This is a genomic window from Flavobacterium sp. MEB061, from assembly GCF_000834715.1.
In the GTDB taxonomy this organism is placed as follows: Bacteria; Bacteroidota; Bacteroidia; order Flavobacteriales; family Flavobacteriaceae; genus Flavobacterium; species Flavobacterium pectinovorum.
The window spans coordinates 1-57,671 of sequence record NZ_JXQR01000045.1 but is presented as its reverse complement, the minus strand read 5'-3'; the positions used below and the strand labels follow the sequence as shown (position 1 = coordinate 57,671).

At 32.2% G+C, this 57,671-nt stretch carries 52 protein-coding genes and 1 tRNA gene (1 of these 53 running past the window's edge); 30 read left to right on the top strand and 23 right to left on the bottom strand.

Annotated features, from left to right (window positions below):
- The 4 genes from RT99_RS17930 to RT99_RS17915 all read left to right on the top strand — a co-directional run.
- Window positions 1–185 carry the 3' portion of a BamA/TamA family outer membrane protein gene (locus RT99_RS17930; protein ID WP_042566117.1) on the top strand. 2,371 nt of this gene lie to the left of the window's left edge, so only the last 185 of its 2,556 coding nucleotides appear in the window; its start codon lies beyond the left edge, outside the window; it ends in the stop codon at window positions 183–185.
- A gap of 60 nt (window positions 186–245) precedes the next feature.
- On the top strand, window positions 246–1,313 hold the full coding sequence (gene fbaA / locus RT99_RS17925) for a class II fructose-bisphosphate aldolase (RefSeq protein WP_042566116.1): 1,068 nt from the start codon (window positions 246–248) through the stop codon (window positions 1,311–1,313).
- A gap of 74 nt (window positions 1,314–1,387) precedes the next feature.
- A complete protein-coding gene (accD, locus tag RT99_RS17920; RefSeq protein ID WP_042566115.1) occupies window positions 1,388–2,242 on the top strand; it encodes an acetyl-CoA carboxylase, carboxyltransferase subunit beta in 855 nt (284 codons plus the stop codon).
- 84 nt (window positions 2,243–2,326) lie between these two features.
- Complete coding sequence (locus tag RT99_RS17915; RefSeq protein WP_042566114.1) at window positions 2,327–2,941, top strand: hypothetical protein; 615 nt, start codon at window positions 2,327–2,329, stop codon at window positions 2,939–2,941.
- A 112-nt stretch (window positions 2,942–3,053) separates the two neighbouring features.
- Here RT99_RS17915 and RT99_RS17910 read toward each other — a convergent pair whose 3' ends face one another.
- Window positions 3,054–4,301: an ABC transporter permease gene (locus RT99_RS17910; RefSeq protein ID WP_042566113.1), complete on the bottom strand. Its 1,248-nt coding sequence runs from the start codon at window positions 4,299–4,301 to the stop codon at window positions 3,054–3,056.
- 164 nt (window positions 4,302–4,465) lie between these two features.
- On the opposite strand from RT99_RS17910, the gene purH reads away from it, so the two are divergent.
- From purH to rodA, 6 genes are all read left to right on the top strand, one after another.
- On the top strand, window positions 4,466–5,992 hold the full coding sequence (gene purH, locus RT99_RS17905; protein ID WP_042566112.1) for a bifunctional phosphoribosylaminoimidazolecarboxamide formyltransferase/IMP cyclohydrolase: 1,527 nt from the start codon (window positions 4,466–4,468) through the stop codon (window positions 5,990–5,992).
- A gap of 56 nt (window positions 5,993–6,048) precedes the next feature.
- Window positions 6,049–7,077, top strand: coding sequence for a rod shape-determining protein (locus RT99_RS17900; RefSeq protein WP_007804822.1), 1,029 nt, complete (start codon window positions 6,049–6,051; stop codon window positions 7,075–7,077).
- Between the two features lie 110 nt (window positions 7,078–7,187).
- On the top strand, window positions 7,188–8,012 hold the full coding sequence (gene mreC / locus RT99_RS17895) for a rod shape-determining protein MreC (RefSeq protein ID WP_042566111.1): 825 nt from the start codon (window positions 7,188–7,190) through the stop codon (window positions 8,010–8,012).
- Complete coding sequence (locus RT99_RS17890) at window positions 8,005–8,511, top strand: hypothetical protein (protein ID WP_042566110.1); 507 nt, start codon at window positions 8,005–8,007, stop codon at window positions 8,509–8,511. The genes mreC and RT99_RS17890 overlap by 8 nt, the downstream gene beginning before the upstream one ends.
- The gene (gene mrdA, locus RT99_RS17885; RefSeq protein WP_042566109.1) at window positions 8,508–10,490 is read left to right on the top strand and encodes a penicillin-binding protein 2; all 1,983 of its coding nucleotides are present in this window, start codon (window positions 8,508–8,510) and stop codon (window positions 10,488–10,490) included. Before RT99_RS17890 ends, mrdA begins: the two co-directional genes overlap by 4 nt.
- 15 nt (window positions 10,491–10,505) lie before the next feature.
- On the top strand, window positions 10,506–11,741 hold the full coding sequence (rodA, locus tag RT99_RS17880; RefSeq protein ID WP_042566108.1) for a rod shape-determining protein RodA: 1,236 nt from the start codon (window positions 10,506–10,508) through the stop codon (window positions 11,739–11,741).
- Window positions 11,742–12,021: 280 nt separating this feature from the next.
- Here rodA and RT99_RS17875 read toward each other — a convergent pair whose 3' ends face one another.
- The 6 genes from RT99_RS17875 to xrtF all read right to left on the bottom strand — a co-directional run bounded on the left by RT99_RS17875 (window position 12,022) and on the right by xrtF (window position 16,803).
- The gene (locus tag RT99_RS17875; protein ID WP_042566107.1) at window positions 12,022–12,702 is read right to left on the bottom strand and encodes a DedA family protein; all 681 of its coding nucleotides are present in this window, start codon (window positions 12,700–12,702) and stop codon (window positions 12,022–12,024) included.
- Window positions 12,703–12,833: 131 nt separating this feature from the next.
- A complete protein-coding gene (locus RT99_RS17870) occupies window positions 12,834–13,175 on the bottom strand; it encodes a heavy-metal-associated domain-containing protein (RefSeq protein WP_042566106.1) in 342 nt (113 codons plus the stop codon).
- A gap of 99 nt (window positions 13,176–13,274) precedes the next feature.
- Complete coding sequence (locus tag RT99_RS17865; RefSeq protein WP_042566105.1) at window positions 13,275–15,281, bottom strand: TonB-dependent siderophore receptor; 2,007 nt, start codon at window positions 15,279–15,281, stop codon at window positions 13,275–13,277.
- 105 nt (window positions 15,282–15,386) lie between these two features.
- Window positions 15,387–15,785: a hypothetical protein gene (locus RT99_RS17860; protein ID WP_042566104.1), complete on the bottom strand. Its 399-nt coding sequence runs from the start codon at window positions 15,783–15,785 to the stop codon at window positions 15,387–15,389.
- Between the two features lie 45 nt (window positions 15,786–15,830).
- Window positions 15,831–16,277, bottom strand: a complete 447-nt coding sequence (locus RT99_RS17855) for an exosortase F system-associated protein (RefSeq protein ID WP_042566103.1) — start codon at window positions 16,275–16,277, stop codon at window positions 15,831–15,833.
- Entirely contained in the window at window positions 16,267–16,803 is a 537-nt protein-coding gene (xrtF, locus tag RT99_RS17850) for an exosortase family protein XrtF (RefSeq protein WP_042566102.1), read from the bottom strand. The genes RT99_RS17855 and xrtF overlap by 11 nt, the downstream gene beginning before the upstream one ends.
- A 71-nt stretch (window positions 16,804–16,874) precedes the next feature.
- Here xrtF and RT99_RS17845 point away from each other — a divergent pair, with 71 nt between their 5' ends.
- From RT99_RS17845 to RT99_RS17830, 4 genes are all read left to right on the top strand, one after another.
- Window positions 16,875–17,330 (top strand): GAF domain-containing protein, encoded by a 456-nt coding sequence (locus tag RT99_RS17845; RefSeq protein WP_042566101.1) that lies wholly within the window; start codon window positions 16,875–16,877, stop codon window positions 17,328–17,330.
- Window positions 17,331–17,430: 100 nt separating this feature from the next.
- Entirely contained in the window at window positions 17,431–18,042 is a 612-nt protein-coding gene (locus tag RT99_RS17840; RefSeq protein WP_242607224.1) for a hypothetical protein, read from the top strand.
- A gap of 216 nt (window positions 18,043–18,258) precedes the next feature.
- A complete protein-coding gene (rpsO, locus tag RT99_RS17835; RefSeq protein WP_042566099.1) occupies window positions 18,259–18,525 on the top strand; it encodes a 30S ribosomal protein S15 in 267 nt (88 codons plus the stop codon).
- A gap of 161 nt (window positions 18,526–18,686) precedes the next feature.
- Window positions 18,687–20,822, top strand: a complete 2,136-nt coding sequence (locus tag RT99_RS17830) for a polyribonucleotide nucleotidyltransferase (protein ID WP_042566098.1) — start codon at window positions 18,687–18,689, stop codon at window positions 20,820–20,822.
- A gap of 113 nt (window positions 20,823–20,935) precedes the next feature.
- Here the strand turns inward: RT99_RS17830 and RT99_RS17825 are convergent, their stop codons facing one another.
- Window positions 20,936–21,538 carry a CDP-alcohol phosphatidyltransferase family protein gene (locus RT99_RS17825; RefSeq protein WP_207384901.1) on the bottom strand — a complete coding sequence of 201 codons (603 nt, stop codon included), beginning with the start codon at window positions 21,536–21,538 and terminating at the stop codon, window positions 20,936–20,938.
- A gap of 102 nt (window positions 21,539–21,640) precedes the next feature.
- Between RT99_RS17825 and RT99_RS17820 the strand changes: the two genes are divergently transcribed.
- From RT99_RS17820 to rpe, 8 genes are all read left to right on the top strand, one after another.
- Entirely contained in the window at window positions 21,641–22,603 is a 963-nt protein-coding gene (locus RT99_RS17820) for a helix-turn-helix domain-containing protein (RefSeq protein ID WP_042566097.1), read from the top strand.
- Between the two features lie 179 nt (window positions 22,604–22,782).
- A complete protein-coding gene (locus RT99_RS17810) occupies window positions 22,783–23,526 on the top strand; it encodes a hypothetical protein (RefSeq protein WP_042566095.1) in 744 nt (247 codons plus the stop codon).
- Window positions 23,527–23,531: 5 nt separating this feature from the next.
- Entirely contained in the window at window positions 23,532–26,312 is a 2,781-nt protein-coding gene (locus tag RT99_RS17805; RefSeq protein ID WP_042566094.1) for a TonB-dependent receptor domain-containing protein, read from the top strand.
- A 5-nt stretch (window positions 26,313–26,317) separates the two neighbouring features.
- Window positions 26,318–27,514: a DUF4249 domain-containing protein gene (locus RT99_RS17800; RefSeq protein ID WP_042566093.1), complete on the top strand. Its 1,197-nt coding sequence runs from the start codon at window positions 26,318–26,320 to the stop codon at window positions 27,512–27,514.
- Between the two features lie 60 nt (window positions 27,515–27,574).
- Entirely contained in the window at window positions 27,575–28,750 is a 1,176-nt protein-coding gene (locus tag RT99_RS17795; RefSeq protein WP_042566092.1) for a DUF4249 domain-containing protein, read from the top strand.
- A complete protein-coding gene (locus RT99_RS17790; protein WP_042566091.1) occupies window positions 28,738–30,492 on the top strand; it encodes a hypothetical protein in 1,755 nt (584 codons plus the stop codon). Before RT99_RS17795 ends, RT99_RS17790 begins: the two co-directional genes overlap by 13 nt.
- Window positions 30,493–30,632: 140 nt before the next feature.
- Window positions 30,633–31,496: an RNA polymerase sigma factor RpoD/SigA gene (locus RT99_RS17785; protein ID WP_007804760.1), complete on the top strand. Its 864-nt coding sequence runs from the start codon at window positions 30,633–30,635 to the stop codon at window positions 31,494–31,496.
- Window positions 31,497–31,831: 335 nt separating this feature from the next.
- Window positions 31,832–32,494 (top strand): ribulose-phosphate 3-epimerase, encoded by a 663-nt coding sequence (rpe, locus tag RT99_RS17780; protein ID WP_042566090.1) that lies wholly within the window; start codon window positions 31,832–31,834, stop codon window positions 32,492–32,494.
- Here rpe and RT99_RS17775 read toward each other — a convergent pair.
- Together RT99_RS17775 and RT99_RS17770 are read right to left on the bottom strand one after the other, a co-directional pair.
- Window positions 32,471–33,268 (bottom strand): DNA/RNA non-specific endonuclease, encoded by a 798-nt coding sequence (locus tag RT99_RS17775; RefSeq protein ID WP_042566089.1) that lies wholly within the window; start codon window positions 33,266–33,268, stop codon window positions 32,471–32,473. The genes rpe and RT99_RS17775 overlap by 24 nt on opposite strands.
- 86 nt (window positions 33,269–33,354) lie before the next feature.
- Window positions 33,355–35,538, bottom strand: a complete 2,184-nt coding sequence (locus tag RT99_RS17770) for a carboxy terminal-processing peptidase (RefSeq protein WP_042566088.1) — start codon at window positions 35,536–35,538, stop codon at window positions 33,355–33,357.
- Between the two features lie 203 nt (window positions 35,539–35,741).
- On the opposite strand from RT99_RS17770, the gene surE reads away from it, so the two are divergent.
- The 5 genes from surE (at window position 35,742) to RT99_RS17745 (ending at window position 40,554) form a co-directional block, all read left to right on the top strand.
- The gene (gene surE, locus RT99_RS17765) at window positions 35,742–36,521 is read left to right on the top strand and encodes a 5'/3'-nucleotidase SurE (RefSeq protein ID WP_042566087.1); all 780 of its coding nucleotides are present in this window, start codon (window positions 35,742–35,744) and stop codon (window positions 36,519–36,521) included.
- On the top strand, window positions 36,514–36,786 hold the full coding sequence (locus tag RT99_RS17760) for a hypothetical protein (RefSeq protein WP_042566086.1): 273 nt from the start codon (window positions 36,514–36,516) through the stop codon (window positions 36,784–36,786). The genes surE and RT99_RS17760 overlap by 8 nt, the downstream gene beginning before the upstream one ends.
- A gap of 66 nt (window positions 36,787–36,852) precedes the next feature.
- Complete coding sequence (gene lpxB, locus RT99_RS17755; RefSeq protein WP_042566085.1) at window positions 36,853–37,968, top strand: lipid-A-disaccharide synthase; 1,116 nt, start codon at window positions 36,853–36,855, stop codon at window positions 37,966–37,968.
- A gap of 10 nt (window positions 37,969–37,978) precedes the next feature.
- Entirely contained in the window at window positions 37,979–38,464 is a 486-nt protein-coding gene (locus RT99_RS17750) for a C40 family peptidase (protein WP_042566084.1), read from the top strand.
- Between the two features lie 53 nt (window positions 38,465–38,517).
- Complete coding sequence (locus RT99_RS17745) at window positions 38,518–40,554, top strand: ComEC/Rec2 family competence protein (protein ID WP_042566083.1); 2,037 nt, start codon at window positions 38,518–38,520, stop codon at window positions 40,552–40,554.
- A gap of 8 nt (window positions 40,555–40,562) precedes the next feature.
- Here the strand turns inward: RT99_RS17745 and RT99_RS17740 are convergent, their stop codons facing one another.
- From RT99_RS17740 to RT99_RS17715, 6 genes are all read right to left on the bottom strand, one after another.
- Window positions 40,563–41,015, bottom strand: coding sequence for a hypothetical protein (locus RT99_RS17740; RefSeq protein WP_042566290.1), 453 nt, complete (start codon window positions 41,013–41,015; stop codon window positions 40,563–40,565).
- A gap of 270 nt (window positions 41,016–41,285) precedes the next feature.
- Window positions 41,286–41,744 carry a hypothetical protein gene (locus RT99_RS17735; protein ID WP_042566082.1) on the bottom strand — a complete coding sequence of 153 codons (459 nt, stop codon included), beginning with the start codon at window positions 41,742–41,744 and terminating at the stop codon, window positions 41,286–41,288.
- Window positions 41,745–41,965: 221 nt separating this feature from the next.
- Window positions 41,966–42,433, bottom strand: a complete 468-nt coding sequence (locus RT99_RS17730) for a thioredoxin family protein (protein WP_042566081.1) — start codon at window positions 42,431–42,433, stop codon at window positions 41,966–41,968.
- A gap of 56 nt (window positions 42,434–42,489) precedes the next feature.
- Window positions 42,490–43,977 carry a peptide MFS transporter gene (locus RT99_RS17725; protein WP_042566289.1) on the bottom strand — a complete coding sequence of 496 codons (1,488 nt, stop codon included), beginning with the start codon at window positions 43,975–43,977 and terminating at the stop codon, window positions 42,490–42,492.
- A 1-nt stretch (window position 43,978) separates the two neighbouring features.
- Window positions 43,979–45,655, bottom strand: a complete 1,677-nt coding sequence (locus RT99_RS17720) for a peptide MFS transporter (RefSeq protein WP_042566080.1) — start codon at window positions 45,653–45,655, stop codon at window positions 43,979–43,981.
- Window positions 45,656–45,691: 36 nt separating this feature from the next.
- Window positions 45,692–47,863, bottom strand: coding sequence for a S9 family peptidase (locus RT99_RS17715; protein WP_042566288.1), 2,172 nt, complete (start codon window positions 47,861–47,863; stop codon window positions 45,692–45,694).
- A 181-nt stretch (window positions 47,864–48,044) separates the two neighbouring features.
- Between RT99_RS17715 and RT99_RS17710 the strand changes: the two genes are divergently transcribed.
- A complete protein-coding gene (locus RT99_RS17710; RefSeq protein WP_042566079.1) occupies window positions 48,045–49,358 on the top strand; it encodes a hydroxymethylglutaryl-CoA reductase, degradative in 1,314 nt (437 codons plus the stop codon).
- A 128-nt stretch (window positions 49,359–49,486) separates the two neighbouring features.
- Window positions 49,487–50,401 (top strand): GYDIA family GHMP kinase, encoded by a 915-nt coding sequence (locus tag RT99_RS17705; protein ID WP_042566078.1) that lies wholly within the window; start codon window positions 49,487–49,489, stop codon window positions 50,399–50,401.
- 19 nt (window positions 50,402–50,420) lie between these two features.
- Here RT99_RS17705 and RT99_RS17700 read toward each other — a convergent pair whose 3' ends face one another.
- The 7 genes from RT99_RS17700 to RT99_RS17670 all read right to left on the bottom strand — a co-directional run bounded on the left by RT99_RS17700 (window position 50,421) and on the right by RT99_RS17670 (window position 57,501).
- Window positions 50,421–50,858, bottom strand: a complete 438-nt coding sequence (locus RT99_RS17700; protein ID WP_042566077.1) for a hypothetical protein — start codon at window positions 50,856–50,858, stop codon at window positions 50,421–50,423.
- A 409-nt stretch (window positions 50,859–51,267) separates the two neighbouring features.
- Window positions 51,268–53,367 (bottom strand): peptidylprolyl isomerase, encoded by a 2,100-nt coding sequence (locus RT99_RS17695; RefSeq protein ID WP_042566076.1) that lies wholly within the window; start codon window positions 53,365–53,367, stop codon window positions 51,268–51,270.
- Between the two features lie 108 nt (window positions 53,368–53,475).
- Window positions 53,476–54,735, bottom strand: coding sequence for a hemolysin family protein (locus RT99_RS17690; RefSeq protein WP_042566075.1), 1,260 nt, complete (start codon window positions 54,733–54,735; stop codon window positions 53,476–53,478).
- 3 nt (window positions 54,736–54,738) lie between these two features.
- Window positions 54,739–54,933, bottom strand: a complete 195-nt coding sequence (locus RT99_RS17685; RefSeq protein WP_042566074.1) for a hypothetical protein — start codon at window positions 54,931–54,933, stop codon at window positions 54,739–54,741.
- 10 nt (window positions 54,934–54,943) lie between these two features.
- Window positions 54,944–55,495 carry an LPS export ABC transporter periplasmic protein LptC gene (gene lptC / locus RT99_RS17680; RefSeq protein WP_042566073.1) on the bottom strand — a complete coding sequence of 184 codons (552 nt, stop codon included), beginning with the start codon at window positions 55,493–55,495 and terminating at the stop codon, window positions 54,944–54,946.
- Between the two features lie 52 nt (window positions 55,496–55,547).
- Window positions 55,548–56,774 carry a membrane protein gene (locus RT99_RS17675; RefSeq protein ID WP_042566072.1) on the bottom strand — a complete coding sequence of 409 codons (1,227 nt, stop codon included), beginning with the start codon at window positions 56,772–56,774 and terminating at the stop codon, window positions 55,548–55,550.
- Window positions 56,767–57,501, bottom strand: a complete 735-nt coding sequence (locus RT99_RS17670; RefSeq protein WP_042566071.1) for a type III pantothenate kinase — start codon at window positions 57,499–57,501, stop codon at window positions 56,767–56,769. Before RT99_RS17670 ends, RT99_RS17675 begins: the two co-directional genes overlap by 8 nt.
- Window positions 57,502–57,613: 112 nt before the next feature.
- On the opposite strand from RT99_RS17670, the gene RT99_RS17665 reads away from it, so the two are divergent.
- A tRNA-Phe gene (locus RT99_RS17665) sits at window positions 57,614–57,671 on the top strand.

Genomic DNA, 57,671 nt, shown 5'->3' with positions numbered 1-57,671 from the left:
ACGATTTAGAAGAAATTGCTTTGGGGTCAGGATTTGGTTTACGTTACGATTTAAGCTTTTTTGTTATTCGTTTAGATTTAGGCTTTAAGACCTATAATCCGGCGCATCCAGAGGGAGACCGTTGGTTTAAAGAATACAATTTTGGGCACTCGGTTTTAAATTTTGGAATAAATTATCCTTTCTAATGCTAATTAATTCTTATTTTTGCAACCTAAAAACTAAAAACAACTATAAAAAAAATTACAATGGCACACAATATTAAACCAGGAGTAGCTACAGGAGATCAGGTTCAGGAGATTTTTAATTATGCGAAAGAAAAAGGTTTTGCTTTACCAGCAGTAAATGTTACAGGGTCTAGCACAATCAATGGAGTTCTTGAAACTGCAGCAAAACTAAACGCGCCAGTTATCATTCAATTTTCAAACGGAGGAGCACAATTTAATGCTGGAAAAGGATTATCTAATGCAGGTGAAAAATCAGCAATCGCTGGTGGAATTGCAGGAGCAAAACATATCCACGCATTAGCAGAAGCTTACGGTGCAACAGTAATTTTACATACTGACCACTGTGCAAAAAAATTATTACCTTGGATTGATGGTTTGTTAGATGCATCTGAAAAACATTTTGCAGAAACAGGAAAACCATTATTCAGTTCTCATATGATCGATTTGTCTGAGGAGCCAATCGAAGAAAATATCGAGATCTGTAAAGAGTATTTAGCAAGAATGAGTAAAATGGGTATGACATTAGAAATCGAGCTAGGTATTACAGGTGGTGAAGAAGATGGTGTTGACAACTCTGATGTCGACAGTTCTAAATTATACACTCAGCCAGAAGAAGTAGCTTATGCTTACGAAGAATTATCTAAAGTAAGTCCTAAATTTACTATAGCTGCAGCTTTTGGAAACGTTCACGGTGTTTACAAACCAGGAAACGTAAAATTAACTCCAAAAATCTTAAAAAATTCTCAGGATTTCGTTCAAAACAAATTCAAAACTGGTCCTAACCCGGTAGATTTCGTTTTCCACGGAGGTTCAGGTTCTACACTTGAAGAAATCAGAGAAGGAATTAGCTACGGAGTTATCAAAATGAACATTGATACAGATTTACAATTTGCATATACTGAAGGAATTCGTGATTATATGGTTAAAAACATTGACTATTTAAAAACACAAATCGGTAACCCTGAAGGTGCTGATGTTCCTAACAAAAAATATTATGACCCAAGAAAATGGGTACGTGAAAGCGAAGTGACATTCAACACAAGACTTGAGCAAGCTTTTGCAGACTTAAACAATGTGAATACACTATAATTAAAAGTTTAAAGTTTCAGGTTTCAAGTTTCGCAACTTTAAACTTTAAACCTGAAACAAAAAAAACAAAAAATATGGCTTGGTTTAAAAGACAGGAAAAAGGGATTACAACCGCGACAGAAGATAAGATGGACGTTCCGAAAGGATTGTGGTACAAATCTCCTACTGGAAAAATTATTGACGCTGACGAATTAGCCCGAAACTTATTTGTTAGTCCGGAAGATGATTTTCACGTTAGAATTGGAAGCGCAACCTATTTTGAAATTTTATTCGACAACAACGAATTTGTTGAGTTAGATAAAAACATGACATCAAAAGATCCTTTGCATTTTGTGGATACAAAAAAATATGCAGAGCGATTGAAAGATGTAATGGAAAAAACGCATCTTAAAGACGCTGTACGTACCGGAGTAGGAAAATCTAAAGGAAAAGAACTTGTAATTTGCTGTATGGATTTTGCCTTTATTGGTGGATCTATGGGTGCTGTTGTAGGTGAAAAAATTGCCAGAGGTATTGATCACGCGATCAAAAACAATATGCCTTTTGTAATGATTTCTAAATCTGGTGGAGCTCGTATGATGGAAGCAGCTTATTCATTAATGCAATTAGCAAAAACATCTGTTAAACTTGCGCAGCTTGCTGAAGCTGGTTTACCATACATTTCTTTATGTACAGATCCAACTACAGGAGGAACAACTGCATCTTACGCCATGTTAGGAGACATCAATATCTCTGAACCAGGTGCTTTGATTGGTTTCGCTGGTCCGCGTGTCGTTCGTGATACTACAGGGAAAGATTTACCGGAAGGTTTTCAAACTGCTGAGTTTCTTTTAGAGCACGGTTTCCTTGATTTTATTACACCAAGAAAAGATTTAAAAGATAAGATCAATTTATATATTGATTTAATTCAGAATAACAATATTAGATAGTTTAAATCTTCTAAAAACATTTAAAATCTCATCCGCTTAATTGCAGGTGAGATTTTTTTATATCTTTAATTTAAATCTTAGCTTATGAAAAGAATTTTTATTGGTTTTATAATTTGTTTGCTTCTTTTGAATTGTGTTAGGAAAGAAGAGAATCTTGAGATTAAAAACAAAGCTTATATTATTTCATATGAAGATGAAAAACTTCAAAAATATATAGATTCTTTAAAAGAAAACAGCAGTAAAACAATGGCATTTCCCAGAAAAGGCTTCTATGGAGAACATCAATTACTTATTGATAAAAAGGGTAATCTTTATTTTTATCAAAAAGAATACTACAGGGAATTTTGCAGTTATGGCAGTGAAAATGACACTCTTCCACATCTTTTATTTTTAAAACCAAAAGACATTGTTAGAGTCCCTCAAAAAAGTTTAACTGATTTTCTTTCTGAAAACATTCTCATCAAAGAAAAAAACAGACAGATTTTAATCGTTGCATCTCAAAATGACACAATTCAAAACACTTCTTTTTTTGAGTTTTTAAACAAGAAAAATATCGGCAATTATATTATCAGAAGAACTACTCAAGAAGAGGATACTGTTTTGCAATATAAAAATAACGACAGAAAATATTTTTACTATTATCCTGACTCAATCAAATGGGATAAAACTAAAATCAAAGTTCCCTCGAATATAAACTAAACATATCGTTCCTCTGGAACTTTATCAAGAACTAAAATCTTGCGTGCATTTAAAACCTTAAATCTTCGCGCATTTGAAGAACTTAGAACCTCAGCATCTTAGAATCTTAGAGTTACATTCCCGTTCTAATCGCTTCTACAGGATCTAAATTCGCTGCTGAAATCGCAGGCAAAATTCCTGAAATTAATCCGATAAGCGCGGCCAGCGTTGTTCCTAAAACTATATTTCCGAAGCTTAAGACGAATTCAAAATCGAGTGCTTTTGTTAGAATCAATGCGATTCCCCAAACCATCAACAAACCGATAATTCCGCCAATTACAGAAAGAATTATAGCTTCAAATAAAAACTGAAACAGAATAAATCTATTTTTAGCACCAAGCGATTTTTGAATTCCGATTAAATTGGTTCGTTCTTTTACGGAAACAAACATAATATTGGCAATTCCGAAACCTCCAACCAAAAGAGAAAATCCACTGATAATCCATCCCACAACATTCATCTGACCTAAAATTCCATCTATAAAATCGGTAAATCCGGAAAGTACATTTACAAAAAAATTATCTATCTCCCCTGCTTTCATTCCGCGAATTGCTCGTAGTTTTTGTGCAACTTCAGCTTTATAAGCATCCATATCGATACCTTTTACAGGTTTCAAAACTATTACAGGTGTCATAGCATCGCTGTCACCGTACATTCTGCGAAGAAAATTTGCCGGAAAATAAACCGAAGTATCATTACTGTCTCCAAAAAAACCTGCACCTTGTTTTTTCATTACGCCAATGACCGTGAAACGCTGTCCGTATAAACGAATACTTTTTCCGACAGGATCACTTTCTCCAAAAAGTCCGTTGGCAATATCATATCCTAAAACAATTACAGGAGTTCCTGAATTTGATTCCGATTCATTATAAAATCTTCCTTTGTCGAAACTTAAGCCATCAATATCGACCATTTCAAATGATGACGGAACCATATTTACATCGGCAACGGTTTTCGAATCGTATTTTAAGCTTTCACGATTTACGAATAATTGATATCCAACTTGTTCTGTATTATTTAGTGAATTTTTCAAGTTGATGTACTCGTCATATTTTACATTGGGGAATTGCTCTCTTTTCCATTGCGGAATTTCTGACGGCCCAAAACAATATTTCATTAAATAAATCGTATTTTTATCTAAACTGCTCAAATCTTTAGAAATTTTTCGGTCTAAAGAATCAACAGCAGCAAGAACAGCAATAATTGAAAATATACCAATTGTAACACCTAACAAAGACAATAAAGTTCGCAATTTATTATTTCGTAAAGCGTTAATGGCAAAGCTCAGACTTTCTTTTAATAACCGAAGATAAAGTAGCATATAATAGTATTTTTCAATAAAGTAAAATTCAATAAATTAAAATCAAAAACCTAATAAAAATCAACTTACTCATGAGTACATTTTTTTAGTATAATGTTACATTAAATCCTTTAAAATAATATTTAAAAAAACTACTTTTGCAGTCTGAAAATCATAACTACACAATGAGCACAACTAAAACAATACAATCGGCATTAATATCTGTTTTTTCAAAAGATGGACTAGAGCCAATCGTTAGAAAATTACACGAACAAAATGTAACACTTTACTCAACTGGCGGAACAGAAGATTTTATTAAAAACCTTGGAATTCCGGTAGTTCCTGTTGAAGACATTACTTCTTTTCCTGAAATTCTTGGTGGAAGAGTAAAAACATTACACCCGAAAATTTTTGGCGGAATTTTAAATCGTCAGGATAATGAAAGTGATGTTCAGCAAATGAAAGAATTTGATATTCCTCAAATTGATTTGGTGATTGTTGATTTGTATCCGTTTGAGAAAACTGTTGCTTCTGGTGCAAGTGAACAAGATATTATCGAAAAAATTGATATTGGCGGAATTTCATTGATTCGTGCCGGTGCAAAAAACTTCAAAGACACGGTAATTGTGGCTTCGGTAAATGAATACAGTTTGCTTTTGGATTTGATTACAGAGCAAAATGGAGCAACAACTCTTGAAAACAGAAGATTGTTTGCTACAAAAGCATTTCATGTTTCATCTCATTATGATGGTGCTATTTTTAACTATTTTAATACTGACGAAACGATCTATAAAGAAAGTATTGCAGGCGGTCAGATTTTGAGATATGGCGAAAATCCACATCAAAAAGGTTTCTTTTTTGGAGATTTTGATGCAATGTTTAAAAAAGTCCACGGAAAAGAGTTATCTTACAATAATTTATTAGACGTTGATGCGGCTGTAAACTTAATTAACGAGTTTAAAACTGACGGACCAACATTTGCAATATTAAAACATAACAATGCTTGTGGTTTAGCTTCAAGAAAAACAATCAGCGAAGCTTATTTGGCAGCTTTGGCTTGCGATCCAACATCTGCTTTTGGCGGAGTTTTAATTGCAAATACTAAAATTGATTTGGCTACCGCACAAGAAATCAACAAATTATTTTGCGAAGTTGTAATTGCCCCAAGTTATGATGATGATGCAATTGAAGTTTTACAAGAAAAGAAAAACAGAATCATATTAGTTCAAAATGATGTTGAATTACCTTCAAGACAAGTAAGAACATGTCTTAATGGTTTGTTAATTCAGGACAGAAATAATATTACAGATAATAAAGAGCATTTAAAAACCGTTACTACGACAGAGCCTACGGCTCAGGAAATAGAAGATTTGATATTTGCTTCAAAAATTTGCAAAAACACAAAATCAAATACGATTGTCTTTGCTAAAAACGGAACATTAATTTCGTCAGGAACAGGTCAGACATCAAGAGTTGATGCTTTAGTACAGGCTGTTGATAAAGCAAAAGCTTTTGGCTTTGATTTAACCGGCGCTTCTATGGCAAGTGATGCATTTTTCCCTTTTCCGGATTGTGTTGAATTAGCCAAAAAAGCAGGAATAACCGCAGTAATTCAGCCGGGAGGTTCAATAAAAGACGAATTAAGTATAAATTATTGCAACGAAAATAATCTTGCAATGGTATTTACAGGAACACGTCATTTTAAACATTAATTTGTTTAACTTTGTTCGATAAATTATTTATAACATTTTAAACCCCTAAAAAACTTATGGGATTTTTTGATTTCATGACCGAGGATATTGCGATAGACCTTGGTACCGCAAACACTTTAATCATACATAATGATAAAGTCGTTATTGATAGTCCGTCGATCGTTGCACGTGATAGAATATCAGGCAAAATCATTGCTGTTGGTAAGGAAGCTAACATGATGCAGGGTAAAACACATGAAAACATCAAGACCATAAGGCCTTTGAAGGATGGTGTAATTGCCGATTTTGATGCTTCAGAAAAAATGATCAATATGTTCATTAAAAGCATACCAGCACTAAAGAAAAGAATGTTTACTCCAGCATTAAGAATGGTAGTATGTATTCCATCTGGTATTACTGAAGTTGAGATGCGAGCAGTAAAAGAATCTTGTGAAAGAGTAAACGGAAAAGAAGTTTACTTAATTCACGAGCCAATGGCAGCAGCAATTGGTATTGGTATCGATATTATGCAGCCAAAAGGAAACATGATTGTTGATATTGGTGGTGGTACTACCGAAATTGCCGTTATCGCTTTAGGGGGAATTGTATGTGACAAATCTGTAAAAATTGCAGGTGACGTTTTTACAAATGATATCGTTTATTACATGCGTACTCAACACAATCTTTTTGTGGGAGAAAGTACTGCAGAGAAAATAAAAATTCAAATTGGAGCCGCTATCGAAGATTTAGATGGACCTCCTGAGGACATGTCAGTTCAAGGTAGAGATTTACTTACCGGTAAGCCAAAACAAGTAGATGTTTCTTACCGTGAAATCGCTAAAGCATTAGACAAATCAATTCAACGTATTGAAGATGCTGTAATGGAAACTTTATCTCAAACACCTCCTGAATTAGCTGCTGATATCTACAATACAGGTATTTATTTAGCTGGTGGTGGATCAATGTTAAGAGGTTTGGATAAACGTATTTCGCAAAAAACAGATTTACCTGTTTACATTGCTGAAGATCCATTAAGAGCAGTAGTTCGTGGAACTGGAATGGCACTTAAAAACATTGCAAAATTTAAAAGCATCTTAATAAAATAAGATTCACATAACAAATTAAAATATCTTTATGAGAGTCGAATTGAATCATTCGGCTCTTGTAAAATTTGAAGCCCTAAAGCATATCCTGAAACAAAATAACCGAACAAGAAATGCAGCAAATTTTTAATTTCATTATACGAAACAGTAATCGATTGCTGTTTTTGCTGCTTTTAGGTATTTCGTTGGCTCTCACAATTCAATCTCATTCCTATCACAGAAGCAGAGTAATCAGTTCGGCTAATTTTTTAAGCGGAGGTGTTTATGAAAAAATTAATCATGTAAATGAATATTTGAATTTAAGAACCGAAAATGACGAACTGGTACTTGAAAACGCAAGATTAAAAAGCCTTTTATTTAATAAAAAAGACACCACAAAAATACCTTTGGCTGACAGTATAAAAGGAGTAAAACCTGCTGATATCATTGTTTCAAAAGTAATTCATAACTCTTACAGCACTCACGAAAACTATATTACCTTAAATTCCGGAGCAAAAGACGGAGTGAAACAGGATATGGGAGTAATCAACAGTTTAGGAATTATTGGTGTGGTTGATAATACATCAAAAAACTATTCTACTGTGGTTAGTATTTTGAATATGAAATCTCAGATTAATGCTAAAATCAAAAAGTCAAATCACTTTGGTTCTTTAACCTGGAACGGTAAAAGCACCGGATATGTTCAGTTAGAAGATGTACCTAGATTAGCATCAATCAGAAAAGGCGATACAATTGTTACAGGAGGCCAATCTGTAATTTTCCCTGAAGGAATTAACATTGGTACCGTTGATAAAATTTACATTAAAGACAAGACAAGTTTTTACGTCATAAACGTAAAACTATTTAACGATATGACCAATCTTGGACATGTTTATATTATTAAAAGTAAAGACCGCGAAGAACTTATTAATTTAGAAAAAAAGGAGAAAGATGAATAGCGCATTGTTAGTCAATATTTTTCGGTTTATTATATTACTGGCAATTCAGGTTGTTATTTTTAATAATATGAATTTCTTAGGATACATAAGTCCTTTTCCGTATATTCTTTATATCATTCTTTATCCGGTAAACAGTAACAAATCAGGTTTAATAATTTCGAGTTTCTTACTTGGTCTTACCATGGATATGTTTTGTAATTCTGGCGGAATTCACGCAACAGCTTGTGTAATTCTGGCGTATTACAGGCCTTATATTTTTAAATTCTCATTTGGTCTAAGTTACGAATACCAAACAATCAAACTAAATGAGTCTTTAACACCCGAAAGGTTTTCGTTTATTCTAGTATCGGTTTTATTACATCACATTATACTATTTATACTCGAAGCTTTTCAGTTTAAATTTATCTGGGACATACTATTAAGAACTTTATTTAGTTCGATATTCACCATAATTATTTCAATCATAATAATTTATCTTATTAAGCCCAATAGAAGATGAGAAAAGTCCTGCTGCCCTCTTTAATTATTATTGCAGCATCTTTGCTAGTGATCAGGATATTTTATTTGCAAATTATTGATGATTCATTCAAATTAAAATCAGAAAATAATGCAATAAAAAAGGCGTATGATTATCCTGAAAGAGGATATATATATGACCGAAATGGAAAATTATTGGTAGCCAATCAGGCTTCTTATGACATTATGGTTATTCCACGCGAAATTAAAAAAGACCTTAATGTTTCTGAGTTCTGTAATTTGCTTGGTATTACAAGTGAAGAATACTATAAAAGAATTGCAAAAGCAAAAGTTTATAGTCCAAGATTACCGTCTGTTTTTCTATCACAATTAAATAAATCAGAGTTTGCCGCTTTTCAGGAAAAAATCAGAAAATATGACGGTTTCTATTTTCAGAAAAGATCGCTTCGTGATTACGAGGTAGATTATGGTGCAAATATCTTTGGTTTTATCACTCAGGTAAATGAAAATTTAATTGCCAAAAATCCATATTACAACAGCGGGGATTTAATAGGAATGCAAGGAGTTGAGCAAAGTTACGAAGAAATTTTACGCGGAATAAAAGGGGTAAAATATATTCAGAAAGACAAATACAACCGAGAAATTGGTTCTTACAAAGATGGTAAATACGATACCATTGCCGTTGCCGGAGAAGACATCAACTTAACAATTGATGCTGAACTTCAAAAATATGGCGAAGAATTGATGATTAATAAAAGAGGTGGAATTGTAGCCATTGAACCAAAATCAGGAGAAATTCTTGCTTTGGTAACTGCTCCATCGTATGATCCGGGTATTTTGGTTGGACGACAAAGATCTAAAAATTACACGCTTTTATATCACGATTCGATTGCAAAACCTTTGTATGACAGAGGACTTTTGGCGGAATATCCTCCAGGTTCTCCATTTAAAATTTTGACTGGCTTGGTTGCTTTACAAGAAGGTGTTATCAACGAGCAGACCACTTTTATGTGTCACCACGGATTTAGTTATGGTAGAGGTCGTTTTATGAAATGTCACGGTTTTGGGCCGCATCAATTACATAACGGAATTTACAATTCTTGTAATACCTATTTCGCACAAGCTTATATGCTTACGATTAACAAATTTTCTAATCCAGGACAAGCGGTAGATGTTTGGAGTAACCACGTTAGAAGTTTTGGTTTAGGACAATTTATGGGATATGATTTACCTACGGGTAAAAAAGGTAATATTCCAACTTCTAAAACATATAAAAAAATATATCCTAACGGAGGCTGGAGAAGCACAACAATTGTATCTAATGCTATTGGTCAGGGAGAGGTTTTAATGACGCCTATTCAGCTTGCGAATATGATGGCAACAGTAGCAAATGAAGGTTATTACTATACGCCTCATATTATTAAAAAAATTGAAGGAAAAAAAATCGATGCTAAATTTACAACCAAGCATGAAACCACTATTGATAAAAAATATTTCCCGCCTGTAATAAGTGGTCTGTTTGATGTTTATAATAAAGGAACTGCTTACGCATTGAGAGTTGAAGGAATTGATATTTGTGGAAAAACAGGTACAGCTGAAAACTATGCCAAAATAAACGGTAAAAGAGAGAAGCTAAAAGACCACTCTATCTTCGTAGCTTTTGCTCCAAAAGACAATCCGAAAATCGCTATTGCAATTATGATTGAAAATGGAGGTTTTGGTGCTACAGTTGCGGGACCAATTGCCAGTTTGATGATAGAAAAATATCTAAGAAAAAAAATTACCCGAACAGATTTAGAGGTTCGTGTATTAAACAAAAGCTTAGCAAGCGAATATGCAAAATTGGGAGGAATGAACGAAGCAAGTGCTATCGAATCGACTCCTAAAGATTCTGTTTTGAAGGCTAAAATTGTTGTACCGAAAGTGAAAGTGCCTACAACAACTACAGCTCCAAAAACAGAAATTAAAAAAACAGCCGTAGACACTACTAAAGAGAACTAATAAGGATTATTTCAAATGAGAAATCAAAGTGTAAAAAATAATATTGATTGGATAAGTGTCTTTATCTACATTGCCTTAGTAACTCTGGGTTGGCTGAATATATATTCATCTTCCCTATTGTCTACAGATGGCACTTATGAAAAACAATTAATATTTATTGCCTGTACTATTCCGTTAATACTTGTTGTTCTGTTTGTAGACGGTAAGTTTTACGAAAAATACGCCAGTATTATATTTGGTGTTTCCTTGTTATCCTTAGCGGGATTGTTTCTTTTTGGAAAAACAATAGCCGGACAAAGATGCTGGTATGCTATTGGAAGTTTTACAATTCAGCCATCTGAGTTTGCAAAAGCTGCAACATCATTGGCTTTGGCCAAATATTTAAGTGACAGTCAAATTAACTTAAAGGAAACAAACAGACAAATTCAGGCATTGGCCATTGTGTTTTTGCCCGTGCTTTTAATTTTACCACAACCCGATCCCGGAAGTGCTTTAATCTATAGTATTTTTATTGTCGTTTTGTTTAGAGAAGGATTACCTTCATGGTACGTCTGGACAGGCTTTATAACTATATTATTATTTGTATTAACGCTGGTTTTAGAACCTTATGTTGTTATACTAATTTCTTTAGGAGTATTAATAATTATACATTTTAAAGGCCGGGCAGTAGATCGAAATCTACTTTTAAGCACGATACTTTTGGCTTTGATTTCAGGTTTTGTTTTATCTGTCGATTATGTTTTTGACAACGTTTTTAAACAGCATCATAGAGACCGTTTTAATATTTTACTAGGAAAAACAGTTGACATGAAAGGTATCGGATACAATACCAATCAATCTGAAATTGCGATTGGATCTGGCGGCTGGATAGGAAAAGGCTTTTTAGAAGGAACTCAAACCAAAGGAGGTTTTGTACCGGAGCAACATACCGATTATATTTTTACAACCGTTGGAGAAGAGTGGGGTTTTGCCGGATCACTTGTTGTTATTCTTCTTTTTGCCGGATTGCTTTTAAGAGTGATTTATTTAGCCGAAAGACAGAAGACGAAGTTTAGCCGGGTTTATGGCTATTGCGTTGCAGGAATTCTGTTTATTCACTTTTTTGTAAATATAGCAATGGTTGTGGGTATCTTCCCTACTATCGGGGTTCCATTGCCATTCTTTTCGTATGGAGGTTCCGGACTTTGGGGATTCACTATTTTATTGTTTATCTTCTTAAAAATGGATGCTAACAAGGTTAATGAATGGTAAACATACATTAAATTTCAATCCCGAAGCCTCGGGATAAATTCCAAATTCCAATTGATATAAAAAAATCCAAGTTTATGACTTGGATTTTTTTATGCCTATATTTTATGCTTTCAATTTAAAAACTATCTATCGCTATAGAATGGGTAAAAACTAAACATTGTGGAGAACATTAATTTTTATTCTGATTTTACCACTACGCAGACTTTCAAATTAATTCATTTTGCTTCATAAAAAAAGTCCGAAGTTAAAACTTCGGACTTTTCACTATATATGATTTCGATTATATTTTTTCAATTGGTCTTTTCTTTAATAATTTAAGAAGAACCGGGAATGTAGAGATTATTACAATTATAATGATGATGTATTCAATATGCTCTTTTAAATTAATTCCTTGTTTTAAAAACACTCCATATAAGTAATGTCCGGAAAAAATCAATAAGAAGGACCATAAAACTGAACTCAGAACATTATAAAACATAAATTTCTTTTTGTCCATCGAAACTATACCTGCAATAATTGGAGCGAAAGTTCTAAAAATAGGTAAAAACCTAGCGTAGATAATAGCTTTTCCTCCATACTTTTCAAAGAAATCTTTTGACTGTAACAAATATTTCTTTTTGAACCAGAAAGAATCTTCTTTTTTAAATAAATAATATCCGCTTTTAGCACCAAACCAATAACCGGTCATATTTCCAAGGACTCCCATTATAGCAACTAAAATTGAAAGTATAAAAACATTTATAAAATCACTTGGAATATAAACTACATTTTGAATTAAATCACGACTGTAAATACCTGCTAAAAACAACAAACTATCTCCGGGAAGAAAAAAACCAGCAAAAAGTCCTGTTTCGGCAAAAACTATAAACAAAACAATATACAAACCAATTTGGAAACCTCCGATGCTTAAAGTAATATAAAATTCAGGGTTAATTAATTGGGTCCAATCAAAATTATTCATAAAATGGTTTGGTTACATTTATAGTTGGTGAAAGTAACAATAATTTACTTTAACCACAATAAAATACGGTATTTTAAAGATAAATTAACTATTCAAAGAAGCCCAGGCTATCAAACCTGGGCTTTAAATTATTAACCTCTTTCGTACTTACAACAAGAGTGCAAATTATCGTAATCTTCCTGAGTTGCTTTTACTTCTTTTGTATCATGACCGACTTTGGCAATGGCTTTATTTAAATCAGCAGGCGAAGATTTTTCTTCATTTAATATTACACTTAATTGATGTGTATTAATATCCCAGTTGGCTGTTTTTACGCCAGGAACACTATAAGCCGCTTTTTCGATTCGCTTTTTGCATTGCTCACAATTTCCGTTTACCTCTGTTGTATATTTAAAATTCTTATTTTTTTTAGTTTGGGCTTGTGCCGAAAATCCCAAAAAAGTGATCATCGCAATTAAAATTAAATTTTTCATATTATTATTTGTTATTATTTGTTGTTATTATTTGTTGTTATTGAATTGATTTTTAAAATTGAAATTGATATCAATATTGACATTGACATTGCTATTGAATTATTTTATTTTAAATCGTAATCCTGCATAATACATTTGTCCGTAAATAGGCGCATATGCAATCGAAGCGTCAAAATTTGGACCAAAAGGATTATCTGCTCCTAAAATAGCTTTTTCTTGTTTATAGTTTCCAATATTTTCTCCACCAATATAAATTTCAAAAACAGGAGAAAAAACTCTTGTCACCTGAATATTCATCACAGCATAATAAGGAGAAAAATCAGGGAATTGATCTGCAGCAGGGTTTGTAGCCGTGTATGGCAATTGTTGTTTTCCTGACCAGTTAAAAGTATAATCAAATTTCCATTGTTTATCATCGTTAAGATTGGTTTCGTATTCCAAATTTCCTAAAAAACGATGTTTGGCCTGCAACGGACGCTGAAAAGTTCCTCGCAAATAATCGGTCTGAATGTCATAATATTTATAAGCGGTACGCAAATTCAGATTATGTGCTAACTCATAATTAAACTCAACCTGCAGACTATTTGCAAATGAATTTCCTTTTAAATTATAAAACAAAACTTCCTGCGGACTTTGCATTAAATCGACAATGGCCTGATTTTGAAAATCGGTTCTGTAAAAATCAAAACCCGCATCGGCATTTTTATTAAAAAGTTTAAATTTTTGAGAGAAACTAATACCATAATTCCATGCAATTTCAGGATTTAGTCCATACGTTTTTCCGTTATTATCTAAAATTGAAAAAGTTCTTGAACTCGCAAAAAGCTGTTGATTTTCGGCAAAAATATTGGCAGAACGTTTTCCTCTTCCGGCAGAAAAACGAATTACTCCATTTTTCCAAGGATTGTATCGCATGTGTAAACGTGGCGTTACGAAAAAACCAAGACGGTTATGATTATCAACTCTTCCTCCTAAAATTAAACTAAAATTATCGGTGTTGTCATATGTATATTCAAAAAATGCCCCAACTGAATTATCAATTCGGCTATAATCGTTTACATTCACAAATTCCTGATATTGATCGTAAGTAAAATTTAAACCTGTTGTGAATTTATGTTTGGTATTATTGATAATCGAATTGAAAATTAAATTCGAATAATAACTATTTTGCTTAATATCATATTGATTTAAACCAAAATACGAATCTTGATTATGACTGTTAAAAGCATTTTGAAAACCGATACTCTGGTAAGGCATATCTTTAAAGACATAACCTATTTTGGTAGAAACCTCAAAACGTTCGGTATTAATTTCTGATCCCCAGTAATTAGTTGTACCGCGATCTCTGTCTTTATCAAAATCGACTTCTCCGGTTTGTTTTTTATCATTCATATATCTGAAATTGATAAAACTCACCAATCCACTTTCAGGATCATAATACTGATATCTGTTCAAAACATTGATTTGTTTCCCTAACGGATTATCTAAAAATCCGTCATCGTTCATATCATTCTTCGCTACTCGCGTATTTCCGTGTACAAACAAACTTGTTGCCCATTTATCTGATAATTTTTTATTGAAATGCGTATTTAGCTCAAACCTAGAATCTGTAGAACCGTAGGCATTCAGAAAAAACGGAATATCGCTTAAAGGTTTTAAAAGCTCTGTGTTTATTTGTCCCGAAATACTTTCGTAACCATTAATAACACTTCCTGCCCCTTTTGTAATCTGAACACTTTCTATCCAGGTTCCGGGCGTAAATGATAATCCGTAAACCTGAGAAGCACCACGAACCGAAGGGATATTTTCTTCGGTAATCATTAAATACGGACTTGTTAAACCCAACATTTTAATTTGTTTGGTTCCCGTTAAGGCATCAGAAAAATTGACATCAATCGACGGATTTGTTTCGAAACTTTCGGCCAGATTACAACATGCCGCTTTCAGTAATTCTTTACTGGTTATTGTGGTAGTATTTGCCGTAAGCGTATAGGATTTTTTAATTCCTTTTTGCTTTTTTGTAATTTTCACTTCCTCCAAATCTTCTTGCGAAAACACAGAAACAGAAAGCAAAGTCATCACAAAAAGCATGATATTTTTTTGCATAAAAAAATGATTTTAATTATTTAGAAAATGCTGTTTTTGAATTCTCACAAGAAATAAAAACAGGGAATCACAAGCCAAAGTCAGGCTTGATTCTAAACATTAAAATCAGGCGTAAAAAATATATTGTTGATATAATTGATATAAAGGAGGCGCATTCGCATCAGAATAATACGAAATGATTTGATTGCTTTTGAAAATAGGAATTGATAAAAAAGCAATTGGTTTAAACTCCTGAATTATTGCAGGAAAAGCAATCTGAAAAAAGAATATTTTGATAGTGGCATCATCTGATTTTTTTTCAAAATGAACTACTTTGTCTTTACAACAAGAAGATTTTTTTTCGGATGCTCCACAACATTTTTTTTCAGAGGAAACAGAAGCTGTGGTGTTTAATGAAACAGAAGCAATTTTTCCTCCGCAATAATGCACATCAAAAGCAAACCCAATGTTGGAAACCAACAATAGGAAAGCTAAAAATAGTCCTGTGCACTTTTTTAAATTCATATTGCAAAACTATTTAAAAAGCTTCGAAAAAGCACAAAAAAAATGTTATTTTTTGAGATTTTGCTGCTGATAATAAAAAGCCGGAATGAATAACAGCACAAATATTGGCTGAATAATAAATCGTCTTACATAGAAAAGGATCCAACTTCCTTCCGGATAAAATTTCAGGATTGTGAAAAACATACCAAAAAGCAGCAATAAAAAGAAGACGTATAAAACGGAACTGAATTTAATTATCTCAACATCTTCAAACAAAGAATAAATTAACACTAAAGACAATACTGTATTCAAAAAATACCGAAATAAAAGTCCTCCAAAAAGCCTCAAAAGGTCAACTTCGGGAAAAGGCAAACTTTTAAAATCAGATTCAAAATAAACTAAAAAAGGATCATAAAAAAGCTGATTTTCAAAAGCTCTGATAATTCCGAAACAGGTTACAATTACAATTGCTATTATAATTTTCCACTTATGTTCGAATATGTTATTTAGCATACTTTGAAAATTTATTCACCCAAATGATCCACAAAATAAAAACTACTCCGTAAATAACTAATGGAAAAAGAACTCCATGCAGAATATGTTCTTTTTCGGGGAAATGAAATAATAACACCGTTAGTAATGCAATTCGAATTACATTTAACAGATATATGATAAGGATTCCAAAAAGAATAAAAAACAAAGTGGTTTTAAATTTTCCTGAAAATGCAACTACAAAAGATATAAATAATATAATAACACTTATGGCATTACAGCCTTCTATGATTCTCAATGTATATCTTTTGTTGTACCAAACCTCTATATAAGGATTCGTGATACTTTTGAAAATTTTAATATCACAATTAAACAAATCCATTAACTGGTTAACATTATGACCAACAACATTTGTTATTCCGTCAACATCATTGATTTCAAAACTATTCAAATAGAATTTATAAACTACCGTAAGCAATATATAAACACCAAAAAAAGTGCTAATAAAAATTAGAAATGGCTTGAATTGTAATAAATATTTTCTCAAAGGATTTTTTTTTCAAATTTATATATTTTTTAACTTCGGCTTTAAATACTTTTGTATAAAATTTTTATACCATGACATTTCAGGAATTACAACCGAAAATAAGCGCTATAGTAGCTGAAAACAACATTGTTAGAGACGAAAAACTTTTGGCAATCTGTCAATTATTAAATGCAAATGTAGAATATTATAACTGGGTTGGTTTTTATTTTGCCAATCACGAAAACAAAACCCTTCATTTAGGCCCTTATGTTGGTGCAGAAACAGATCATACTGTGATTCCGTTTGGAAAAGGAATTTGCGGACAGGTTGCAGAAAGTAATGCCAATTTTGTAGTACCTGATGTTGCTGCTCAGGATAATTATATTGCATGCAGCTTTACAGTAAAGTCTGAAATCGTTGTTCCTTTATTTGTAAACGGTGTAAATATTGGTCAGATTGATATTGACAGCCATGTTATAGATCCTTTTACAGAGGCTGATGAACGATTTTTAGAATTTGTAAATCAAGAAGTTGCTAAACTATTCTAAAAGGGCTATTTTTAATAAAAAATAGAACTGAATGAAGAGAAACATATTACTCCTTTTGCTTCTGATAATTTCAGCTAATCTGTTTTCACAAATTAATGTAATGTCTAAGAAAATTTTTCTTGACTCATTAAATCGTGAAACAACGCCCGAAAAATACAGTTACACACGAATAATTACGAATTATTCTCAAAAAAGTGTAAGATACGTTGTTACCGACTTCTACAAAAACGGAAGAAAGAAAATGACAGGTACTACTTTAGACAGGGATATTTTAAAAAAAGATGGAGAGTTTATCTGTTATTATAAAAATGGGGCAAAAGAATCTGTCGTAAATTATTTAGAAGATCATAAATCAGGCAAAGAAATTAATTGGTACGAAAACCAAAGCAAAAAATGGGAGAAACAGAATCTCTGGGATTCAAAAACAAAAAAATCCCAAACTTTAATTCTTAATTACTGGGATGAAAATAAGAATCAAACCGTAATTGATGGAAACGGAGAATATGAAGAAACAGATAAATATACAACACAAAAAGGAACTATTAAAAACGGACTAAAACAAGGTACGTGGCAAGGGAGTGACATTTTGCGCAAGATTACCTTTATTGATAATTATGATCGGGGCGTTTTAATTTCGGGCGTTAGTATCGATGAAAACAATGTGAAATCTTCGTATTCTTCTTTAGATAAGAAACAAGCAGGCAGAAAATAATTCTAATCGTAATAGTTAGATCATTATATGTGATACCTATTACAGTACCAATTAACAATCTAAAAAAAAGATCAAATATTGCTCAAAAAACAAAATTTGGTATTCTATTTTAAGATTCTCTTATTTTTGTTTGATTCTTTTGTTTTTTTACCTTATTTTTGCACCCGTCTTACAAAAGATGTATGACATACATAAAAATCATTAAATAATATTGGAATGTATTTAACTAAAGAAAAGAAAGAAGAGATTTTCGCACAACACGGTGGTGCAACAAACACTGGAAGCGCAGAAGGTCAGATTGCATTGTTCACTTACAGAATTTCACACTTAACTGAGCACTTGAAAAAAAATCGTCACGATTACAACACAGAGCGTTCTCTTGTACTATTAGTAGGTAAAAGAAGATCTTTGTTGGATTACTTGAAAAAGAAAGAGATCAACAGATATCGTGAGATTATCAAAGTATTGAATATCAGAAAATAATCAATATAGAAAAGAGGTGCGAAAGTGCCTCTTTTTGTTTTTAGATTACAAGCATTTTATAAGAAAAAAAGTTTGGTTTTTCATTGGGTTTTAGAAACAACAACTACACACAACAACTACAACACAACTAAAACCCATTGTATAACCAATAAGGAAAAATTATGATTCCACAATTATTTGTAGAAAAGATCGATTTAGGTGATGGCAGAAGCATCACAATCGAGACGGGGCGTTTAGCAAAACAAGCTGATGGTTCGGTAGTAGTAAGAATGGGCGACACGATGATACTTGCAACAGCAGTATCTGCACGTAGCGCTAACCCAGCGGTTGATTTTTTACCATTAACGGTAGATTACCGCGAAAAATTTGCAGCAGCAGGTCGTTTTCCAGGAGGTTTCTTTAAAAGAGAAGCTCGCCCTAGCGATAGCGAAGTATTAACAATGAGATTAGTTGACCGTGTTTTACGTCCGCTTTTCCCAGATGATTACCATGCTGAAACACAAGTTATGATTCAGTTAATGTCTCATGACGAAGAAGTTATGCCAGACGCTTTAGCTGGTTTAGCTGCATCTGCAGCATTAGCAGTTTCAGATATTCCATTTTACAACTTAATTTCTGAAGTTCGTGTTGCACGTATCGACGGGAAATTTGTAATCAACCCAAGCAGAACAGAATTAGAAAAATCAGACATCGATATGATGATTGGAGCTTCTTTGGATTCTGTAGCAATGGTTGAAGGAGAGATGAAAGAAATTTCAGAAGCTGAAATGGTTGAAGCAATTAAATTTGCTCACGAAGCTATTAAAGTTCAAATTCAGGCACAATTGCGTTTGCAGGCTGCTTTTGGTAAAAAAGAAATTCGTACTTACGAAGGTGAGAAAGAAAACGAAGAAATTTACAAAAAAGTAAAAGCTGCTGCATACGATAAAATTTATAATATCGCAAAAGTTGGATCGGCTAAACACGAAAGAAGCGCTGCATTTGCTGAAGTAAAAGAAGAAGTAAAAGCTTTATTTACTGAAGAAGAATTAGCTGCTGATGGAGATTTAGTTTCTAAATATTTCTACAAAACAAACAAAGAAGCTGTTCGTAATGTAGTATTAGAATTAGGTATTCGTTTAGATGGTAGAAAAACTACTGATATCAGACCAATCTGGTGTGAAATTGATTATTTACCAAGAGTTCACGGTTCTTCTTTATTTACACGTGGAGAAACTCAGGCTTTGGCTACTGTAACTTTAGGAACTTCCAGAGAAGCTAACCAAATTGACTCTCCATCTGAACAAGGAGAAGAAAAATTCTACTTACACTATAACTTCCCTCCTTTCTCAACTGGTGAAGCAAAACCATTAAGAGGAACTTCAAGAAGAGAAGTTGGTCACGGTAACTTAGCTCAAAGAGCTTTAAAAAATATGATTCCTGTTGATTGTCCTTACACAATTCGTATTGTTTCTGAAGTTTTAGAATCTAACGGTTCTTCTTCTATGGCAACAGTTTGTGCTGGTACAATGGCATTAATGGATGCTGGAGTTCAAATGGTAAAACCAGTTTCTGGAATTGCTATGGGATTAATTACTGATGGTGAGAAATTTGCTGTATTGTCTGATATTTTAGGTGATGAAGATCACTTAGGAGATATGGACTTTAAAGTAACCGGAACTGCTGACGGTATTACAGCTTGTCAAATGGATATCAAAATTGACGGATTACGTTATGATATTATGGAGCAGGCTTTAGGGCAAGCACGTGAAGGACGTTTACACATTTTAGGTAAATTAACTGAAACTATTGCTGCACCAAGAGCTGATGTAAAAGCTCACGCACCAAAAATCATTACCAGAACTATTCCTGGAAACTTTATTGGAGCATTGATTGGACCTGGTGGAAAAGTAATTCAGGAATTACAAAAAGCTACAGGAACAACTATTGTTATCAATGAAGTTGATGAGCAAGGTGTTATTGAAATCTTGGGTACAGATCCTGCAGGAATCGAAGCAGTATTGGCTAAAATTAAGTCAATCACTTTTAAACCACAAATGGGAGAAGCTTACGAAGTAAAAGTAATTAAAATGTTAGATTTTGGAGCTGTAGTAGAATATACTTCTGCACCAGGAAATGAAGTTTTATTACACGTTTCTGAATTAGCTTGGGAACGCACTGAAAACGTTACTGATGTTGTAAACATGGGAGATGTTTTTGAAGTGAAATACTTAGGTGTTGATCCTAAAACTAAAAAAGAAAAAGTGTCAAGAAAAGCACTTTTACAAAGACCTCCACGTGAGGAGAAAAAAGAGTAATCAGATCTTAGTTTACTAAAGGTTTATTCATAGAAAACCCCAATTCATTTATTTGACTTGGGGTTTTTCGTTTTTATCTTTTTTCAATCCATAACAAATCAACTTTTCAAAAACTATCCATTAAACAATTTGTGTCTTTTTATTGATTTTCCTTCTCTAATTAAATAAGCATGATAAGAGCTTGGAACATCATGTGTCCATTTAGGTAAAAAATAAATTATCAGATAAACATCAATATGCCCCACTATTCCAAAAAATACTGCAAGAAAAAAAGGAATTCCGGCATGACCAAATCCAATCATAGAAACAAATGCGAGCAACAATGTTATACCCCATAATTTAGATAAAAGAGCATGTGTACATGTTTCTTTTCCAAATTTTAGAATACTAAAAACATATGTCAGACCTTCCATTACAAAAATTGAAATAATCGCATATTTATGTTCAATAATAATTTCTGGATTTAATAACCACGTGCACCAACCTACACAAATCCAAAAAATTAAATCGACCTGACTATCCATTCGACGTAATTTTTCTGATGACACACCTACTCTTCTGGCAATAATACCATCAAAAACATCCGTTAATAATCCGAAGATCATTAATGACACTAAAATCATTCTAACATGCACAAAATTAGTGCTCGCAATTAGAATCATTATGAAACCTAACAATAATCTAATAAGAATAAGCAATAAAGGAACTTTTTTCATTTCTATAATTTTAATAATTCCCAACAAACCTATTGCAATTATCGCATTTTGATTTGTGCAAAACAATAATAACAATTTGTATATTTGTGATTATCGCAAATTATGAAACATCAGGAATCCTTTTTAAAATCAATTCGAAACAAAATTCCAAAATCTACTTCTCTAATAGATGAGATTGCTACCGTTTTAGAAATCAGTTACGATGCATCGCACCGAAGAATATCCGGAAAAAGTAAATTTTCATTGGATGAAACTATTAAACTAGCCAATCATTTTAATATTTCACTGGATAATTTATATGCGAAAAAGGAAAATATTATTGTTGAGAAAACAATTGAAATAGAAACATTAAAAGATATGCTTCAGTATTTCAAAAGATCGGCAGAGCAAATTGAAATATTAACGAAAGATTCTAATACCGTATTATTTTATTCTGCAAAAGACATTCCCCTATTTTATTTCATGGACGGAACCATATTATCAAAATTTAAAGCTTTTGTCTGGCTTAATCTTTTAAATACAAATCCAAAAAAAGTTTCCTTTGAAAATTTTGTCATTGAAGAATCCTTTACAGAATACATGCAAAAACTAAAAACTGTATACGAAAATGTCCGTGTAAATGAAATATGGAATGATACTACCATCAACAGCAGTCTACAACAAATTCTGTATTTTTATGAAGCAGGATTACTTACTCTAAAAAACGCAAATGCCCTGTGTAAAGATTTAAAGAGAATCATTAATTTAATAAAGGAAAAATGTAATGAACCTAATACCAATTTTGCAATTTATTATAATGAGTTGATTTTACTAAATAATAACATGCTCATAGAAACCGATCAAAAGTTAACGATGTTTGTACCTTATACGCTACTCGGTTATTTTATAACTGATAATGAAGATGGCTGCAAAAATGTACATCAGTTTTTCAAACAACAAATCACAAATTCAAAACCCTTAGGGCAATCTGGAATAAAAGAGCAAAATTTATTTTTTAATCGAGCCATTAGAAAGATAGAGTATTATCTGGAGAAGATAAATTCGCAGGTAGATCTATTATTTTAAAAGCAGATATTAAATACGTAATTTATTCACATAAAATCCCAATTCATTTATTTGAATTGGGATTTTCCTTATAAAAAAACAAACATTAAATGACATTTTAACACTTATCCGTGAAATTTGTAACATTTTTTTGATACTTTTGGAATCGCCAAAACCAAACATTAAAACCACACAATCCTTTGAAAAATTATCAAAAAAAATCTGCATTCCTTATTTTATTTGGATTATTCTTAAACATTTCCATTATTCACAGCCAAACCAGCAATGATGTTGCTATTTACAATTGGTTTGACAAAACTATAGGGAAAGAGAATCTGGACATCATTAACGGCATCCCGCACACCAATCCTTACAGAACAACCGGAGATAGTCATTTGTATTATATTGACCAATACGAATTAGGAACCCTTAATTATGAAGGACAATTATATTACAACGTAAAACTAAAATATGATATTTATAGAGATATTTTGGTTTTAAATCCTTTTGGAGAATCAGAAAGTGTTGGTATAAATGTTATCACTACCAAAGTTGGATCTTTTTCTATTAAAGATAAAAACTTTGTGAATATCGATAAAAAAGATCCGGCGGTTCCTGAATTTACAGCAGGTTACTATGAAGAGAATAAAATTTCGCCTGATTTTGTATTTTACATTAAGCATCATAAAAACCAAATAAAATCGATAAATGAAGGTGTCTTACTTTATACTTTTAAAGAAAACACATCATACTTTCTTGATTTAAAAGGTAAAATTTATTCTATAAAAAGCAAAAACGATATCATAAAACTGTTTCCAGATCAAAAAAAACAAATCAATGGGTTTTATTTAATGAATAGAGAACTTAGAAAATCTGACGAAAATCAATTTATGAGAAATTTGATGAAATATATTAGTAATTCTCTTTCCATTCAAACCAAATAAGACAAATGAAAAAATTTCTACTCGCCTTAATTATTTTATTCTCATTTCAATTATCTGTTGCTCAAAATACGAATGAGAAAATATCTATTACTTTTAAAGATGAAACTCTGGAAAGTGCATTAAAAGCAATTGAAACAAAAACATCTTACAAGATTTATTTTGATCCTACATGGGTTGGCGCTAATAAAGAGTTGATAAACGGAACTTACACCGACGTTAAAATTGATGAGATACTGGATAAAATTTTAAATAAAACCGATTTAAATTTTATCATTCTAAAAAACAAAATCATTCTAACACTAAATAGCACAATTCACGATGATTTGCCTGCTAATTATTTTTCTGACGCTCCGATTGAAACTCCGAGCAACGATAATAATAGTGACAATCCTGTTTTCTATCAACAATATGACTCATTAAACAGTTATAGCGTTACAAAAAAAGCATCTATTGTTTTTATTGGAAAGGAAAATAAGGATGTAACCAAGAAAAACTATACTGTTTCTGGTTCTATAAAAAATGCCGAAACCGGTAAACCCGAAGCCAACATATATATTAAGGTAAAAAATAAAAACATCAGTACTTCTAGTGATCCTGATGGAAATTATACTTTGCAACTTCCGAGAGGAATCAATGTTATTGAAATAAAATCATTAAGCCACAAGGATGTATCCAAAACTTTAATGGTTTATGATGATGGTACTTTTGATATTAATGTTAACGACAAATCAAATCAGTTAGACGAAGTTGTAATTAATAAAAAAGGAAGAAAACAAACTGAAACCGCTGTTTCGGGCTTGGTTTCTATTGATATTGAAGGAATAAAAAATGTTCCTTTAATTCTTGGCGAAAGAGACATTTTAAAAGTTGCAACTACTTTTCCTGGTATTAAAACAACGGGAGAAGGATCGGCGGGATTCAACGTTAGGGGAGGAAAAGACGATCAAAACTTAATTCTTTTAGACAATGCTGTACTTTATAATCCACAACACTTTTTAGGTTTTTTCTCTGCTATAAACCCTTATACTGCTAAAAAAGCCGACATCTATAAAGGAAGTATTCCTGCTGATTTTGGCGGAAGATTATCATCTGTATTTGATATTACAACCAAAAACGGAAATCCTGAAAAGTTTTCAGGTGAAGGAGCAATTGGACCAATTACATCAAACCTTACACTTAGTTTGCCAATAGAAAAAAACAAATCAAGTATTATTTTTGGAGGTCGTGCAACCTATTCAGATTGGATTTTAAAATCTTTAGATGATGAAAACCTTAAAAATAGTCAGGCTGGTTTTTATGACGGAATCCTTAAATACAATAACGCAATTAATAGCAATAACAATCTTGAAGCTACGGCTTATTATAGCCATGACCGTTTTAGTTTGGATACAGATTCTATTTATAAATACAGCAACAGACTTGCTTCATTAAAATGGGATCATACTTTCAACAAAAAAAGCAAAGCAGCTTTAATTTTTACAAACAGTGAATACAAGTTCAATATTGATTATGATTCAGATAATGTTGATTCATTTGATTTTGGATATAAAGTAAACGAGTCGCAAGTACAGTTAAAATTCAATTATCAATTAACTCCAAAACATAATTTATCATACGGTATTGCAAGTAAATTATACAATATTGCTCCAGGATACCAACATCCTAAAAATCCTGAATCTCTTTTAATTTCTACCGACATTGAAAAAGAAAGGGCACTAGAATCTGCCATTTATTTAGCCGACAGCTACAAATTAAGCGATAAATTATTGCTTGATTTAGGTTTGCGATATTCTTATTATGCAGCTCTGGGAGAAGCCAATATAAATTCTTATCAGGAAGGTTTGCCTTTAAGCAACGAAACTGTAACAGGAACTACGCATTATAAAAAAAATGAAGTTATAAAAACATATGGCGGCTTAGAACCTCGTTTGGCGGCACGTTATTTTATTACCGAAGATTTCTCGATAAAAGCCGGCTATGACATGACCAGACAGTACATTCATCTTTTATCAAGCAATGTAACACAATCACCTACAGATACCTGGAAATTATCGGATTCGAATGTTGCGCCACAAACCGCACAACAAGTTTCTTTAGGTTTGTTTAAAAATCTAAAAGATGAAGAATATGAAATTAGTCTTGAAGGATATTACAAAAGATCTAAAAACATTCTTGATTACAAAGTTGGAGCACAACTTGTTTTAAATGAAAATGTAGAAACAGAATTATTACAAGGTGAAGGAAAAGCTTATGGAGTTGAACTTTTATTGAAGAAAACAACCGGAAGATTAAACGGGTGGATTGGCTATACATACTCACGCACACTTATTAAACTTGACAGCCAGTTTAGTTCAGAAAAAGTAAATAACGGAAATTATTTCCCTGCAAATTTTGATAAGCCTCATGATTTAAGTGCGATTTTAAATTATAAATTTACAAGACGTTATAGTTTGTCAACTAACTTTTTATATCAAACGGGAAGACCTATTACTTATCCTATTGGAACTTATCAATATGGAAATGCCCAATATACCTTGTATAGCGACAGAAATGCTTATAGAATTCCTGACTATATTCGTCTGGATATCGGAATTAACATTGAAGGAAACCATAAAATAAAAAAACTGGCTCATAGCTTCTGGAACATATCCGTTTATAATGTTTTAGGAAGAAATAATCCGTACTCAATTTATTTTGTCACTGACCAAAGTGGAAAAGTAAAAGGCTATAAAACATCAATTTTCTCAATACCTGTACCAAGTATTACTTATAATTTTAAATTTTAATTTAAATGAAAAATTATAACCTAAATAATATTCTGGTTTTCATTCTATTAGTTATTCTCTGTAATGGCTGTACAGAAGCATATCCGTTGCTAACTAATAGTTATGAAGAGGCATTAGTAGTTGAAGCTACAATAACTAATGAATTGAAAATACAGGAAATAAAACTCACTAAAACAGGCAAGTTTGAGGATGAAAGTTATCTTCCTGAAAGTGGCGCAGAGGTTTTTATAACAGATGATTCGGGTAATCAGTATAACTTTAAAGAAGACGCTGAAAAATATATTTCTACAGTAGAATTTCAAGCTGTACCAGAAAGAAAATATCAATTACATATTAATACCAAAGATGGAAGATCGTTTGAATCGTCTCCTGAAACTTTAACTACCATTAATCCGATGCAAGAAGTAACTGCTGCAGTTGAAGCTAAAGATAATGTGAATGGAGTAAGTATTAGAATAAAAAGTTATGATGCTGCACATGCGTCAACCTATTATCGATATGAATATGAGGAAACCTATAAGATTGTCACTCCAAAATGGAGACCAATAAAAGCAGAACTAAGTCCCACCGGCTCACTTATTTTCCTTACAAATTCACCAGATACAAAAGTTTGTTACGGAAGTAAAAAAAGCACAGACATTCTTTTAGCTAATACAAATAATTTGAGTGAAGATCGTGTTGATTTTCTGGCACGATTCATTAGTAATCAGGATTATATAATGACAACCAGATATAGTATTCTGGTAAAACAATATATAGAAAGTTTAGGAGCCTTTAATTACTATACAACCTTAAAAAAATTATCCGGACCAGAAAGCATTTTATCTCCAACTCAACCGGGACTTTTATTAGGAAACATACAATCTGTCAATAATCTGGACAATAAAATTGTCGGGTATTTTGATGTTGCTTCTGTATCAACTGAGAGAATTTATTTTAATTATGCTGATTTATTTCCGGGCAAAGGCGCACCGCCATATGTTACAGATTGTCAAGAATATTGTTACGGTGATCCTGAAGCAGGACAAGTTCCTGAGCCATGCACACATGTAAAATCGCCTGTAGATGATTTGGTATTAGGCAAAGTAACTTATTTCACAGGAATTGATGGTGCAGGTTCATTTAGTTATTGGGTTAATGCTCCTTGTGGAGATTGTACCACTTTTGCATCGAATATAAAACCAACTTTCTGGACAGATTAACATTTTCAATTCTAATAAAAAATGAAAAGTTTCTAAATCAAAAAGTGCAAAATTTAAGTAATGAAAATTCATAAAATAAAAAACATAATCCTCTTTAGTTTTCTTGCCATCCTGATTACGGGATGCACAGAAACGTATCCGCTTTTGACTAACACCTATGAAGAAATAATTGTTGTTGAAGCCACTTTAACTAACGAACTTAAAAACCAGGAAATAAAAATTACCAAAACTTCAAGATTTGAAGATGATGGTATTGAACCCGAAACTGGTGCAAAAGTTGTCGTTAAAGATGATCAGAACAATGAATATTTGTTTGAAGAGAGCGCAGGAACTTACAAATCTCAAACTGTTTTTGCCGCAGCTCCGGATAGACAATACACATTGGAAATTGCTACAAAGGATAGGAAGATTTACCAATCAACACCACAAACCTTGACAGCTGTAAATCCAATTGAAAGCGTTGTGCCATCGCTTGCAACAAATAAGAATAATGAAACCGGAATTCAGATTAATGTAAATAGTTATGATGAAAACAAGAGTTCAAAATACTATCGTTATGAGTATGAAGAAACCTATAAAATTGTTGCACCAAGATGGAACTCTTTAAAAATTATAGCAACTGGACCACAAACAGTTGCGTTGATTAACAATGATCCAAGTACGAGAATTTGTTATTCGACTCAAAAATCGAGCGATATTATTTTAGTGAATACTAACACTCAGACAGAAGACAGGGTAAACTTACCAATTCGTTTTATACAAGAAGACAATTATATCATTGGTCACCGATACAGCATACTGGTTAAACAATATATAGAAAACTTAGAAGCTTATACTTTCCATAGAATATTAAAAGATATAGCAGGATCATCAAGTATTTTATCTCCCAAACAGCCTGGTTTGCTATCCGGAAACATAAAATGCATTAGTGATTCTAACACAAAAGTCATTGGCTTTTTTGATGTCGCTTCTTACTCTGAAACTAGGATATTTTTTAATTACAATGATTTTTTTCCTGCTAAACCGGCACCTTATTTCAATACATGTGAAGATATTCCTTTTCTGTTTTGCTTTGCAGGAGAAGGCTGCGAGGGAGAAACTATGATTTACAACATCAATAGAAACCTCATGACGTATATTGGTAACAGCGCACTAAATTACAGACTAGTAGACGCAGAATGCGGAGATTGCACATCATTTTCATCTAACATAATACCTTCATTTTGGACAGAATAAAACACCTTATTGCATTGTTTGTACTCGTGAGTACACAATTCGTCGGCGCACAGCAAACCATCTCTTTAGATGAGACTGTTTTCATTCATTCAAATGCCACCACATTTGTTTCGGGTGAAACCTTATTGTATAAAATTTATTGTTTAAAATCTACAGATAAAACACCCAGCAATATTAGCAAAGTAGCCTATGTTGAACTTGTAGACAATAATAAAAAATCGGTATTTAAAACCAAAGTTTCGCTGGAAAACTCAGTTGGACAGGGAGATTATTTTATTGCTACAACCTTAAAAACCGGAAATTACAAACTGATTGGTTATACAAACTGGATGTTAAACAAACCTGTTTCTGAGTTATTTCAATTAGACATCAATATCGTTAATCCGTATAAAATAACTGAAAAAGGCACTTCTGAGAATACTTTAACTTCAAGTGCCGTTAGTTCTTCCAATAGTTCAGAAACAGCATCAAATCAAAGCAGTATCACAAACGAAAATGTCAAACTTAATTTGAATAAAAAAACATTTTCAAATCGTGAATTAGTTGATCTGAAAATTGAATCTTCAAATGCAGTTTTTGCAGATGGAAATTATTCTTTATCTGTTAGAAAGCTAGATAACATACCAACCAAAAGTCAAATCTCTGCTACAGATTTTGTAAAAAAATCATCATATCCGGCATTGCTTGATTTACAAAATAAAGATCAGAAAATAATTCTGCCTGAATTAAGAGGAGAAACGATTTCCGGAAAAATCACAGCACAAAATGGCAGCGATAAAATCGCAGACATAAGCGTTGGTTTATCACTTCCGGGGAAATCTTTTGCATTTAAAGTAGTAAAAACAGATGCTGAAGGAAATTTTATTTTCAACATAAATAAAACGTATTACACTCCGGATATTATTGTTCAGATAATTGATGAAAAAGCAATTAATTATAATCTGACTATAAATAACGCTCCGGAAATAGATTACTCGAAATTATCTTATGAGCAAAATGCTAATTTATCTTATGTGATCAAAGAAAGCCTTTTAGACAGATCTGTTTCAAGTCAGGTTGAAAATGCTTATTATCATAAAAAAGTAGATAACATTGAAAAAACACCAACTTTGGAAACGTTTTATTATCCTCTTGGAAAAGAATATGTTTTGGATGATTTTACCCGATTTAAAACATTAAAAGAAACGATGACCGAGGTCGCTACAGAAGTTTACCACAAACAAGTTGGCGATAAAACTTATTTACACGTAAATGATCCGAGTGTTTTTCCTCAATTACCTGATGCTGCATTAGTTTTGGTTGATGGATTATATTTAGAAAATCAAAATGATTTGATGATTTACAACATGAAAAACGTTTATAAAATCGATGTAATTATTGGAAGATATTATGTAGGTTCAAAATCTTTTAACGGTTTGGTTAGTTTCACCACTTTTGATAAAGATTTTAAAAGCACACAAAAAGGAAACTTTATTGCAAAACCTACTGTACTAAGACCACAACCGAAGAAATTATACAACAAAATAGAGTATACCAATTCTAGTGATAACGCAAGAATTCCAGATTTCAGAAATCAATTGTTCTGGAATCCTGAAGTGGCTTTAAACAGCAAGAATAATAATTCTTTTTACACATCAGATCTTTCGGGAACTTTTGAAGTAAGACTTGAAGGTTTTGCAAAAAATGGATCACCAGTTTCTTTAAAAGAAATTATCGAGATAAAAGACTCAACATCAAACTAAAAGACTAAATTATTAAATAAAAATTCCCGTTTCTAAAATTTAGAAACGGGAATTTTTATTTTTTTTAAAAATATTTGTAACTTTTTCATAACTTATTACGTATAACTAATTGTACACTTTAAAAATAAGGAGACAATACAATGAGACAACTTAAAATCACCAAGCAGGTAACCAATCGTGAAACTGCATCGTTAGATAAATATCTACAAGAAATCGGAAAAGTTGACCTAATTACCGCTGATGAAGAGGTAGAATTAGCACAAAGAATAAAGGCTGGTGATCAAAGAGCTTTAGAAAAACTTACAAAAGCCAACCTACGTTTCGTAGTATCGGTAGCTAAACAATATCAAAATCAAGGATTAACACTTCCTGATTTAATTAACGAAGGAAACTTAGGTTTGATTAAAGCGGCTCAACGTTTTGATGAAACTCGTGGTTTCAAATTTATCTCTTATGCAGTTTGGTGGATTCGTCAATCGATCCTTCAGGCTTTGGCAGAACAATCTCGTATTGTTCGTTTACCATTAAACAAAATTGGTTCTATCAATAAAATCAACAAAATGTATGCGTTATTAGAGCAATCTAACGAGCGTCCGCCTTCTGCTGAAGAAATTGCAAAAGAACTTGACATGACTGTAAACGACGTAAAAGAGTCTATGAAAAACTCTGGTCGTCACTTATCGATGGATGCACCTCTTGTTGAAGGAGAAGATTCTAACCTTTACGACGTTTTACGTTCTGGAGAATCTCCAAACCCGGACAGAGAATTAATTCACGAATCATTACGTACTGAAATTGAACGTTCATTAGAAACATTAACTCCTAGAGAGGCAGATGTTGTTCGTTTATATTTTGGTCTTGGAGACCAGCACCCAATGACTTTAGAAGAAATTGGAGAAACTTTCGACCTAACTCGTGAGCGTGTTCGTCAGATTAAAGAAAAAGCAATCCGCAGATTAAAACATACTTCTAGAAGTAAAATCTTAAAAACATATTTAGGATAAATAATATTTTGTTTCAGGTTTCAAGCTTCAGGTTGCTATGAGTAACCTGAAACTTGAAACTTGAAACCTTTTTTAACGCAAACAACAGTTTGATTGACTGTTCGTTTTTTGATTGATGATTGAAACTCCGGCTGATTACCGGAGTTTTTTATTGCTTTTTTTTAACCATTAAGATATTAAGTTAAATTAAGGAAGATCATTCAGTTTATAAAACTAAAAAAGGATTATCAACTGCTACTTTATTTTCTTAATCTCTTAATGGTTAGAAAAATAAAATTTTATTTTAAACAAACTAAAATCTACCTTTGCAAAAAAATAACACACACAACTACACAATGAAGAATACACTTATTGCTCCTTCTGTTCTTGCAGCTGATTTTGCCAATTTACAACGTGATATCGAGATGATCAATAACAGCGAGTCTGATTGGTTTCATATTGATATTATGGATGGAGTTTTTGTTCCAAATATTTCTTTTGGAATGCCAGTTTTGGAAGCAATTTCTAAACATGCGAAAAAAACAATCGACGTACATTTGATGATTATTGATCCTGACAGATACATCAAAACTTTTGCTGATTTAGGTGCCAATATTTTAAGCGTACATTACGAAGCCTGTACACATTTACACAGAACACTTCAGGCCATCAAAGCCGAAGGAATGAAAGCAGGAGTTGCTATTAATCCTCATACTAATATTGATTTATTAGAAGATGTTATTAATGACATTGATTTAGTTTGTATTATGAGCGTGAATCCTGGTTTTGGAGGGCAATCTTTCATCGAAAACACTTATGCTAAAGTTAAAAAACTAAAAGATTTAATTACAAGAAAAGGTGCTTCGACAATTATCGAAATTGACGGTGGTGTAACCAACAAAAATGCAAAACAATTAGTAGAGGCCGGAGCTGATGTTTTAGTTGCAGGAAGCTTTGTTTTTAAAGCTGAAAACCCAACGCAAACTATTGCTGACTTAAAAGTCCTTACTACTTTTTAAATTTTTCAAATTCGGAAAGAAATCAATACCAGTCATTTTTTCTAAAGTTTCAATAGAAACTACAAAATCATAAAGTGACTTATCGCTATCTTCATTTGGAACTAAAAAAGCAATTGCTTTATGTTCTTTCCCTGATTTAGCTAAAATTATTTTATAAAAATATTTAGGAACAGATACTTTTTCTGTTCCTATTTTTTTATCCGAATCTTTCAGGATTCCTCCTGTAACCACATAAACATCATTATACTTACCTGCCCAATAACGCGTTTTCTGCTCTAATCTATTCCAGATTCCGCTATTAAAATCATGCTTTTGAGGCGAAATGTTTGAAGTATAAAAAGTATCATTATATGCATCTTTATTAAACTCCATATCTCCAGCCGGACATAGATGCCCTTTGTCATATCCTGATTTTTTATAATTTCTCCAATCAGCAGAACCCGTTGTTACATTTGGATCTTCAACAAAATAAGGTCTTTTAAAATCATTATTTTTTAAATATTCTTTCTTTAATTCATAAGCAACCCATTCTGCCTGCTCAAATTTTTCATTATATGATAGTGTGTAATACTTATGCTTTACAATTTGGTTTGTCGTAGATGTTGGCAAATAAGAAACATTATATAACGAATCTGTACTGCTTTGACTTGAAACAAAATATGGTGAATTATCTTTTTCAGATTCTTCAATTATAATTTCATTTTTCTCTTTCACATCACTTTTACAAGAAAACAATGCCAAGCCAATCAAACTAAACACAAGACTTTTTATCATACTAATTTTAATTAAAGTTCATAAAAAAACGCTCCGTAAATATAAACTTTCGGAGCGTTTTCATAACAAATTAATTTTCTAAGAAATTAAGATTTTACTAATTTATCTTTTTTCATTTTAGATGAAGTACCTTTTACAACATTACCTTTACTTTGCAAATCATCCAAAACATTTAATGCTTCTTCTACATAAACATCTTTTGATAATGCCTGGTGCCAGGCTTCTCTCTTTTCTTTTAAAGTTGCATCGTTTTTAATTTCAAGCTCTTCATAAGGCAATGATTTAAAAACCAAATTGTTTTTGTATTCTGAAATTGGTTTATATTTTTTACCCTCGTTTTCAACTTGTTCTTGCGTAGCTTTAAAACTGTTGATATTTAAACTATAAGTGTTCTCTTTGTTTTTAACATCAATCCATTTTGCATTATCTTCAATTAATTTAAATTGAGGACTTTGAGCAATTCTAGTTGTACTATTCGCAATTGCCTGATTAAATTTTTGGTTTTCTGTCCATGTATTATAATCAGCCTGATCAATTTTATCCCAAGGCATTGCATTATCAATATCGCGTTCTCCCATTTTTAAATAGGCATAACGATCTGGCATAACAACATCACTATGAACACCTTCTAATTGGGTTGAACCTCCATTAATTCTGTAGAATTTTTGTCCTGTAATTTTCAGTGCACCCAAATCTCCATAACTTGCATTACGAACAAATTGATTTAAATCAAGAACGTTTTGTACCGTACCTTTTCCGTAAGTTTGTTTACTTCCAATGATAATACCACGCTTGTAATCCTGAATTGCAGCAGCCAAAATTTCTGAAGCCGAAGCTGAGAAACTGTTAACCATAATTACTAACGGTCCGTCCCACTCTATCTTTTTATCCTTATCGTATAAAACTTCTTTCTTTTTTCCAGCAGATTTTACCTGAACAATTGGTCCTTCTTCAATAAATAAACCTGCAATATCTACAACTGTAGACAAAGATCCACCACCATCATCACGAACATCAAGTACGATTCCGTTAATATCTTCTTTCTTTAATCTCTCTACTTCAAGAGCGATATCTTTTCCTGCGTCGCGGCCATCTTTATTTTCAAAATCGATATAAAATTTAGGTAAATAAATTACCCCGTATTTCAATCCATTCTTTTCTACAATACTTGATTTTGCGTATGTTTCTTCGATTTCAACAACATCTCTTATAATAGAAATAACTTTGATGCTTCCGTCAACTTTTTTAACGGTAAGTTTTACTTCAGTTCCTTTGTGTCCTTTGATTTTTTTCACAACATCATCCAAACGCATTCCCACAACATCTACAGGCTCTTCGTTTCCTTGTGCTACTTTCAAAATTAAATCTCCCGCTTCAAGTTGTTTTCCTTTCCATGCCGGACCTCCTGAAATTAATTCATCGATTTGAGTAAAATCATTTTTCTTGGTTAATCTTGCACCAATTCCTTCTAATTTTCCACTGATATTCACATCAAAACGATCTTTTTCTTCTGGTGCAAAATAACTTGTATGAGGGTCAAAACGAGTCATAATAGAATTTACGTACACAGAAAACCAATCTTCCTTATTTAAATCTTTAATAAGACTAAAGTTATCGTCTAATGATTTTAGTGAACTTTCACGCGTTTCTTTTTCTAAAGTTTCAAACGTTTTTACTTTATAAGCAGGATCTGTTTTTTTCTTATCTTCTTCCAACTTTTGTTTTGTAACAAGTGATGAAAGTGTAGATAATTTAATTTGCTTTCTCCATCTTTCATTAATTTCTGTTAGATTTTTGGCATAAGGTAGCGTCTCATAATCTGCATTAAAAGTCTCATCAACATTATAATTAAAAGGTTGAGCTAAAATAGTTTTATAGCGTTTTTTGCTTTCTTCCATACGTTTCATCAATCTTGTATAAGTAAGATTGAAAAAGGTAAGATCCTTGTTTAAAAACTGATCATCAAGCATCAATTCATATTGCTTGAATTCATCAATATCAGACTGCAAAAAGAATCTTTTTGAGGGGTCAAGCGCATCAATATAATCCTTAAAAATTCCTTTAGAAAATTCATCATTTATTTCAGCAGGACTGTAATGTCCTTTTTCAATAACAAAAGCAAGTAGTTCTAAAAGCGTTTTATCTCTGTTTGGATCCGGATCAACTTGCTTATCTGCATTAATTTTAAAAGCAAATAAGGTTAAAGACAAGCATAATACGGCTATAAGTATTTTATAATTTCTTTTCATAAACTTAATAATAGCATTCATCAAATTTTTTAATCTAAGTTACGGTAAAAACTGTGCCAACAAAGCCAAGCTCACTATAATTTTTTGTTAAAGATATAAAAATGTTTGAAGTACCAAAGCCATCTTTACTTTAGTTGACAAATTTTATTTTAATTGTTACTATTCTACTACATTTGTTATATAATACAGCTTCTTTGAGCGTATAACAACACTTATTTTAAATTATGAAACAAGAAAAGCCTCTTATATTAGTTACCAATGATGACGGAATTCTGGCTCCCGGAATCAGAGCGTTGATAAGTGTTATGGAAACTATTGGCGAGGTAATAGTTGTAGCGCCAGACAAGCCACAAAGCGCCATGGGACATGCCATTACTATCAATAATACTCTTTATCTTGATAAAATTTCGAAAGAAGGCGACGAAATTGCTGAATATAGCTGCTCCGGAACTCCCGTTGATTGCGTCAAACTGGCAGTAAATGAAATCATGAAAAGAAAACCTGATTTGTGTGTTTCAGGAATTAACCACGGATCAAATTCTTCTATAAATGTTATTTATTCCGGAACTATGAGTGCCGCGGTTGAAGCAGGAATTGAGGGAATCCCGGCAATTGGTTTCTCTTTATTAGATTTTGACTGGAATGCCGATTTTGAACCCACAAAATCTTTTATCAAAAGAATTACTTTGGAAACAATTGCAAACGGACTACCTAAAGGTGTGGTTTTAAATGTCAATTTTCCGAAATTAAAAGAAAATGAAATTAAGGGAGTAAAAATTTGTCGTCAGGCGAAAGCTTACTATGCCCAGAAATTCGACAAACGTCAAACCCCTTTTGGCAAAGATTATTATTGGCTAACAGGCAAGTTTACAAACGAAGATCAAGGAGAAGATACTGATGAATGGGCTCTGGAAAATGGTTATATTTCAGTAGTTCCCGTTCAATTTGATTTAACGGCACATCACACTATGCAACAACTTAATACATGGAATTTAAATGAATAAAAAGGATATTATTATTGGTTTCTTAATTGGAATTTTTGTTGCCTTACTGGGAAGTTTTTTGTTTATAAAAATCTTTACTGATTTTGAAATTTCAACCGGAATTAAGACAATAAAACAATATGGCTATTTGGGAAAAGTGATTGCTTTAGGAGCCACTTTAAATTTAGTGGTTTTTACAATTCTTTTAAAAATCAATAAAGAATTTATGGCAAGAGGAGTCATTTTTGCTGTAATTGTTTTGGCGATTTCTACTTTGTTTATTTAAATTCTATCTTTGCATTGCAAAATTTTGTTGTGTTTTTAAAATAAAACACATCTCAAAAATACTTTTATGAAATACTACATAATAGCTGGCGAAGCCTCTGGAGATTTACACGGTTCAAATTTAATGAAGGCATTATATGAGGAAGATCCTCAGGCTGAAATTAGATTCTGGGGAGGTGATTTAATGCAAAAAGCCGGAGGAACTCTGGTAAAACATTATCGTGAACTAGCCTTTATGGGGTTTGTTGAAGTTATTTTTAACTTAAAAACCATTTTTAGCAATATTGCTTTTTGCAAAAAAGATATTACATATTTTCAGCCAGATGTCATTATTTTTATAGATTATCCTGGTTTTAATATGCGTATTGCAAAATGGGCAAAAGCATTAAATTACAAAACGCACTACTATATTTCTCCTCAAATTTGGGCCTGGAAAGAAAACAGAATCAAAGCCATCAAACAGGATGTCGACAAGATGTTTGTGATTTTACCTTTCGAAAAAAGTTTTTATGAAGACAAACATCATTTCCCGGTAGATTTTGTTGGTCATCCTTTAATTGATGCTATTCAAAATCAGCCGCCTTTTGATGAAGTTATTTTTAGAAAAGAAAATCAATTGAGTGAAAAGCCGATTATTGCTGTTTTGCCCGGAAGCCGCAAGCAGGAAATCACCAAAATGCTAAGTTTGATGTTAAGTGTTGTTGATGATTTTCAGGATTATCAATTTGTAATTGCCGGCGCACCAAGTCAGGATTATGAATTTTACCAGCAATTTATTACCAATAAAAACATAAAATTTATTTCTAATAAAACTTATGATTTGCTGCGTTCTTCAACAGCTGCATTGGTAACATCCGGAACAGCAACTTTAGAAACTGCACTTTTTAAAGTACCCGAAGTAGTTTGTTATAAAGGAAGCTGGGCTTCTTACCAAATTGCAAAACGCATTATTACCTTAAAATACATTTCGCTTGTTAATTTAATTATGGATCAGGAAGTTGTAACAGAATTGATTCAGAACGAATGCAATCCAAAACGTATTAAAGAAGAGTTACAAAAATTACTGGACCCAGATTACCGTGAAAATCTGTTGAAAAATTATGACATTCTGGAGCAAAAACTAGGCGGAATTGGCGCAAGTAAAAAAACTGCAAAACTTATTGTTGCCGATTTAAAATCTTAACCTTTTTATTTTGAAAAAAATACTCGTTTTATCTTTGTTGTCTTTGATGTTTATTTCGTGTAAATCGACATCACCTACAGTAAACAAAACTGAATCAAAACGAGAAAATAAATATATTGTAAATAATTTAATCGAAACTGCAACAGACAATATTGGCGTACGCTATAAAGCCGGAGGAACAACCAAAAATGGTTTTGATTGCTCTGGCTTGGTTTTCACCACTTTTGATTCTCAGAATATTAAACTGCCAAGAAGCTCGTATGAACAATCTAAAATTGGAAAAATAATTAGATTAGACGATGCAAAAAAAGGTGATTTAATATTTTTCAAAACCAATAAAAGCAACCAAATAAATCATGTTGGTTTAATTACCGAAGTCCATTCTGATGAAATAAAATTTGTGCATTCTTCAACCTCAAAAGGTGTAATAATTTCATCAACCAAAGAAGCTTATTATCAAAAATCTTTTACACAGATTAATCGAATTATTGATTAATAATATACATTAAAAATATTATTTTTCTTACAAATTTTTAATACTTTTAGATCATGAAAGTATTAGATTTTCCTTTGGTTAAAATTACCATCAGTTTTATTTTAGGAATTTTGGTTTGCTATTTTTGGCAGCCTTTAATTCTATTAGCCACAACTGCTCTTGGTCTCGGCATATTCTTAATTTCAATCTTATATTTTCTTTCAAAAAAGAGCAAAAAAGCAAATATTCTTTTTGGCATAAGCATTAATTACCTTTCATTTTGTGTCGGAATTACGACGCTCCTGATCAATACCGATTCTCTTCAGCAATCTAATTATACACATTACGAAAAAGCTTTTAAAAGTGAGCACTACATAACTCTGACACTTCGAGAAAAAATCAAAAGTAATGATTATAGTGATCGATATATTGCCATTGTAAACAGCATTAATCAAAAAAAATATTTGGGGAGAATTATCATAAACGTACAAAAGGACAGCTTGCCGAATCCTCTTATAATTGGAAACATAATAAAGGTAAAAACAATTTTACACCACAATAGTCCATCCAAAAATCCAAATCAGTTTGATTACAGTAAATACTTGGCCAACAAACAAATTTATGCACAAATCTATACATCAAAAACAGCGATTAACATTAACAGGAAAATCAAAAAAGATATTTGGTTTTATGCTTCACGATTAAACACAAAAATAATTCGCAATCTTGAAAAAGCAAATTTCAATAAAACCGAAATGGATGTTGCAATGGCATTAATTTTAGGACAACAACAAGAAATTTCATCCGAGATTATTAAGGATTATCAATATTCAGGAGCTACACACGTTTTATCAGTTTCCGGGCTGCATGTCGGATTTATAATGATATTTATTCTTTTTATTTTAAAACCAATTCCCAACACAAAAAAAGGTTCTTTTACAAAACTAGTTGTCATTATAATTTCACTCGCACTTTTTGGTATTGTATCAGGACTTTCACCTCCCGTTTTACGTTCAGTTGTTATGTTTTCTTTTATTGCCATTGGCAATCATTTACATAGAAGTACTAATACCTATCATACTTTACTTGTTTCCGTTTTATTGATTTTACTTTTTGAACCTTATTTCCTATTTGATGTTGGGTTCCAGTTAAGTTACATTGCATTATTTTCTATTGTATGGATTCAGCCTTTATTCAAAAATATATGGACTCCTAAAAATAAAATCGTCAATTATCTGTGGGAAGCCTTAACCGTTTCATTCGCAGCACAAATAGGTACTTTTCCTATTTGCTTGTATTATTTTCATCAGTTTCCGGGGCTTTTCTTTGTGACCAACATTCTCATTTTACCTGTTTTATCCTTTATAATGATTGCAGGAATTATTGTTATGGTGATTTCTGTATTTCAAAGTTGTCCATTATTTATTGTTCAAATTTTCGAAAAAAGCATCTATTTCTTAAATCTTATCATTCATTATGTAGCTTCTTTTGATTCTTTTGTAATTAGAAATATCTGTTTCAATTCTTATTATCTGCTTACATTTTCCTTAGTAACTATAACAGTGATAATATGGTTCAAAAAACCAAGTTTCGGTAAATTAATTGCGTTCCTTTTTACTTTTATTTTACTGCAAATTTCATTTGTTTACACTAAAAAAGAAACCGAAAACCAAAGAGAATTAATTGTTTTTAATACAGCAAAAAAAACAATTATTACAAAAAGAACCGGACAAAATGTTTCCATTTTTACAAATGACAGCCTTCTAAAAAAAGAAACAAAAAATAACATTACCGATGCTTATTTAGTTGGAAATTTTGCCACTTTAAAAGAAATAAAAACCGTTAGGAATCTTTTATTTTTTAATGGCAAAAAAATCCTTTTAATAGATAGTACCGGTATTTATGAAGATAAAATTCAACCGGATATTATTATTCTAACGCAATCGCCCAAAATAAATTTGGATCGTATTTTACAGAAATTAAAACCAAAAGGCGTAGTGGCAGATGCAACAAATTCAAATTCTATCCAAAAATACTGGAGAACAAGTTGTCTGATAAAAAATATCCCTTTTCACGCAACACGCGAAAAGGGATACTATACTTTGAATTAAAATTTTAGCTATTCCTCCGGATTCAAAATCAAATTAGATTCAGCAATCCATGCTTTTACACCTCCTGAATTGTAACCAATTTTTCCTAAGGAATTAAAGTTGGTTTTTCCTGTTCTCATCGCTGCGGTTGCAAAACAAGCTTGGGGCAACTCATCTATACCAAAGGCGTTTTTTAAGGAAACATTTTGCTCTCTTGCACTCTGAGATGCTGAAGTATCAGACAAATCAAGTTTTACTAAAACAACATTTTTATTCGACCAATTTAGAAAATCGGGCGTGTTAAAAATTTCAGTTTGAATTTTTTCCGGTGCATTTGAGGCGGTAAAAAAAATCAATAATGGTTTTCTTTGTTCATTACTTATTGCAATCGCATCTGTCAGATTTGTACTCCAGACAAGGCCTTGAGATCGCATAAAAAACGAACCTAAAAAAAACAGTAGGATAAGTAATTTTTGGGTCATAAAAAATAAGGTTTGGTTATAATAATTGAACCAATTTAACATAAATACGCTAAAAAACAATCCCGATAGAGTTAAAAAGTTAACGAAGTCTTAATAAAAAGGAAATCATCAATAAATTGATAAAAAAATAGCAATTTGAAAAAAAACCGAGCTTTAAATAGCAAATGTCGTTACACTAAATTGCCGGAACAGGCAAAAAAATATCCCTTTTCACCTGTCGTGAAAAGGGATTACTACAAATTAAATTTAGAAAGTAATTAAAAAGTTTTATTATTCGCTTTCGCTGGGATGCAAAATCGAATTTGACTCAGAAATCCAGGATTTTGCACCGCCGGGTTTGTAGGCAAGTTTTCCTAACGCACTAAAAGTCGTTTTGTTTTTTCTAACAGAAGCACTTGCAAAACAAACTTCGGGTAATTCAACAACACCAAAAGCATTTTTAAGTCTTACGTTTTGTTCTTTATCGCTATCAGAAGCATTAATATCGGATAAATCCAATTTAACAAGAATAACATTATCACGAGACCATACCGCAAAATCAGGCGTCTTGAAGATTTCATTTTGAAGATTATCCGGCACACCAGAGGCAGTAAACAAAATCAGCATTGGTTTATTTTGCTCATTGCTTATAGCGATAGCATCAGTCATGTTTGTTCTCCAGACTAAATTTTGAGAATGTAACATAAATGATCCAAAAAAAACGAGTAGGATAAGTAATTTTTTAGTCATAGTAATAGGTTTGGTTAGATTAGCATGACGAAATTAACATAATATTTTAATTTTACAAGTTTTATTAATACAAAAAATACACTATATGTTTTTTTAATACCAATAAAATAATAAAATAATAATTTTCAAAAACGCAAAACAAAACTTTTCCTACTAAACAAAAAAACTCCCTACATTACTGTAGGGAGTTTTTTAAAATTATTTTTTTGAAATAAATTCTATTATGATTTTTTCGGATGTACAATTCCTTCTGCAACTGCTAACCAGGCAGATGGTCCACCTGCAACATATCCGGTCTGTCCAAGTCCTTTAAAGTTTACTTTACCATCCTTAGCCTCTGCGCTTGTAAAATAAATAGTTGGAAACCCTTGTATACCAAAAGCTTGCTGCAACTCATTATTCTGATTTTTTATTTCAGGAGTTTGCGGAGTTCTTCGCGGGTAATCCAATTCTACTAAAACAACATTATCTTTTGCCCATTTCTGAAATTCAGTTGTTTTCAAAACCTCATTTTGCAAACGGATACACCATCCGCACCAATCGCTTCCTGTAAAAAACATTAGCATTGGTTTATTCTCCTTATTGCTTACAGTAATGGCTTCTTTTACATCTGTATACCATTTTAACTCTTGAGCTTGAGAAGTAAATGCTCCTAATACAAAAAAGGCAACTAAAAATATTTTTTTCATGGTCGGCGTTTTAATTTTTTACAAATTTAAACAAAAAAAGAATCGGTAAATGTCGTCTATTTTACTTCTTGCATTAATTTTTTGATTAAAGGCGTTGTTACAATTAAAACAACACCTGCAACAAGTGCATATATGGCCAATTGATAATACCCATCTGTATAAGCAATAAGTTTAGACATTAAAGTCGTTCCTGTATTAGCATTTGACATTTCTGAACCTAGTTTTCCGGCTGCAAATTGCCCGAATGCGCTTGATAAAAACCAAAGCCCCATCATCATACCAAACAATCTTTTTGGCGATAATTTGGTAATTACAGACATTCCGATTGGTCCGATACAAAGTTCTCCAAGTGTATAAACCAAATATCCTAACGCAAATAAGTCTAAAGAACTTAGGCCATTTGCATCAACAAAAAATCTGGCACTATAAAATATAAAGAAACCGACAGCTAATAGTATAAACGAAAATCCAAATTTAATAACTGTATTTGGCTCAATTTTTCTTTTGTATAAAAAGATCCACAATAATCCCACTAATGGGCTAAAGATAATAACGTATAATGAGTTGATACTGTTATTGACTACGTTTGGATCAATATTGAACCACAATAGTTTGCTTGATAAATTATCTTTAGCAAAAAGAGACAATGAACCTCCTGACTGCTCAGAAATAGCCATGAACATAAAATATCCGAAGATAAAAATGAAAGCGGCCAATAATTTGTATTGTTGTTTTCTGTCTTTTATTTGAAACAATTCATACAAGAAATACAATAGTGCGGCAATTCCAATCGTATACATAAAATATTCTGTAAAATCAGAATTGATAACCATTATGTAAACTAACGGAATCACTACAATAGAACCCACATAAACTGCGATTTCATAAAGATTACGTTTTTTTGCAGGTTGGTTTTCAAGAGGTGAATTTCCGATTGGCGCCAAATGCTTTTTCGTTAAAAGAAAAGTAATTACTCCAATAATCATTACAATTGCTGCAGATAAGAAACATAGACTCCACGAATAGTTTTTTCCTAAATAAATAGGAATTGCACCACCCAACATTCCACCAATGTTAATACCGGCATAGAACATTCCGTAACCTGCATCTCTTCGTCCGTCATTTTCATGATATAACTCACCAACCATTGAAGATACATTTGGCTTAAAAAAACCGGTACCAATAATAGACAAAGTAATTCCGTAGTAAAAGAAATCATGCGGAGAAGCCGCTATTAGCAAATTCCCCAAAATCATTACGATTCCACCAAAAAGCAATGATTTTTTAAAACCTAAAATTTTATCCGCAAAAATTCCTCCAATAAAAGTAAAAGCATAAACAAAAGCCTGAATAGCTCCGTATTGAAGATTTGCTTTTCCTTCAAGCAAACCTAACTGGTCTACCATAAAAAAAGCTAAAACCCCTCTCATTCCATAGAAGCAAAAACGCTCCCACATTTCAACCAAAAACAAATACCATAATTGCTTTGGGTATTTTCCTTTAAAATCCTGTATCTGTTCTAATGTAATTGTATTGTTTTCCATCTTATCTAACTCCATGCATCATTTTTTTCAAGAAAGGAGTTAAAGCAAACAAAATTATTGCTGCAAGTCCTGTAAGAACAACAAATACCATGAAAAACTCGTATAAATTATGAATTTCAAATCCGGCAAAAAAGTGATTATGAGCACTAATTTGGTGTTTATCCAACAAGGCTAATTGTTCTGCAGTTGGTGTAATTTTATTATCTAAAACCGCCTGAAGATCAATTCCTAATTCTTTTGCTTTTGCAAATTTATCTCCGGTTGCAGGCAAGATAGAACCCAAAGTTCCTCCTAAAGCATAACCAGAGGCATTCGATAAAAAGAATACTCCGTATAATAATGACGCAAAACGTTTTGGAGATAATTTACCTACCAATGATAAACCAATTGGCGATAAACACAACTCAGCACATGTATTTAAGAAATATAATAAGATAAGCCATTTTACCAATAATAGTCCTGAAGTTCCAATATATGAAACCTGAGTGGCAATCATAAAGAAACTAATACAGATTATCACTAGTCCGGCAGCTAACTTTACAGGAGAAATAGGTTCTTTTTGATTTGCTCTCAAAGTATCCCATAAAATACTGAAAGGAACAGCCATAACAACCACAAATAATCCGTTGAAAATCTGAACCATTGATGGAGGCATTAGATAGCCAAAGAAATGTCTGTCAGTTTGATTATCTGCAATAAAAGTTAAAGATGAACCAGCTTGTTCAAAAGCGGCCCAGAAGAAAATAATAAAGAACGAGACAATGTAAATTACAATAATTCTGTCTCTTTCAATTTTTGTTAAAGACGTATCCGAAATAATTAATCCGGCCAAAGCCAAACCACTTGAATAAATCAAAGTATAAATTAAATTTTGACCTACAACATAATGAAAAAAGAAACCTAAAGCGATAAATGCAATTCCCGCAATAGCTAAAGCTTTATTAGAAAAATTTGCTTTTTGTGCTTCTCCTTCTTCAAAATCTTCTGCAACATTTTTAGATGGTAAACCTCCTAATGGTCTTCCTTCAGGAGAAACCACATATTTGTTTTTTAAGAAGTAAAAAAGAACAGTTCCGATAAGCATCGCGCCAGAAGCTGCCATGAAACCCCATCTAAAAGCGTGAATATCTCTAATTCCTCCAGAATCTTTAACATCTCCCAATAAAGGACAAATTGACTGCCCTAAGAAAGCACCGATATTAATACCCATGTAAAAAATAGTAAAGGCAGTATCCAGTTTTGTTTTTTCCTGTTTTGGATACAAACTTCCCACCATACTCGAAATATTTGGTTTGAAGAATCCGTTACCAAAAACAATAACACCTAAAGCAGAATACATAATGATTTTAGCTAAAGGCAGGTTCGCCTCAAAAATACTTCCGCTGGTAAATAATAACATCTGGCCAATTGCCATCAATAATCCACCTAAAAGAATACAATTTCTGTTACCTAAAAATCGATCGGCAACAAAACCTCCTAACATTGGCGTCAGGTAACAAAGTCCAAGAAAACCTCCATAAATCAGCGAGGCTTCTTCTTCTTTCATTAATAATGAGTTTACAAGAAATAAAGTCAATAAAGCCCGCATTCCATAAAAATTGAACCGCTCCCACATCTCCGTCCCGAACAAAACCCACAGTCCCTTTGGATGCGCCGTTTTCACTTGAGTTTCTTCCATATTATTCACTATTTATTTAAGGTTGATAAAGTTGTACTATAAATTTTCTTTGATAAAATTAGTCATTTTGTTATAAAGCTGAATTCTCGTTTTACCGCCGTAAATACCGTGGTTTTTATCTGGATATATTTGAGAATCAAATTGTTTATTCGCCTGAATCAACGCTTCCATCATTTGCATAGAATTTTGCACATGCACGTTATCATCACCAGAACCGTGAATCAATAAAAATTTACCTTTTAATTTGTCAACGTGATTTATTGGCGAATTTTGATCATATCCACTTGCATTTTCCTGTGGAGTCTGCATGTATCTTTCTGTGTAAACACTGTCATAAAATCTCCAGTTTGTTACCGGAGCAACCGCGATTGCCATTTTAAACACGTCGTTTCCTTGAAAAATACAGTTTGAAGCCATAAAACCTCCATAACTCCATCCGAAGATTCCAATTCTTGAAGCATCAACATAAGGATAAGCTCCAATTACTTTTGCAGCATCAATTTGATCTTCTACTTCGTATTTTCCTAATTCTTTTTGAGTTACTTTTTTGAAATCAGCACCTTTAAAACCAGTTCCTCTACCATCAACACAAGCTACAATATAACCTTGTTGAGTAAGAGATAAAAACCAATAATCATCTGTATTGTTCCAGTCGTTATTTACTTGTTGAGATCCCGGACCAGAATATTGGTACATGAAAACAGGATATTTTTTTGAAGGATCAAAATCTTTTGGTTTTAAAATCCATGCATTAAGTTCGTTTCCTTTTGCTGTTTTTAAAACGAAGAATTCTTTAGCAGGAAGACTGTATCCTTTCAATTTATCAGCAAGAGCCTGATTATTTTCGATAACCTGAATTTCTTTTCCGGTTTTTGACTCATTCAAAGTATAAGTCGTTGGTACTAAATTGCTGGAGAAAGTTGTAATGAAGTATTGGAAATTTGGACTAAAAGTTGCTGCACTTGTTCCTACTTTTGAAGTTAAACGTAATTTGTTTTTTCCGTCTAAACCAATTCTGTAAATATCCCTGTTGATTGAACCATTTTCTGTAGATTGATAGAAAATAGTTTTATTTTTTTCGTCGAAACCGTAGTAAGACACTACTTCCCAGTTTCCTTTTGTAACCTGATTTTTAAGTTTTCCGGTTTTGTCGTAAACATAAATATGATTAAAACCGTCTTTTTCGCTTGTCCAGATAAAGCTGTTGTCTTTTAAGAAAGTTAAATTATCTGTCACATCAACATAAGCTTTGTCTTTTTCGTTTAAAACCACTTTTGCAGCAGCTGTAGTTCCGTCTACAAACAATAAATCAAGATTATCCTGATGACGGTTTAAAACCTGAGCAGACAATGTATTGTTATCATTTGTCCATTTTAGTCGTGCAATATAAAAATCATTATAATTTCCTAAATCAACTTTTTTAGTTGCATTTGCAGCCGCATCATATATATGTAATGAAACTACAGAATTTTTTTCTCCGGCTTTAGGATATTTAAATGTTTCAACTGTTGGGTACAAGTCTTTTTTGAAGATTGACATTGAAAATTCCGGAACGGCACTTTCGTCAAAACGAATATAAGCTAATTTTTTACTGTCTTTACTCCAGTCAAAAGCACGAACAAAAGCAAATTCCTCTTCATAAACCCAGTCCGTAATACCATTGATAACTGCATTTTTCTTTCCATCTGTAGTAACCGCTGTTGATTTTTTTGAAGCTACATCATAAACATAAAGATTGTTTTCTTTAGCATAAGCGATTTTAGTTCCGTCAGGAGAAAAAGTTGGTTCCTGAACCTGAAAACCAAAAAGCTTCGTTAATGATTTAGAAGCAATATCGTATAAAAAATAATCTGCCGTAAAAGAGTGACGGAAAATTTGATTCGTGTTACAAGCAATTAAAATCTTTTTTTCTGAAGCATCAAAAGTATAACTGTCAATTCCGTCTGTTAATGCTGCATGATTTTTGGTATCAATTAAATTAGATACTTTTTTCAACGTTGCAAAATCGTATAAATCTATTTGCATACTTCTGCTAGCCTGGTCAACATTCAATACAGTATATTGGTCTGTATTTTTCAAAGATTGCAATTCATCCATTCCTTTGGCACGAAATGCTCCACCATACATATTCTCAACAGTAATTTTTTGTTGCCCAAAAACGGTAGCAACTAAAAACAAAAGTATAACAGTAATTTTACTTGTATTCATTTGAATTAATTTAAATATAAAAAAGAGCCCAATTTTAGTGAAAAAAATAAACATAATACACATTTTAAGTGTTAAATGTTAAAAAAAATAACGATTGCGTATTTTTCAATTTTAAATAGATTATAAACAAAACTCTTAAATTGGTATCTTTGCCGCAACATTATTATTTAAAATACTGAAAATGAACAATGCTGTTGCCGGATTTTCGAAATTATCCAAAAAAGAAAAAATAAACTGGATCGCCAATGAATACTTTTCTACTCCCGAAGAAGCGCTTAATATAATAAGAAATTACTGGAATTCAGATGAAAAGCTTCAACAGCTACATGATGAATTCATAGAAAATACGATTACTAATTTTTATATTCCGCTTGGGGTTGCACCCAATTTTTTAATCAACGGAAAATACAAAACCATTCCAATGGCAATTGAAGAAAGTTCAGTTGTAGCTGCTGCTTCAAAATCAGCAAAATATTGGGCAACTCGCGGTGGTTTTAAAGCAACAGTTATTAATACCGAAAAGATTGGTCAGGTTCATTTTACTTTTAATGGAGATGCAGAAAAACTACAATCGTTCTTTGACCAAATAAAACCAAAATTTTTCTCCGAAACGCAAAGCATTACCAAAAACATGCAACAGCGTGGTGGGGGAATTTTAGATATTAAATTAAAAGACAAAAGAAGTTTACTCGAAAACTATTTTCAGCTTCATGCTACTTTTGAAACCAAAGATAGCATGGGAGCAAATTTTATAAACTCTTGTTTAGAACAATTTGCAACGACTTTAAAAGAGGAGTTCCAAAATTCTGATTTGTTTTCAGAAGATGAAACTATTAAGGTAATCATGAGCATTTTATCTAATTATGTTCCGAATTGTCTTGTTCGCGCCGAAGTTTCCTGCCCAATTGAAGATTTAACCGAAAAACACATTACAAATCCACAGGAATTTGCAGAACGCTTTGTTCAGGCAGTTCAAATTGCCGAAGTTGAGCCTTTTAGAGCCGTAACACACAACAAAGGGATCATGAATGGTGTTGATGCCGTAATTTTGGCAACAGGAAACGATTTTAGAGCCGTAGAAGCCGGTGTACATGCTTATGCATCACGTAATGGTCAATATGCAAGTTTATCTCATACTAAAATCGAAAACGGAATATTTACTTTTTGGTTAGAAATTCCACTTGCTTTAGGAACCGTTGGCGGATTAACTTCTTTACATCCTTTAGTAAAATTATGCCTTGAAATGCTCGAAAAACCTTCTGCAGAAGAATTAATGCAAATTGTTGCCGTTGCAGGTTTGGCGCAAAATTTTGCTGCCTTACGTTCTTTAACTACAACCGGAATTCAGGAAGGGCACATGAAAATGCATTTAAACAACATCATTAACCAATTTGAAGCCAACGAAGAAGAACGCCATTTAATTAAAGCTCATTTCAAAAAGAACACCGTTTCGCATAGCGCGGTAGTTGAATTTATTGAGAATATAAGAAAATAATTGATTAATAAATTTCAAAAATTATAGTTTCCAAATAAAAATCCCAAATTCCAACTCCCTACAATAATTGGAATTTAGTCCCGAGGCTTCGGGATAAAAGATTGGAATTTCCTTGAAAAAATTATAGAATGAAAACAACCTTTTACAGTAATGGAAAACTTTTAATTTCCGGAGAATATCTTGTTTTAGACGGCGCTAATGCTTTTGCTTTGCCTACAAAATTTGGTCAGGATTTGATTATCGAAGAAGGAACTGACCAGAAGATAGAATGGAAAAGTTATGACTATGACAATCACCTTTGGTTTGAGGATATTATTGAATTTTCTGAAATTATAAACAAAACCATTCCGGAATCAGAAACTGTAAAAACAACTTTAATCAATATTCTGCACGAAGCTTATGTGTTAAATCCTGATTTTATTAATAATTCTAACGGATTTAAGGCAAGTACGCATCTTACATTTCCCAGAAAATGGGGACTAGGAACATCTTCAACATTAATAAACAATATTGCGCAGTGGGCTAAAACAAACGCTTATACTTTACTTAACAACAGTTTCGGAGGCAGCGGATATGATATTGCCTGCGCACAAAATAATACTTCTATTTTATATCAGGTTGAAAATAATACTGTGAAACCAGTAGTTTTTAATCCGGCTTTTAAAGAAAACATTTACTTCGTTTATTTGAATAAAAAACAGAATAGCAAAGCGGCAATAAAAGCATACTATAATAACCGAAACGAACATTTAACAGACAATGTTGCTAAAAACAATAAAATCACCGATGCTATTTTAAATGCCAAGACTCTAAAAGAATTTGCGCTAGCAGTAGAAAAACATGAAATTCATTTAAGTAATATCCTGGAAACAAGAACAATCAAAGAAATAGCTTTTTCTGATTTTAATGGCGTAATAAAAAGTCTTGGGGCTTGGGGCGGCGATTTTGTAATGGTAATTTCTAAAGAAGATCCAAAAGCTTATTTTACTATGAAAGGATACGAAACTATTTTGACTTATGATGAAATGATTTTACAAGTGTAAATTATCTCTCTGCAATTTATTAATTTACTTTCTTGTTCCTAACTTGTTTAGAGGTTTCAAGTCGGCGTACTTTTTGGTTTTCTTGTTCGTTAGATTCTATAAGAGTATTATGCAGGCGTTCTGCCATTTTTTCTATACTATTTGTAATAGAATCATAAACTAGTTCCATTCTGCGATGTTTCTCTTCTTTTACCGCTTTTAAAACATCTTCTACAAAAAACTTATCGTATTTTTCAGCAACAGAATCACGAGTATTAGTAAGTCTGATAACATAATCGTTACTCAATATCGTAACCTTGAAATGTTGTTCTTCATTACTTAAATAATACTTTCCTCCCAATTCATCAACATTGATGTCAGTACTGCTTACCTTCAAAAGCTCGGTAATTATCCCAAAAATATGATTCTCAATTTTGGTGTATACTTTAGCTTTTCTTCTAAACAAAAACTTAAACATAACAAAAATTAAATGCCTGATTATTAAAGTACTTACTCATTCTTGTTTTGGAATTTTAGTTGGTATTTTGTGTTGAAAATTTCGACAAATAAACTGCAATATTTTGAATATCACAAATTTTTTAAATTATATTTCGATTATTCCTATAGAATTATCAAAAATAGACATGTAATTATTACAAAATTATTCTGAATTTGTCTAAATTAACGGAAACAAAAAAGCATTTAATTGCTAATTAAAGCAATTTATAAATTACAGTTCTTGTTCGGAATGATATACGAGAAATTGCTCGTTTTAGTTTTAAAAATTTGACTAAAAATTACTTTAAAAACCTTAAACGCATAAAAAAACCCGAAACATTCAAATGAACATTTCGGGTTTTATATTTTTTTTTATTTACTAGTATAGACTAGTAATTAAATTGCAATCTGTTATCTTCAATTTTAGCATTGTTTTTTAACGCTGGTAAAATTCTGCTTGCATCAGATGCAGTTTGAGTTTTTATTTTTGCAACATATTCTGCATGGTTAGCAATTGCAGGAGCTTTTACTGTACTAATGTTTTTTACAACATACACCCCAGTATTTCCTTCAATTGGAGCAGAAACTTTATTTGCTCCTAAAGCAAATGCAGTTCCAACAACTTTAGGCTCTTGCCCAACTCCACCAGGTAAAACAGGATTATCCAAAGTTACATCAGTAGCTTGTTGAACAGCAACTCCGGCACTTTTAGCAATAGCTTCAAGATTTGAACCTGTCATTTTAGCTTTAAGCATTTCTGCTTTTTTCTTGTTTTTCAAGATTGGCTCAACATAAGGTCTTGCAACAGTTACAGATACTAAACCTGATTTGTTTTCGCTTTTGTATTGTGCGATTACGTGACCAATATTAGCTAATTCAAAACGTTTTACATCACCGATTTTTGTTTCCTTGTCAAATGCCCATCTTACAATGTTACGTTGATTCCCTAAAGGACCAAACGCTTCATCCATAGCTTTTGCAGTTACAGGAGCAGCAGCTTTTAAACCTAAAGCTTTTGCTGTTGCGTTAAAATCTTTATCAGCAGCGTCCATTTCGAATTTAGTTGCTAATGTAAATACTTTATCAGAAGTAGCTTCAGAAGGCTCTATTTTTTGAGCAATTGTAGCTAAACGAATTCCGTCTTGTTTATCTGTAATTTTGATAATGTGAAATCCAAATTGAGTTTCAACTAAACCAACTTTTCCAATTCCATTATTGAATACAAAATCATTGAATGGTTTTACCATTTGGTTTGGACCAAAATATCCTAAATCACCACCTTGCTGTGCAGATGAATCATCAGAACTTGTAAAAGCCAACATCATGAAACTATCAGGATTTGCCTGAACCTGAGCCAGGATTCCTTCAGCTTTAGCTTTAGCTTCTTCTTTTGTTCTTTTTTCTTTTGCGTTAGGAGTTTGAGATCCTTCGTAACCAATTAAAATATGACTTGCTTTTGCATTAACACCAGATTTAAATCCTAAAGATTTAGATATAGCATAATATCTTCCGTAAACATAAGGTCCGTAGATCGCTCCGGCAGGCAAGCTGAATAATTTATCAGCATCAACTGCAGGTAAATTATTTTTAGCTACATATGTAGAATCGTAAGGAACATCAGAATTTGCATTTACAAATTCGGCAATGTTTGTTGCGTTTCTAAAACCTGGCAAAGTATCGTTTTTACCTGTTTTTGCGTTATATTCTACTCTTCCGTTTAATAAAGCAGTAATTTTAGCTTTAATTTCAGCCTCATCTTCTTTTGAAGCTTTGTCTTCAACTAAAACATATTGAATTTCACGAGTTTCATCCGCTTTGAATTTTTTCTCGTTTTTCTTCATATAATCAACAATTTCATCATCAGAAATTTTTACATCACTATCTTTAATTGAAGAATATAATCCGGCAGCATAAGCAAAGTTTACTTTATTAGCTTCCATTTCATATTTCAATTTCCCTTCACTAGCAGTTGTGTAAAGACCTGATTTTACTAATGTATTGTAGATTTGGAATTTTGCGTTTAATTCAGCATCTTTTTCTTTTGCAGAAATATATTGTGCTGCTTCAGGATTTGTTTTAAAGTACTCTTTAAATTTAGCTACGTCAAAAGCACCTGCTGCGTTTAAAAACATTGGATTTTTACCAATATTTGGGTCAGTTTTTAAAACTTCCAAAAGGTGTTTTTCTCCAACTCTCAATCCTAATTTGTCAAACTGAGATGACAATAAAGCGATTGAAACCTCTTGATCCCAAACTCTGTTTGCAGCTTCAGTGGAAGTAATTCCTTGCCCACTTTTTTCAACATTACTAACTTTAACTCTAAAGTCTTCAAATGAAATATCTTTTCCATCGATGCTTCCTACATCTTTTGAACTCTGACCGAAGCTTCCTCTTGTGAAAAGATCTTGTATTATAAATGCAAATAATGCAAGTGCAATAACTCCTATCAATAAAGCGGAACGCTGTCTAATTTTTGCTAAAACTGCCATTTTTATTATCGTTAATTTTATATTCAGTTTGCGAAAATACAATTATCTAGTTAATAACAATACAACTAGTGTTTTATTTTCGACATTTTTTTTTAATTAATGAAAAAATCACTCTTTTATCGTCATTTTTACCAATTCAATTTTCTTGTTTGACGCTTCTTCAACCACAAAATGGAAGTGATCAATCACGATTTTTTCTCCTTTTTGAGGTATTTCTTTTGTAGAATTCACGATAAAACCACCTAATGTTCCGTAAGAATCTTCTTCAGGAATGTCTAATTTATATGTTTCATTTAAATATTCAACATCTAAACGTGTCGAAAACAAATATTGACCGTCACCAAGCTCCTGCTCTATTAATTCTTCATCTAAATCGTGTTCATCTTCAATTTCACCAAAAAGCTCTTCTACAATATCTTCTATTGTTATAATTCCCGAAGTTCCACCATGTTCATCTAAAACAACGGCAACGTTTTTTCGTTTTTTGATTAACAAATTTAAAGCGTCTTTTATTGAAATTGTTTCAGGCACAAACTCAACCGTCATTAAAACCGATTTAATTGTTTTAGGCTTTTTAAACAAATCAAAAGAATGCACGTAGCCGACAATATCATCAAGTGAGTTTTGGCTTACTACAATTTTAGAATAACCTGTTTCAATAAATAATTCCTTAAGCTCTGAAACACCTGCAAATATATCAATATCAACAATTTCCGTACGAGGTGTCATGATATCGCGCGCTTTAACACCCGAAAATTCTAAAGCATTCTGAAAGATCTGAATTTCTGAATCGACTTCGTCATTTTCTTCTACAGAACTCATTTGTTCGGTGATATAATTTCCTAACTCTATTTTGCTAAAATACAATTGAACCTGATCGCCTTCTGTTTTAAAAAACTTTCTTAAAATAAAATCTGAAATCCAGATGAAAAAAGTCGAAATATAATAAAACAACCTGTAAAACAAATAAGCCGGAATAGCAAAAATCTTAATCAGGGAATTGGCATAAATCTGAAAAAAAACTTTGGGAAAAAACTCAGCCGTTATCAAAACTACAAAAGTAGAAATCACGGTCTGAACCAATAAACTGGTAATATTTGAAAACTGATATCCTAAATGAGCAATACATTTCAGGACTACATCTCCCATAAAAAAACCGTAAACTACAAGAGCTATATTGTTGCCAATAAGCATAGCAGCAATAAATTTTGACGGATTTTGGGTAAGTTTCGTTAAGATTTGAGAAAGAAAATTATCTTGCTTTTTTTCTATTTCAAGATAAATTTTATTGGAGGAAACAAAAGCTATTTCCATTCCTGAAAAAAAGGCTGATAGTATTAAACATAGTATTATAATACTAATTTCCATTTTTTATTGTTTTTTATAATGATCATCAAATCTTTTAGCATATTTTCTTCTGAAGAAAAACATAAAAACACTCACTGCGGCAATCAAAAAGCTCAACCAGGGATTTCCGGTAGGATCATTTAACTTTGTAATTCCGTCATAAATAAACGCAACTGCAATTATTAAGTAAAGGTATTGTGTGTATTTTAAAATGCCCATAATCTTTATTTTATTCTTCGGCTTCTAATTCGCCGGTTACTCTTTGTGAGTTTATTACTTTAAAATCTTTGCTGAAGTCAATTCCCTGCCCGTACGAAACTCCTTTTGCATCTGTTAATTTAAACTTTCTCTCGGTATAAAACCATTCGTTTTTCTGATCAAAATACAACTGTTCTGTTTCTAACATCTGACCTGTTTCTGAGGTAATTTTTACTTTTCCCTGCAAATCAATAATCCCAGTTTGTTTATATGAAACAGCATAATTGGATCTTATAAAAGTACGCTTTTGATTTTTATCATACAAAGTAACATCAATCCCTTCAGGAAATTCTGTAAATGGAAAATCAAGATTAGAATAATCGAGCATTTTTCGGCTTTTTAGAACTCCGGTTATGCGTCCTGAATCTGTATATTTTATATCGACAGTATCAGCATCACTTCCCGGAACAAACTCTGAAAAGTTAATTTTCTGAACTTCTTTAAAATTACTTTCGCATCCAAAAAACAGTGTCACAGCAAAAACTGTGACAGCGTTTATTATATATCTCTTTGGTAAATTCATTTGCCAAATGTAGTAAATTGTAGTGAGCTTAAAAAAAACCTAAACCTTATGCTTAATTGAATTTACTTTTCACGAACCATTTATCGTTAAAAGAGAAACTTAAGCTAAAATTTAAATAGTTTTCCTGAACTAAACCTGCAGATGTTGTCCCTTTTTTACCAAACTCGATTCCGAAATTTACATTTGAAAAAGTTCCGGTAATTGGAAAACCTGCACCTAAAGACATTCCAACATCATTAATTGATTCATTATTTACTATTAATCCTGTTTTTTCAAATTTAAGACCTGCTCTATAAGTGATTCTACTAAAATAACTTGAAAAAGAGCTGTAATTTGGTACATAATATCCTCCAACTGCATATTTAGAATACTTTTCGTAACGAACATTATCACTTGTGTTGTAATAATTGTTAAGTTTTCCGTCTCCCTGAAACGCTATTGTTGTACCTACCAACCATTTTCTAGCTTCTCCAACACCGGCACCAAATGTTATTTTGTTTGGCAATTTCAAAGTATTTTCAACAGGATCACCGGTTACATCATCTGGATCTCCGTCAACTTCAATAACTCTTGAACTATTTGAAGTTAATGTACTTGCAAAAGTGTAGTTTAAACTAGTATATAGGTTTAATTTTTTATCAATTTTAGTTTGATACATTGTACCAATATTAAAATTCACACCTGATAATTCAGAAGCATTAGTTTCTCTTGTAGCACTTTGAACTCCGGTAACGGCCTCTATAGTCGTTGTTGAAATTTTACCAAAGTTATATTGTATATCTGCTCCGATATTCCATTTTGGTGTAATTTTATAACCTAAACCAAGGAAAACTTTGTTTACGCCTCCTTTTCCTTCAAGCTGACTGTTTACTCCTCCTTGTGTCGGGTTTAGATCTGAAATTTTATAACCTACAGAAGACAAAGGCACTAAACCAAAACCCGCACCAAATTTACCCATCGGAATTCCTAATGCTAAATAATCAAAAGTTGATCTTTGTGCTTTTGAAGATTCTGTACTGCTTTTTATATTATTTGTTCCAAAAGTTCCTCCAACTGTAAAAGTCGTTTGTCCAAGACTGGCATAACTTGCCGGATTTTCAATATTCAAGTGAATACTATCCTGTTCTACTGCAACCCCGGCCATCGATCTGTTTTCAAGGGTTCCTTTAAATCTTGATTCTCCAATTCCGTAAAAAGAATATGGTGACGAAGTACCTTGCTGAGCAAACGAAACGAACGAGATAAGTAAACAAGCACTTATTATAATTTTTTTAATCATTGTCGATTTTATATTGAAATGTTTGGTTCAAACTTTCCAGAAGGAAATTTGAATTGGCAAATATGGTATTTTTTAATCGTTTAGCCAAAAATTCTGCATCGCCACCCGTTAAAATTATTATAAAATTTGAAAAGTTTGTGCGATATTCATCGATAAAACCGTCAATCTCATAGACGAAACCATTAACAACTCCGGAATGAATGGCTTGTTGGGTCGAGTTTCCTATATATGAATCAGGCAACTCTAAAGCCAGCAAAGGCAACTTGGCCGTGTAATTATGCAAAGCTTCATAACGTAATCGCAGACCCGGAGAAATAGCTCCACCCAAATAATTGTCGTTTTCGTCGACAAAATCGTAGGTAATGCAAGTTCCCGCATCAATGACTAACCTATTTTGTTTAGGGAATTGTAAAGTTGCTCCCGCAGCCAAAACCATTCTGTCGATTCCTAAAGTTTTTGGTGTCGCATATTTATTTATAAAGGGAAAAACATCCTCATGCGTTAAAAAATGAATATTGAGTTCTTTTTCGAAAGTCAAAAAAGATTGTTTTTCGATGTTTCCAACCGATGCAACAACCAAATCAGAACAATTTGGAAACTTTTTTAAAATTTCTTCAATTTTTTTTTCGAGCTCATTTTTCTCAAAAACAAAATTTTCAAGAACTTTACTTCCCTCAAAGACAGCCGCTTTAATTCGAGTATTTCCAACATCAACAGTTAAAACCATATTTTTTTATTTACCAATGCGAAGGTACGAATTGATTTTTTTAAAAAAATGTTTTGGATAAACGAAAAATGATTCTATCTTTGCACCCGCATTAACCGCACAACGGTACCTTAGCTCAGATGGTAGAGCAATGGACTGAAAATCCATGTGTCCCTGGTTCGATCCCTGGA

Excerpts from the sequence above, each read along its gene's own strand:
- RT99_RS17800 (WP_042566093.1), top strand. The coding sequence starts at position 26,318 with ATGAAAAATTATAACCTAAATAATATTCTGGTTTTCATTCTATTAGTT.
- RT99_RS17840 (WP_242607224.1), top strand. The coding sequence starts at position 17,431 with ATGTCTAAGAAAATTTTTCTTGACTCATTAAATCGTGAAACAACGCCC.
- RT99_RS17715 (WP_042566288.1), bottom strand. The coding sequence starts at position 47,863 with ATGAATACAAGTAAAATTACTGTTATACTTTTGTTTTTAGTTGCTACC.
- RT99_RS17705 (WP_042566078.1), top strand. The coding sequence starts at position 49,487 with ATGAAAACAACCTTTTACAGTAATGGAAAACTTTTAATTTCCGGAGAA.
- RT99_RS17795 (WP_042566092.1), top strand. The coding sequence starts at position 27,575 with ATGAAAATTCATAAAATAAAAAACATAATCCTCTTTAGTTTTCTTGCC.
- rpe (WP_042566090.1), top strand. The coding sequence starts at position 31,832 with ATGAAGAATACACTTATTGCTCCTTCTGTTCTTGCAGCTGATTTTGCC.
- RT99_RS17745 (WP_042566083.1), top strand. The coding sequence starts at position 38,518 with ATGAAAGTATTAGATTTTCCTTTGGTTAAAATTACCATCAGTTTTATT.
- accD (WP_042566115.1), top strand. The coding sequence starts at position 1,388 with ATGGCTTGGTTTAAAAGACAGGAAAAAGGGATTACAACCGCGACAGAA.
- RT99_RS17700 (WP_042566077.1), bottom strand. The coding sequence starts at position 50,858 with ATGTTTAAGTTTTTGTTTAGAAGAAAAGCTAAAGTATACACCAAAATT.
- RT99_RS17845 (WP_042566101.1), top strand. The coding sequence starts at position 16,875 with ATGACATTTCAGGAATTACAACCGAAAATAAGCGCTATAGTAGCTGAA.
- RT99_RS17890 (WP_042566110.1), top strand. The coding sequence starts at position 8,005 with ATGAATAGCGCATTGTTAGTCAATATTTTTCGGTTTATTATATTACTG.
- RT99_RS17855 (WP_042566103.1), bottom strand. The coding sequence starts at position 16,277 with ATGCTAAATAACATATTCGAACATAAGTGGAAAATTATAATAGCAATT.
- surE (WP_042566087.1), top strand. The coding sequence starts at position 35,742 with ATGAAACAAGAAAAGCCTCTTATATTAGTTACCAATGATGACGGAATT.
- mreC (WP_042566111.1), top strand. The coding sequence starts at position 7,188 with ATGCAGCAAATTTTTAATTTCATTATACGAAACAGTAATCGATTGCTG.
- rodA (WP_042566108.1), top strand. The coding sequence starts at position 10,506 with ATGAGAAATCAAAGTGTAAAAAATAATATTGATTGGATAAGTGTCTTT.
- RT99_RS17870 (WP_042566106.1), bottom strand. The coding sequence starts at position 13,175 with ATGAAAAATTTAATTTTAATTGCGATGATCACTTTTTTGGGATTTTCG.
- RT99_RS17805 (WP_042566094.1), top strand. The coding sequence starts at position 23,532 with ATGAAAAAATTTCTACTCGCCTTAATTATTTTATTCTCATTTCAATTA.
- RT99_RS17685 (WP_042566074.1), bottom strand. The coding sequence starts at position 54,933 with ATGGGCATTTTAAAATACACACAATACCTTTACTTAATAATTGCAGTT.
- RT99_RS17695 (WP_042566076.1), bottom strand. The coding sequence starts at position 53,367 with ATGGCAGTTTTAGCAAAAATTAGACAGCGTTCCGCTTTATTGATAGGA.
- RT99_RS17690 (WP_042566075.1), bottom strand. The coding sequence starts at position 54,735 with ATGGAAATTAGTATTATAATACTATGTTTAATACTATCAGCCTTTTTT.
- RT99_RS17740 (WP_042566290.1), bottom strand. The coding sequence starts at position 41,015 with ATGACCCAAAAATTACTTATCCTACTGTTTTTTTTAGGTTCGTTTTTT.
- RT99_RS17725 (WP_042566289.1), bottom strand. The coding sequence starts at position 43,977 with ATGGAAAACAATACAATTACATTAGAACAGATACAGGATTTTAAAGGA.
- RT99_RS17865 (WP_042566105.1), bottom strand. The coding sequence starts at position 15,281 with ATGCAAAAAAATATCATGCTTTTTGTGATGACTTTGCTTTCTGTTTCT.
- RT99_RS17875 (WP_042566107.1), bottom strand. The coding sequence starts at position 12,702 with ATGAATAATTTTGATTGGACCCAATTAATTAACCCTGAATTTTATATT.
- RT99_RS17760 (WP_042566086.1), top strand. The coding sequence starts at position 36,514 with ATGAATAAAAAGGATATTATTATTGGTTTCTTAATTGGAATTTTTGTT.
- RT99_RS17770 (WP_042566088.1), bottom strand. The coding sequence starts at position 35,538 with ATGAATGCTATTATTAAGTTTATGAAAAGAAATTATAAAATACTTATA.
- fbaA (WP_042566116.1), top strand. The coding sequence starts at position 246 with ATGGCACACAATATTAAACCAGGAGTAGCTACAGGAGATCAGGTTCAG.
- lpxB (WP_042566085.1), top strand. The coding sequence starts at position 36,853 with ATGAAATACTACATAATAGCTGGCGAAGCCTCTGGAGATTTACACGGT.
- RT99_RS17915 (WP_042566114.1), top strand. The coding sequence starts at position 2,327 with ATGAAAAGAATTTTTATTGGTTTTATAATTTGTTTGCTTCTTTTGAAT.
- RT99_RS17820 (WP_042566097.1), top strand. The coding sequence starts at position 21,641 with ATGAAACATCAGGAATCCTTTTTAAAATCAATTCGAAACAAAATTCCA.
- RT99_RS17775 (WP_042566089.1), bottom strand. The coding sequence starts at position 33,268 with ATGATAAAAAGTCTTGTGTTTAGTTTGATTGGCTTGGCATTGTTTTCT.
- RT99_RS17830 (WP_042566098.1), top strand. The coding sequence starts at position 18,687 with ATGATTCCACAATTATTTGTAGAAAAGATCGATTTAGGTGATGGCAGA.
- RT99_RS17860 (WP_042566104.1), bottom strand. The coding sequence starts at position 15,785 with ATGAATTTAAAAAAGTGCACAGGACTATTTTTAGCTTTCCTATTGTTG.
- RT99_RS17900 (WP_007804822.1), top strand. The coding sequence starts at position 6,049 with ATGGGATTTTTTGATTTCATGACCGAGGATATTGCGATAGACCTTGGT.
- RT99_RS17785 (WP_007804760.1), top strand. The coding sequence starts at position 30,633 with ATGAGACAACTTAAAATCACCAAGCAGGTAACCAATCGTGAAACTGCA.
- rpsO (WP_042566099.1), top strand. The coding sequence starts at position 18,259 with ATGTATTTAACTAAAGAAAAGAAAGAAGAGATTTTCGCACAACACGGT.
- RT99_RS17710 (WP_042566079.1), top strand. The coding sequence starts at position 48,045 with ATGAACAATGCTGTTGCCGGATTTTCGAAATTATCCAAAAAAGAAAAA.
- purH (WP_042566112.1), top strand. The coding sequence starts at position 4,466 with ATGAGCACAACTAAAACAATACAATCGGCATTAATATCTGTTTTTTCA.
- RT99_RS17825 (WP_207384901.1), bottom strand. The coding sequence starts at position 21,538 with ATGAAAAAAGTTCCTTTATTGCTTATTCTTATTAGATTATTGTTAGGT.
- mrdA (WP_042566109.1), top strand. The coding sequence starts at position 8,508 with ATGAGAAAAGTCCTGCTGCCCTCTTTAATTATTATTGCAGCATCTTTG.
- RT99_RS17735 (WP_042566082.1), bottom strand. The coding sequence starts at position 41,744 with ATGACTAAAAAATTACTTATCCTACTCGTTTTTTTTGGATCATTTATG.
- RT99_RS17670 (WP_042566071.1), bottom strand. The coding sequence starts at position 57,501 with ATGGTTTTAACTGTTGATGTTGGAAATACTCGAATTAAAGCGGCTGTC.
- RT99_RS17675 (WP_042566072.1), bottom strand. The coding sequence starts at position 56,774 with ATGATTAAAAAAATTATAATAAGTGCTTGTTTACTTATCTCGTTCGTT.
- lptC (WP_042566073.1), bottom strand. The coding sequence starts at position 55,495 with ATGAATTTACCAAAGAGATATATAATAAACGCTGTCACAGTTTTTGCT.
- RT99_RS17910 (WP_042566113.1), bottom strand. The coding sequence starts at position 4,301 with ATGCTACTTTATCTTCGGTTATTAAAAGAAAGTCTGAGCTTTGCCATT.
- RT99_RS17730 (WP_042566081.1), bottom strand. The coding sequence starts at position 42,433 with ATGAAAAAAATATTTTTAGTTGCCTTTTTTGTATTAGGAGCATTTACT.
- RT99_RS17720 (WP_042566080.1), bottom strand. The coding sequence starts at position 45,655 with ATGGAAGAAACTCAAGTGAAAACGGCGCATCCAAAGGGACTGTGGGTT.